Genomic DNA, 56,856 nt, shown 5'->3' with positions numbered 1-56,856 from the left:
AGCCGTCAAATTTACCACCCAAAGTCTCTTTTGATGCTTCATCAAGGCTAAATTTAAACTCCAAGCCATAGCTTCTACCGATCCAGTTTTCTTGCATTGTGATGACTTGATTTGGCCATTTACCCTCAAGAAGTTTTAGATCCTCAAGTAGCTCACTAGCGTATTTTGTGATGTTGAAGTAGTATCCTGGAAGCTCTTTTTGCACAACATCATTACCACATCTCCAGCATTTTCCGTCTTCAACCTGCTCGTTTGCAAGCACAGTTTGATCATACTCACACCAGTTTACGATGGCATTTTTTCTATAAACAAGCCCTTTTTCAAACATCTTTATAAAAAAGCTTTGCTCCCACTTTGTGTAAAGCGGGTCAGATGTAGCTAAAATTCTCTTTTTAGAGAATGAAAAGCCAAGGCTTGCAAGCTCTTTTTTCATATAGTCAATGTTTTCGTAAGTCCAAATTTTAGGGTGAATTTTATGTTTTATGGCTGCATTTTCAGCTGGCATACCAAAGCTATCAAAGCCGATAGGATGAAGCACGTTAAAGCCGCTTTTTCTATATGATCTAGCCAGTGCATCGCCGATAGAGTAGTTTCTCACATGCCCCATGTGTATGCGTCCGCTTGGATATGGAAACATACTTAGGATATATTTTTTTGGCAAGCTTAGATCATCTTTTGGCTCAAATTCTTCATTTTTATCCCAAATTTCTTGCCACTTTTTTTCTATCTTTAAAGGCTCATATTTTCTCTTTTCAGCCATTTTTTCTCCTAAAATTCTTCTTGTGATTTGCTTGATTCTATTAGTACCAAGGCAAGTGAAAATATATTTGCAATGACTGCGCCAATAGCTAAAGAATAGCTAAGCGTTGCATTTTCTGAGACTTGCAAAATAACAAAAGCTGGTATAAGGTGCAAATCAGCAACCAGCGAGCTAGCAAAAAGCTCAGCTGATAGTAAATTTTTAACGCCGATCTTAAGTAGCGTAGAAACCAAATTTATACTAGCTGCCACAAAAAGGGCGATCTCGTTTTTATCATATAAAAACTCCGCCGTAGTCGTAAGACTCATCAGCGCAAAAAATATGTAGATAACTTTTCCCCAGTTCATTATCCCTCCTTACACAACGCCTTTTTCAAACATAGCACGCTCTTTATCACGCTCTTTTTTGATCCTTTGCTTCTCAGCCTCTCTAGCTCTAAAATGCTCAATGCTAAATTTAAACCAGATAAGAAATGGTGATGAGATGTAGATCGAGCTGATCGTTCCTATAACGATACCAACGATAAGGATAAATGAAAATCCATGTATCATATCTCCGCCAAATAAAAATAGCACAACAACAGTCATCATCGTAGTGGCTGAAGTTAGGATAGTTCTTGAAAGTGTAGCTGAGACTGACTCATTGATAACGCCCTCGATATCAGTTCTCTTGCTCTCTTTTATGCCTTCTCTTATTCTGTCAAAAATGATGATCGTATCGTTTAGTGAGTAGCCAAGCACCGTTAATACAGCCGCTAGTGTGTCCAAATTTACATCGATATCAAATAGCGAAATAGCACCAACAGTTATAACGATATCGTGAATTTCAGTTGCGATCGCAGCAAGCGCAAATCTCCACTCAAATCTAAATGTAATATAAAGAAGCACGCCAATTAGTGAAATTCCAAGAGCCATTAGACCTTTTTCTCTAAGCTCATCACCAACCTTTGGACCAACGATATCAACACGTCTTACTTCAAAATTTCCAGTATCTTTTAAAATTTGCTTTATCTCAGTGCCGATGTCACCAGTTAAATTTGAGCTTGATCCTGAAAATCTAATAACAGCCTCATCTTCACTTCCAAACTCAGTAACAGAGGCGTTTTTAAGCACTTCATTTGTGCCAAAAGCGTCGCGAATTTTATCGAGTGGCGCTTTGGTGTCGTATTTTAACTGGATAAGCGTGCCACCAGAAAAATCGATGCCGTAGTTTAAACCCTTTGTTGCAAGCAAAAAGATCGAGCCAACAAATAAAAATATAGAAAGCGCGAGTGACACAAATCTAAACCGCATAAAATCATAAACTTTTGCCTTAGTAAAAATTTGCATCTCTAGCTCCTTTTATAACCAAACCAAAGTCTGGTATTTCCGCTTTTTTCTATCTTGTCCATGACTGCATCAAACATGCCGTGAGTGCCTAAAATGGCCGTTAGCATCGAAGCCATGATACCTATCGCCATTGTCACAGCAAAGCCCTTAACTGGACCAGTGCCATAAGCATAAAGCACAGCAACTGTGATGATAGTAGTTAAATTTGAGTCGATAATAGCGCTCATAGCGTGCTCGTAGCCCTTTTGAACGGCTGTTCTTATCGCCACGCCTTCACGCAAGAGCTCGCGGATACGTTCATTTATGATGACGTTTGCATCAACAGCCATACCGATAGTTAGCACGATACCAGCCATACCTGGCAGAGTAAGAGTCGCTCCAAAAAGTGCCATGACAGCAACCAATATAACGACGTCTGCAACTAGTGCGATATTTGCAAAAATTCCAGAAATTCCATAATAAACTAGCATAAATAGCACGACTAAAATAGATCCAGCAGCAAGAGCAACCATGCTTTGATTGATACTCTCTTGGCCTAAAGATGGGCCAACGCTTCTTTTTTCTAGCATCTTCACAGGTGCTAAAAGTGCGCCACTTCTAAGTGCGATCGCTACGTCGTGAGCTTCATCAAGAGTAAAACCACCGCTGATCTGGCCGCTGCCGCCACCTATTCTTTCGTTTATAACTGGAGCTGAATAGACCTTGCCGTCAAGCACGATAGCAAGCCTTTTGCCGACATTTGCACCAGTAAAATCGCCAAAAATTCTAGCACCTTCTGAATTTAGTGTGAAATTTATGATCGGTAGGTTGTTTTGCTGAGAAAATGCAACCTTTGCGTCAGTTAGCATCGAGCCATCAAGCACTGGGATATTTTTAACGACGTATTTTACGCGGTCATTTTTAGCATCTTTAAAGATCACATCACCATAGCTTTCGGCCTCGGCCTCGCTCATGGTATTAGCCTGATCTTGTCTTTTATCATCAACTGCCATAAGCTGCAAGTGAGCAGCCTTTGCGATAAGATCTCTCGCTCTTTGCTCATCTTCTTCGGTCTTTATACCAGGAAGTTCGACTAGGATGTTATCCTTGCCTTGTCTAGCGACTGTTGGCTCAGCCAGACCAAACTGATCAAGCCTGTTTCTAATGGTCTCAACAGCTTGAGAGATCGCATACTCGATCGTATCAAGCCTCTCTTGCTCTGTTAGAGTGATGTGATAGTTTAGACCATCTTTTTTGATATCAAGCCCTTTTATCTCAGCAAGCGCCTTATCAACTTTTGGAGCCTCGTCACTATCAAGTAGCGCAAAATCAACACTATCTTCTTTTATCTTAAATTTATCAATGAGCACATCTTCTTTTTTAGCATAATAATTTATGCTTCCAGCGATTGACTTGATCTTAGAGTGGATAGCTTCGTTAGTTTCAACACCAAGAAGCATATGAAGACCGCCTTGAAGGTCAAGTCCTAGCGAAATTTTAGCTCCGCTTTGAGTCTGAAAAAAAGATGGCACCGAAAAGCCAAAACCAAAAACCAAGGCCAATATTAATATAATCAGCCTATATGTAACTCTTGCGTTACGCATTATTTATCTTCGATCTTTTTAGCTACAAACTCGCGTGCTATACGAACGATTACATCATCGTTAAGTTTAACTTTGATAAAATCATTTTCGGCTTTAATCACTTCGCATATAAGTCCGCCATTAGTTACTATCTTATCGCCTTTGTCAAGAGCTGCAAGCATTGCTGCGTGGGCTTTTTGTTGTTTTTGTTGAGGTCTGATAACCAAAAAGTAAAATATGGCGAAAAGCACAACAAGAGGTAGTAATGATGTTAAAAAATCAGCGTTTTGCATGGATTTCCTTATTTGTAAGATTTTTAAACGGACATTTTAGCACTAAAATTATAATAAAAGCCTTTGTCGGTGCTTTTTTGCTTTCTAATTTCATTTTTTTAGCTATAGCTGAAAATCAAATTTTAAATTTCATCTCACCTTTTCTCACGCTAGCTGGAATTTACGTCATCATAAATTTAAGCAGAGCTGGCTTTTTCGCGGCTGGATTTTTCTCTGGGATTTTGTGGTTTTACTGGATCGGCTTTAGCTTTATCTACTATGAGCTTGTCTGGCTTATCCCATTTATCATCCTCTTTGTAGCCCTTGTTTATGGACTTTTGTTTTGGATAGCCTCTTTCCCAAGCTTTGTGGAACTAAGAGCTGTTTTATTATTTTTAATAAGCTACGTGCATCCATTTGGCTTTAACTGGTTTAACCTTGAAGCCACGCTTGTTTTAGGCGCTTTTGAGCCAAATACTAGAGGGCTTATATTTATATTTTTAGCAGCCATTTCTTTGAGTTTAAAAGGTAAAATTTTAAAATTTATCCTAGCTTTTATCTGCCTCATCGCTGCTTTGCAGTTTAAAAGCAACGAGGCAAAGACTCTGCCATTTGAGGTGGAGCTAGTAAATACTAATGTCGCTCAAAGAGTGCGCTGGGATAAAAACTTGCGCATGAAATTTACAAATGAAAATTTAGACATGATAAATAGCGCCATAGCCGAGCAAAAACGTCTCATCGTGCTGCCAGAGAGCGCGTTTCCGTTATTTATGACAAATGAGCCACTACTTGTTGATGAGCTAAAAGAGCTTTCAAAACAGATAACTATCGTAGCTGGCGCGCTTGCTTATGAAAATAAGCAAATTTATAACTCTGCATTTTTATTTCAAGATGGCACTCTTAGACGAATGGATAAGAAATTTTTAGTGCCATTTGGAGAAGAAATTCCTCTGCCAAAATTTATGCAAGATGCAGTAAATAAGCTATTTTTTGGCGGAGCTAGCGACTTTAAAAAGGCTGAAAATTTTAGCGACTATGAGATAGACGGGGTTAAAATCAGAAATGCTATCTGCTATGAAGCGACAAGAGAGGAGCTTTATAAGGGCGAATTTGACGTGGTCGTAGCTATCACAAACAATGGCTGGTTTGTGCCAAGTAGCGAACCTGTGCTTCAAAAGTTGCTTATAAAACACCTTGCTACAAAGTATAATAAAGCGGTCTATCACAGCGTAAATGGTTCAAAAAGCGAAATCATTTTGCCTAAAAAAGCATTTTGGGATGAGTTTTAAAAGAAATTTAAAGTGGCTTTTTAGATAAAGCCACTTTTTTGATTATTTTTTTAGTAAAGCCTTAAAAGTATCAACCGCATCAAGCTTTTCCCAAGGGTATTTTGCATTTCCCACTTGACCTTTTGCAGCTACTTTTGCATATAAAAATGTCTCTTTACTTGGCTTATCAAGACCAAATTTATTTGTTATCCAGCGAGGTGTTAGAGAAAAATGCTCGCTTACAAAATTTGAAAGCATATCATCATTTACGCCGTTTGCGTGAGTTCCCATAGTATCAACACTAACTGAAGTTGGCTTTGCAACGCCTATTGCATAGCTTATCTGGACGATGCATTTTTTAGCAAGGCCAGCTGCGACTATGTTTTTAGCTATCCAGCGCGCTGCGTAAAGTCCGCTGCGATCAACCTTTGTGTAGTCCTTGCTTGACTGAGCGCCGCCACCTATTGGGCTATATCCGCCAAAGCTATCGACGATTAGTTTTCTGCCTGTTAGACCACTATCGTGAAGTGAGCTGTGATTTACGTATCTGCCTGTTGGATTTATATAAATGATCGTTTTTTCTTTATTATATAGCTCTTTTGGAAGGCCAGTTTCGTCTATTAAATTTTGTATTAATGCGCGAAGCTCTTCTATCTTCATGCTCTCCACGCAAGGTGCAGAGACGACGATAGTGTGGATACTTTGAGGTTTGCAGTTTTCAAAGTTATCTTTACTGCCATAATCAATCGTAACTTGTGTTTTTATATCAACACCAAGTTTATCAGGGTTTGCTTTGGCAAATTTATATACTTTTTCACAAAGCATTCTTGCATAAGTTATAGCTGCTGGCATAAATTCTTTCGCTTCGCAGCTTGCAAAGCCAAACATGATGCCTTGATCCCCTGCTCCGATCTCGCCATCACTTTGATCAACGCCTTGATTTATATCTGGGCTTTGTTGATTTAAGCAAACTTTGACCTCGATATCATCTGGGTGCAAGCACTGCTCTTTTGTAAATTTACTCTTTCCGTCATATCCGATGTGCGCAAGAGCGTCTTTTACGATCTTTTCGTAGTCTTTATAAGAGAGTTTTACTTTTGAGTTTATCTCTCCGCCTATTACTATATTTTTTCCAGCTACAAAAACTTCGCTTGCGACGCGTCCATTTGGATCTTGCGTTAAAATAGTATCAACAATGCTATCAGCGATAATATCAGCACATTTGTCTGGATGGCCTGGACTTACAACTTCAGAAGTAAATAGATACATTTTCGTCCTTTTCCTTGGTTAAATTTTCGTGCAATTGTAACAAATCTATATAAAAAGCGAATTAATCTTTTTAAATTTCTTTATATTTAAAAATCATTTAGCTAGAATCAACAAAAAACTAATTTATTAAGGTGTCAAATGAATATGTTTAAAAATATTGCAAGAAGATACGCCGATGGAAATTTGATCGTTCAAATTTTAGTTGGCATCATCCTAGGTGCCCTAGTTGGCTTTTACACACATTATCAAGCAGCCCCTTACAACCAAATCTCAGCTAAAATTCAAACCATTCAAAAAGAGAGTGGCCTAAGCGTAGATGAAGTCATAAAAACTCGCCTTAGCCAAAATGAAGTAAAGCAACTTGATGAGACCAAAGAAAAGGCTAGTTCGGCTGATTCTATCGCTGCTTCAGCCTCAGTTTTAGGAGATTTGTTTAAAGGCGCTCTAAAAGCGATCGCACCTATTCTTGTTTTTGTCCTAGTTGCAACCTCTATCATTTTAAAAGATTTTGGCCACACAAAAGGCATGCAAAAGATCATCACACTCTACCTTGTTGGCACCTTTTTAGCAGCTGTTGTGGCGGTTATTGCTAGCTTTTTATTTCCTATCGAGATACCGCTAAAAGGTCTGGAAAGTGCAGATATGTCAGCACCTCAAGGCATCACAAACGTGCTAAAAGATCTTATCTATAAAATGGTAGAAAATCCAATAACCGCCCTAGCTAATGGCAACTATATAGGTATCATAACATGGGCGATTGGTGGTGGCATCGCTATGAGATACGCTACACCTGAGACCAAAAAAGTATTTAAAGATATAAGCGACGGCGTAACTCACATCGTTAAATTTATCATTAGGCTTGCTCCGTTTGGTATCTTTGGTATGGTTGCTATTAGCATTCATGACACTGGATTTGAGGCACTTGCAGGATATCTAAAACTGATCTTAGTTCTTGTTGGAGCGATGCTTGTGGTGGCATTTATCGTCTATCCAGCGATGGTTTTTGCACTAACAAAGAAAAATCCTTATCCACTTGTTATGATCTGCCTAAAAGAGAGCGCGATCTCGGCGTTTTTTACAAGAAGCTCAGCTGCAAACATCCCTGTAAATATGGCGCTTTGCAAAAAGCTTGGACTAAAAGAGGAGCTCTACTCGATCTCTATCCCACTAGGAGCCACCATAAACATGGGTGGTGCGGCAGTTACCATTAGCATCCTAGCACTTACTGCGGTAAATTCTATCCCATCTATCACAGTTACATTTGGCGATGCGCTTCTTCTTTGCTTCATCTCAGCTCTTGGTGCGTGCGGCGCATCTGGAGTGGCTGGCGGCTCGCTTCTTCTAGTGCCATTAGCGTGCGGACTTTTTGGCATCGGCAACGATATCGCTATGCAGTTTGTAACAGTTGGCTTTACGATAGGCGTCATCCAAGACTCAGTTGAAACCGCGCTAAATAGCTCATCAGACGTGCTTTTTACAGCCGTAGCCTCAGAGACTTCAGAATAATCCTCAGTAAAATTTCAGCTAAATTTTGGCTGAAATTTTACTTTTATCCATTTTTTTGTAAAATGTCCCAAAAATTTAAAGGATAAATATGCAAATTTGGGATCTAAAAGCACTTTTTGCAAACGAAAAAGAGTGCGAACAAAACGCACTAAATTTACAAAAAGAGTGCGAGAAATTTAAAGATAAATACCTTGAAATTTATGAAAAATTAAAAGCAGAGGAGTTTTTAAAGGCATTTGGCGAATATGAAAGCTTGATAGCTAAAATTTCAAAAGTAATGACTTACGCTTTTTTAAATTTTGCCAAAGATACAAGCAAGGGTGCATTCTACGCAAAGATCGATGAGATAGCGACAAAAGCAAATGAAAATTTGATATTTTTTGAGATCAAATTTAATGAATTTAGCCCTAAAAAACAAGAAGAGATCATAAAAAGCTCTAAAAAATATGGCTACTATCTAAGCAACCTCGCCAAAGCAAAACCACATCAACTAAGCGTTGCTGAAGAGAGAGTACTACTTCGCACGGCAAGCACCGGAGCTGAGGGCTTTTCAAGGCTTTTTGATGAGAGTATGAGCAAGATGAGGTTTAAATTTAAAGGCGAGCTTTTAAATGAAGAAGAGATTTTAGCTAAGCTTCATGAGAGCGACCAAAGCGTGCGAAAACTAGCGGCTAAAAGCCTTTCAAACGAGCTTAGCAAGCACCAGCACCTCCTTGGCTACATATATAATATGATAAAAACTGATCTAAAAACGAGCTGCGAGCTGCGAAATTTCAAGCTTCCTGAAGAGCCAAGACACCTTGAAAATCAAATCACTAAAAAAAGCGTTGATTCGCTAATCGCTGTAACTGAGAAAAATTTCGATTTAGTTTCTAAATTTTACGAGCGAAAAAGAGAAATTTTAGGCCTTAAAAAGCTTTATGACTACGATAGATACGCGCCTCTTACCAGCGAGGGGGAGTATAAATTTGATGAGTGCAAAAAGATAGTTTTAAAGGCGTTTGGGACATTTTCACCTAAATTTGGAGATATAGCTAAAAGCGCCTTTAGTGACGGCTGGATCGACGTTTATCCAGCACCAAACAAGCGAGGTGGCGCGTTTTCTCACTCAGGATCAAGCGACACGCACCCTTATGTTTTGCTAAATCACACAAACCAGCGAAGAGATCTTTTTACGCTTGCTCACGAGCTTGGCCACGCTGTTCATCAAAAGCTCTCTTATAATGTAAGCTACCTAAACTCAGACACCCCGCTGACCACGGCTGAGACGGCTTCAGTCTTTTGCGAGATGCTAGTTTTTGACCACGTAAAAGATGGCCTTAGCAAAAAAGAGAAAATTTCACTACTTGCTGGTAAGATCGAGGATATATTTGCCACGCTTTATCGCCAGATAAATTTCACCATCTTTGAAAGAGCTGTGCACGCACATGAGGGCGAGATCAGCCTAGATGAGCTAAATAAAATTTGGCTAAAAGAGAGCAAAAAGATGTTTGGCAAAAGCGTCACGCTAAATGACTACTACAAAATTTGGTGGAGCTACATCCCACACTTCATCCACACGCCATTTTACTGCTACGCCTACTCTTACGCACAGCTTCTTGTACTTGCACTTTTTGGGCTTTATAAAAGCGGCAAATGCAAAAATTTCGTTGAAATTTACACCGAGTTTTTAAGCCTTGGTGGGAGTCTTAGCCCAAGGGAGCTTGTGGGTAAATTTGGCTTTGATATAGATGATAAAAATTTCTGGCAGATCGGCATAAACGAGGTTAAAAAACTAGTAGATGAGTTTTTAGAAATTTCAAAGGATTAAGATGTTAGACGAAATTTTAGACGATGAGAAATTTGCGCTTTTGATGAAGATGCACGTCTATGAGTGCATTGATTTTTTACTTGAAAAGGGGCTAAATTTCTCAGTTATGGCAAATTTACCGCTAGTTAGCTTTGAGCCTAGCTTGCCAGATGAGATAAGCAGTGGCTTTAGCATGCCAGTCATTATGTTCTCACTTGGTGGCTACACGCTTGAGAGTGCTAGGCTAACACAAGATGAGCTTAGCTTTGAGGCTGGCTTTGGTAGTGAAAATTTTGCCTCAGTGGTATCATTTCCACTTGGCGCAGTGGTTCAAATTTTGGTTGAAAATAGCCCGATCCTTGTAAATTTCTCCATTTATAAGCCAAAAGAGAAGCAAGTCGATCACGCTAAAAAATCAGCCTCAGTCTTTTTGCAAAACCCAAAAAATAAAGATATATTTAAGAAAAAATAGTAATTTTAAGCATTTTTGGCTAAAATCAAAAGAAAATTTAAAAAGCGAAAAATGGAAAATTTACTATCAAATTTAAACGAAGCCCAGCGCGAAGCAGCCACCCACATAGATGGCCCGATGCTCATACTTGCAGGTGCTGGCAGTGGCAAGACAAAGACGATCACAACTAGGCTTGCCTATCTCATCGGTGAGGTCGGCATAGACGCGGCAAACACGCTAACTCTTACTTTTACGAACAAGGCCGCCAACGAGATGCGCAGCAGAGCCATGGCGATGCTAAGCCAAAGCGGCAAAAACTACTCACCGCTTCTTTGCACATTTCACAAATTTGGACTTTTGTTTTTAAAGCTCTACATAGAAAAGCTTGGCAGAAAAAATAACTTCGTAATAATCGACACAGACGATAAAAAACGCATCATCAAAAGCTTTGAAAGTCCAGTCGCCACGGCTATTTTGTCAAGTGAAATTTCAAACTATAAAAACTCACTTTTGAGCGTTGATGAGGTCTATAAAAATGCAAATTTCTCTTCATTTGACAAGAGCAAGGACAACTTTTACAAACAAGCAGCGCAAATTTACGAAAAGTACGAGGACTATTTAAAGGCGAACAACCTTGTTGATTTTGACGACCTGCTAGGGCTTACATATAAAATTTTAGATGAAAACGAAGATCTTGCTAAAGAAATTTCAAACCGCTACAAATACATAATGGTCGATGAGTATCAAGACACAAACGATCTTCAGTATAAGCTCCTAAAAAAACTCTGTCTATGCCACGAAAACATCTGTGTGGTTGGCGATGATGATCAAAGCATCTACGGCTGGCGCGGTGCTAAAATAGATAATATCTTAAATTTTAAAGATCAGTTTAAAGATGTAAAGATCATCAGACTTGAGAAAAACTACCGCTCGAGCGAGGCGATACTAAAGGCTGCAAACGAGCTAATAGATCATAACCGCAACCGCCTTGGCAAGAAGCTTGTAGGCACAAAGGGCGAAGGCGAAGCTGTAAATTTGATAGAGAGCTTTGATGAGAGCGTCGAGGCTGGCAAGATCGCAAAGAATATAAAAGAGCTTTTAAGCAAAGGCGTGCAAGCAAAAGATATCGCGATCTTATACCGCATAAACGCACTCTCTCGCTCGCTTGAAGATGGGCTAAACAAAGAGCAGATCGCCTATAAAATGGTAGGCGGCGTTAAATTTTACGAAAGAGCCGAGATCAAAGATATCATAAGTTATCTAAGACTGATAAATAATCCAAATGATGACTTTTCAATAAGACGCATTATCAACCGCCCAAAACGCGGCCTTGGTAAAGTGAGCCTTGATAAGCTTGAAAAGATGGCCTTTGAGGGCAAAATTTCCATTTTCGAGGCGATCTCAAACATCTCTGATAACGATGAAGCCTTTAGTAAAAAGGTAAAATCAGCCCTTCTTGAGTTTGCAAACAACCTAAAAGAGCTTCAAGAAAGCAGCTCAGTTTTTGACCTCATAGATAAATTTGAAGCTAAATTTGGCGTGAAAAAATACTACGAGAGCTTGCCAGATGGCGCTGAAAGAGCGGCGAACATTGACGAATTTTACGCTGTTTTAAAAGATCAGATCAAGCAAAATCCAAGCTTTGATCTAGAAGAGTTTTTAAACGAGATCACGCTAACAAGCGAGCAAGACGGCATCAGCGACGAGGCTATTAGCATCATGAGCGTGCATGCGAGCAAGGGACTTGAGTTTGAGCACCTTTTTGTGATCGGCCTTGAAGAGGGATTTTTCCCTCTCATTGGCGATGGTAGCGACATCGAAGAGGAGCGCAGGCTCGCTTACGTGGCGATAACAAGGGCCAAAAAGACACTTAGCCTTAGCTTTGCAAATTCGCGCTTTTACAAAGGTCAGCGCACTAGGCTAAATAAGAGTAGATTTTTAAGCGAGAGCGGTATCACGCATGGCTCGCTAGTTATCGAACAGAGCAATGAATTTAAAAAAGGCGACCTTGTTAAACATAAAATTTTTGGTATCGGCAGGGTGAGTGCGGTTAGCAAGATCAAAAAAGAGTTTAAACTGACTATAAATTTTGGTGGCAATGTAAGAGAGATCATGTCAAGCTTCGTGGAAAAGGCCGTATGAACGCCATTTTCGTGGCAAACAAGCCTGCTGGCATGAGCTCAAACCACTTTTTAGGACGACTAAAAAGAAAATATGGCGTTAAAAAGGCTGGATTTTCAGGTACGCTTGATCCATTTGCGAGTGGCTGTCTGATAGTCGCTTTTGGCTCATATACGAAATTTTTTAGATTTTTAGACAAAAGCCCAAAGGTCTATGAGGCGACGATCTGGCTTGGGGCTAGCAGTCCTAGCATGGATAATGAAAATATCACTGAAATTTCAAATGTAAAAGAGCTAAATTTAGAAAAACTTGAAGCTATAAGAGGCGAGCTAACTGGTAAGATAAGCTATATCCCGCCAAAATTTAGCGCCAAACATATAAATGGCACAAGAGCTTACAAGCTAGCAAGAAGTGGCGAAGAATTTGAGCTAAAGCCAGAGACAATGGAAATTTATGAGAGTGAAATTTTGAATTATTCACACCCTTTTTTGACACTTCGTTTAAGCGTAAGTGAGGGGAGTTATATCCGCTCTTATGCAGAAATTTTTGGGCAAAAAGTTGGTTATAATGTAACTTTAAGCTCATTAAAGAGGGTAAGCGAGGGTAAATTTCGCTATGAAAATGAAAAATTTTTAAATATTTGCAATTTTTTAAATATTGAGCAAAACACGTATTTTGGGGATATTAATAACATACTTGACGGCAAGAAATTAAAAATTAACGATTTTGAAACACAAACACAAGGAATTTATTTGCTAAATTATGATAAATTTATGAGCGTAATCCAAATCATGGATGATACTATAAATTACACTTTAAACAAGGTAGAAAAATGTTAATCTTAGCAAGAAAAGAAAACGAAGAAATTTTACTAGGTAACGACATAAAAGTCGTCGTAGTAAGTATCTCAAAAAGCACCGTTAAGCTTGGTATCGAGGCCCCGCGCAACACAATGATACTAAGAAGCGAGCTGGCAAACGATATCAAAAACGAAAATATCCACGCCACCAAAAAAGCAAGCGAAGCCGATATCCACGAGCTTGCAAAAAAAATCGAGAAATGAAAAGCTTTGCAAAGATCAACGTATTTTTGAAGGTAGTTGGCACCAGAGGCAACTACCACGAAATTTTGTCACGTTTTGTTCTTTGCGAGCAGCTTTTTGATGAAATTTATTTTGAGAGGTCAAATTCCTTTTCTATCGAATGCGACAACAAAGAGATAAAAGAGAACATCATCCAAAAAGCGATAGACGAGCTAAAAAAAGCTGGCTTTTCAAACGAGCTAGATGAGTTTTTTAGCTCTCACAAAATCATCATCAACAAACAAATCCCAATAGGTGCTGGTCTAGGAGGAGGCAGTTCAAACGCCGCCACCTTTTTACTTATGGTAAATGACGAGCTAAATTTAAATATAAAACGCGAAAATTTGATGCAAATAGCCTCTAAAATCGGCGCAGACGTAGCCTTTTTTGTAAGTGGTTACAAGGCAGCAAATGTAAGCGGCATAGGCGAGATCATAGAAGAATTTGACGATGAAGTGCCAAATTTAAATATCTTCACGCCAAATGTTTTTTGCTCCACACCGATGGTTTATCAAGAATTTAGAAGCAATTTCTTACAATACATAGACGTTAATGCTGCAAAAAAGATGCAAAATTTAAAGAGCAAAGAGCTACTTGAAATTTATAAAAACGAGGAGCTAAACGATCTTTTTGCCCCATGCTTTAAGCTCTATCCACAGATGAATGAGTTTAAGGATAAATTTCTAAGCGGCAGCGGCAGTAGCGTATTTAGCGTAAAATAAAAGGTAAAATTTTGATAAAAGATCTAGCAAAAAACAAAAAAGCTTTGCATGACTTTAGCATACTTGAGACCTTTGAAGCTGGCATTGTTTTAAAAGGTAGCGAGGTCAAGGCTCTAAGGGCTGGCAGAGCAAATTTAAAAGATAGCTTTGTGCGCGTCATAAAGGGTGAGCTTTTCTTACTAAACGCTCATATCAGCTATCTTGAAACCACACACAGCGCATTTCGTCCAAATGAGCGAGCAGCCAGAAAACTTTTGATGCATAGAAAGCAGATCGATAAAATTTTCGGTCAAGTCTCACAAGATGGGCTTGCCTTGGTTGTTTTGGCACTTTATCTAAGCGATAAAAACATCGTAAAAGCAAGGCTGGCCCTTGCAAAAGGTAAAAATTTACACGACAAGCGCGAGACTTTAAAAAGACGCGAGGCAGACAAAGAGGCAAGAGCTGCCATAAAAAGATATGTTTAAGGGATAAGATGAAGAATTTACTTGTTTTAATAATCGCTTTATTTGCTTTTTTTGGGTGTGGCGAAGATGAGAGCAGCAGTGCAAATTTTAAAGAATTTAGCCCAAATGAAGAGGTCAAACTTGTAGATGTAAGCGGCAAGGAGCTTACTTTAGTTAGAAAAGATCATGGCTTTGCTATCAAAAATGATGAAAATAAAGTTGTAATGATCGACATTTTTGGCACATTTTGCCCACCTTGTCAAAAAGAGGCAGCCGAGCTTACAAAATATCAGCTTGAAAACAAAGATAAATTTACGCTAATCGGACTAACTCACTTTGAAAATGTCACAAATGAGTATGTTTTGCATGAATTTATGCAAAAATTTAACGCCTACTACTTCATAACAAACGATCAAAAGATAAATGACAGACTTGCCGAGCAAATCGTAAGAGATATCGAATACAAACACGAGATCGCACTACCTTTTAAAGTGGTGATCAAAAACGGCGAATATCAAATTTTAACAGACGTAGATAGCGGACAATACGGAGTAAAATACTATCTTGGTGGCATAAAAGTCACAAAAATGAAAGAAGATTTGGCAAAAATCTATGAAACAAAATAAATTTGCCTTACATTTGGAACATCATTTGCTTATAAATGTGTGAAATTTTAGAAGGACTTTAAATGTTTGTTTTAGATAGATCAAAATCTAGCCCACTCGTCGAATCAGCCCTTGCAGGCAGAGAACTACGCCAAAAGCTCATCTCTGGCAATCTTGCAAATGTTGATACGCCATTTTACAAGGCTAGAGATGTAAGATTTGAAGATGTTTTAAGAGAAAAAGCAAATGAAATTTATAACGTTTCAGAGAGCAAAAAACTAAATTTAGCTAAAACAAACGAAGCGCATATGGCTGCGGTTGATTTTCCAAAAAGCGACACAGCTCAAATTTTCTTGCGCGATGGTCACATGGCTAGAAACGATGCAAACACAGTTGATCTTGATGTTGAGACAACAGAAATGGGCAAAAATACAGTTATGATAAACGCCCTTGATAGCGCTTACAAGGCTCAGGGCAATATCTTTAAAAGCGTAATAGACGCAAGTGCTAAGAACTAGGAGAGATGATGTCATACTTAAATGATTTTGATATTAGCGGATATGGACTAAGCGCACAACGCTTCAGGATGAACGTCATCAGCTCAAACATAGCAAACGCTCAAACCACAAGAACAGCTGAGGGCGGCCCTTACAGAAGACAAGAGGTGATCTTTAAAGAGATGAACTTTGATAAAATTTTAAACGATCAGCTTAAAAACTCACAAAGTCTGCTCGAGTATGAAAATCCACTCGATGATCCAAGCTCACCTAAAAACGCTCACCCTGCCCTAACTAGCGTGATCGTAGATAAAGTGGTGCGCTATGATAAGGACTTTCAACTAAAATACGACCCAAGCCACCCAGACGCAAATGCAAATGGCTACGTCGCATTTCCAAATATAAACCCAGTCATCGAGATGGCTGACTTGCTCGAGGCAACAAGAGCCTATCAAGCAAATGTAGCGTCATTTCAAAACGCAAAAACAATAGCACAAAGTGCGATATCACTCATTTCAGGACAAGCATAATGATAAATAGCATAAATTTAGATAAGTTAAACAAAAGCGAAAATTCAAACAAAATAGCAAAAGCAGGCGAAGAAGGCGGCTTTGAAAACGCGCTAAACGACTCTTTAAAAGAGCTAAATAAGGTTCAAATAAACGCCGATAAAGCAATAGCTGATCTCGCAACTGGCGAGGTAAAAGACTTGCATCAAGCAGCTATCGCTATAGGCAAAGCAGAGACTAGCATGAAGCTTATGCTAGAGATTCGCAACAAAGCGCTAAGCGCATACAAAGAAATTTCAAGAACGCAAATTTAAGCCATTGAATGAATTCCAGAAAATCAAAAATAACCATACTTTTTTTATTAATTACTTTTGGAATTTCAATCTTTGTGCTTGTTATATTTTATAGAGCAAGCATCGAGCGAAAGCTTCCTAAGCTTCAAACAAGCGACGTAAATACCGCAATCCGCGGCAACATCGTCACAAAAGACGGCTTTAGCATCTCATCAAGCCAAAAACTCTACAAAGTGATGCTTGACACCAGAAACATCGATCCAAACAAAAAAGAGATGTTCATCAAGCTCTACTCGCTTTATAGCGGCGACGATCCAAACAAAGTAAGAAAGATCATAAACGGCACAAAAGGCCTTGTCACGCTCTCTTACAGCATTGACGCAAAGGGCGCTACCTACCTTCAAGAGCTCTCTAGAAAGCTAAACCGCAAGGGCATTTTGATCTCCTACCTTGATCCAAAAACTGGGCTTGCCTCATTTCAAGGCATGCGCGTGATGGAGAGCGGTCAAAACCGCAAATTTATGTCAAAAGATGCCCTAACACCAGCTATTGGCTACGTGAGCAAAACAGAGAGTGACGCACTTACCAAAAGCAAAGGTGTAAAAGGGCTTGAGAGATACTACGAGGACTACCTAGCTCCGATACAAAATGCCAAAATTCTTGGCCCGCGTGATATTGGCAACAATATAATCTTAACTAGCGATTCAAATTTAGCAACGAGGGTTGATGGCTACAACGCAGTGCTTTCTGTACCGCTTAAATTTCAAACTAAGTTAGAGCAAATTTTAGATGAAAAACGTGAATTTCTAGACGCAAAAGAGCTAATCATCTGCATAATGAATAGCAAAAATGGCGAAATTCTAGCCCTAGCTTCTAGCTCAAGATATGATCCCGCAAACATAAGAAAGCAAGATTACAGCGCGCTAAATTCGAGCGCAAGCGAGTATGCATACGAGGTTGGATCGGTTTTTAAGCCATTTATCTTCTCTATACTGCTTCAAGAAAAAAAGGTAAATCCTTTTGAGCTAGTAAATACCTACAACGGTCGCTATCAGCTAGGCAAAAGGATCATCAAAGATACCCACCCAGAGCCTTTTATGAGCGCTGAAGACATCATCGTGCACAGCTCAAACATCGGCATGATCCAGCTAGTAGATAGGCTAAATGGTCCGCAAATTTATCAAGGGCTTTTAAATTTTGGCTTTTCAAGAAAGACTGGCATCGACCTGCCATACGAGCAAGTGGGTATGATGCCAACGGTTACTAAACTAAACTCATCAACCTATAAGGCGACAGTTAGTTACGGATACGGCCTTCAAGCGACATTTATGCAGCTTTTAAAAGCCTATAACACCTTTAATAACAAAGGCATCGAGGTGACGCCACACATGGTGGCATATCTGGAGCGAAACGGCAAGCGCTACGATCTGCCAAAAGCAGAGCCAGCACAGGTCATCTCGCAAGAGACCGCAAAGATAATGAAGAGAATTTTGATAAAAACAGTTGAAAAAGGTACTGGTCTAAAGGCATTTACACCAGGTCTTGAGATAGGCGGTAAAACTGGTACCGCGCACATCGCTTCTGGCAAAGGCGGATATAGCAACACCTATAACGGCTCGTTTTTTGGCTTCGTAAATGACACAAGAGGCAACAGCTACACCATAGGCGTTTTAGCAAGAGACCCTAAAAAGCCTTACTACTACTTTGGTGCGCAAAGTGCGTTGCCGACATTTAAAAAGGCCGTTGATCTAATGGTTGAAGATGGCTATTTATTCCCAGATCCTAATGTCATAGCTGAGTTTGAAGCTAAAAAAGATAAGCTCAAAAACGACAAAGCAAAACAAAAACCGGCTTTAGATTAAATTTAACTTCTAAGATATAAATATTAAATTTCAAATTTAGAGTTTAAAGTAGAAATTTGGATCTAGGCAAGCGGCCTAAATCCAGAATTTATGCAAGTCCAAGTTCATTTAAGACAGAGCTTAAATTTACAGAATTATTTGTATTTTTGCCAAGGCTATTTTGCTTCTCAAGCAGTGTTTGGCTCGTAAGTGCCATGTTTAGCTCTTTGCGGTAGTCACTTAAAATTTTATCCATGATTTTAAGTAGCTCATTTTTTTGATCCTGCGTTTTGGTCGGATCATTTATGCTTAAAAGCTCATTTAGCTCCTCTTTTTTCTGAGCTATTTTCTCTTCTATCTTGTTTGAATTTAGCTCATTCATAAAGCCAGCAGCGCCAATCTCTGTAAGCCTTTTCTTAAACTGCTCAAGCTTGTCTGAAACCTTTGCCTCGCTTGTGATCTTATCAAGCGTTAGACTTAAAATTTCATCAAAACTATTTTTTTTATCTTTAGCTTTGCTTGAGCCTGACTGCAACAAATAATCGATAATATCGTTATTTTGAACCTTCATACATCTCCTTTTAAATTTGAGATGCTTTTTATAAGCAAGATTTATTCCTAAAGGCTAAATTCTCTAGCACTTTTTGATTTTTCTAGGATAAAACTAGCAAATTCATCACTAAAATTTGGACACTCTACCACTTTATAAAAGCTAAAATTTAGCTCTTTTGCAAGCTTGGCGTACTCGATAACTAGCTCAAAAATGGTCTCAGAGTTATCTATACAAAAAGATAGCGGATAGATAAGCGCTTTTTTATTTTCGCACTTTGCCAAAGCCTCATTTAGAGATGGTTCTAGCCATTTAACTGGGCCAAGACGCGACTGATAAGCAAGGCTCACATCTTTAAAATTTAGCCCCTGCTCTTTTAGCATTTTGCCTAAAATTTGCACATGTTCGTTTATGTGTTTTTCGTAGATATCGCCCTTTTCTATGATCTTGCGAGGCAAAGAGTGAGCTGAAAAGATGAGGCTAACATCGCTTATATCGGTATCTTTTATCGCTTCACGGATGTGAGAGATAATGATCTTATTGTAAGCGTCATCATCATAAAATGGCTCACAAAGTGAAATTTTAGCTTTAAAATTAAGTCTCTCTTTTGCCTTTTTAAAATCAGCTAAGCTTGAAGTTATCGTAGTTTGTGAGTGGTGAGGATAGAGTGGTAAAAGCACTATCTCATCAAATTTTTCATACTTTTTAAGCACATCTTTTGCAAATGGCGAAGTGTAGTTCATTGCAAAATCAACCGCGTCAAATTCATTTTGCAAGCTTGAAATTTTCTCACAAAGCTTAGCTGTAAGCTCGCAAAGTGGAGACTTGCCACCTATTTGCTCGTAGTTGTGCTTCGCGGTTTTTAGCCTGCCTTTTGTGATCATGAAAGCTACAAATTTTCTTAAAAATTTATTTTTTATACCCAAAATATATGGGTCATTAAACATATTTGTTAAGAAAATTTCGACATCGTCAAGGCTATTTGCACCGCCCATATTTAAAAGCAAAAGAGCTTTTTTCATCAAAATAGTTCTCTTATCTTTATCGCGTCATCGATGTTTGAAAGTTCGCTGCTCTCGCCACTTTGACAAAGATCGTAAAAGGCCTCGTATTGCGCTTTTAGCTCGCTATTATTTGTATCTATCTTTAAATTCATCTGTCCATTTTCGCTCACTTGATGAAGCTTGTGATCGATGAGATCGCCAAAATAGACACCATTTTTCGCATTTACCTCTATCTTAAAGCGCTCTAGTGAGCCACAAAATGAGTCAGTGATATGCACTAGAATTTGATTTTTACTTTTAAAGCTTATCGCCGCGTTATCGGCACTTTTGGCATTTGTCTTGTTTGTTTGAGTGTAGTAAAAGTCGCTGACTTCAGAATTTATGATATTTTTTGCTAGGTCGATGTCAGAAACTGAGAGCTCATTTATGATATTTCCGTCGCAAAGTGGCTTAAAATGAGCGATAGAAATGCTATAAATTTCCTCTTCTTTTAAAAGTGCTTTTTTAAGTGACAAGATAGTTGGATTAAAACGCTCAGAAATTCCCGTACAAACCCTAGTTTTGTTAGTTTTGGCGGCATATTTTATCTCTTTTAGATCTGCGATACTTTTAAAAACTGGGCGTGAGATAAGGATATTTTGACAATATTTTGCACACTGGCAAAATGCCTCCACCATCTCCTCTCTTGGCGAGCAAAGCACGACTGCTTGAGGCTGGGCAACCTCTATAAATTCTTTAAAATCAGTATAAAAATCAGCTCTGCAAAACTCATCAACATTGTCTTTGTCAAAAATGCCACAAATTTCAAACTCGTTTGAGCGTCTAAGCTCTAAATAATGTTTTTTACCTGTGCTGCAATAGCCGATAATGCCGATTTTTAGCTTCACATTCACCCTTTAAAACTTTAGAAATTTTTAATTATTTTATTTACAAATCGCTTTTAAATAGATAAAACAAGAGATAGTTTTCAAAATATCACTATTTTTTCTCTTTTTAGAATTTCGCAAACGAATTTTGGCTAAAATCAAGCAAAATTTTAAAACTAACGAGGATAAAAATGCAAAATTTAGATATAAGAAAGGCATATCTTGATTTTTTTAAATCAAAAGGTCACGAAGTAGTAGCTTCTGCACCACTCGTGCCAAACGATGCAACACTACTTTTTACAAATGCTGGCATGGTGCCATTTAAGAGCATTTTCACAGGCGAAGTGCCACGCCCAACACCACCTATCCGCACTAGCTGTCAGACCTGCATAAGAGCTGGAGGCAAGCACAACGACCTTGATAACGTCGGCTACACAGCGCGCCACCACACATTTTTTGAGATGCTTGGCAACTTTAGCTTTGGCGAATACTTCAAAAAAGAGGCGATCGCTTACGCTTGGGAATTTGTCACAGAAGTGCTAAAACTACCAAAAGATAAGCTTTATGTAACCGTTCATGAAAGCGACGATGAGGCGTTTGAAATTTGGAGCACTCACATCGCAAAAGAGAGGATTTACCGCTTCGGCGACCACGATAACTTCTGGCAAATGGGCGATACTGGACCATGCGGCCCTTGCAGTGAAATTTTTTACGATCAAGGCGCTGAACACTTTAACACACCTGAAGATTACATGGGCGGCGATGGAGATAGATTTTTAGAGATATGGAACCTTGTTTTCATGCAGTATGAAAGAAGCGCGGATGGCAAACTAAGCCCACTGCCAAAGCCAAGCATAGATACTGGCATGGGACTTGAGCGCGTTACAGCTATCTTGCAAGGTAAATTTAGTAACTACGACAGCACACTTTTTATGCCACTAATTAGCGAAGTGGCAAAGCTTTGCGGCAAGCCATACGTCTATGAAAGTGGTGCTAGCTACCGCGTCATAAGCGACCATATCCGCTCGGTCACATTTTTGCTAGCTCAAGGCACGACATTTGATAAAGAGGGCCGTGGCTACGTGCTTCGCCGTATCTTACGCCGTGCGATCCGACATGGATACTTGCTAGGCATAAAAGAGCCATTTATGTATAAGCTTGTCGATAAAGTTTGCGAGCTTATGGGCGGACACTACACCTATCTAAACGATAAAAAAGCAGCTGTAAAAGAGCAGATAAAACTTGAAGAAGAGAGATTTTTAGCAACAATCGCAAGCGGGCTTGAACTATTTGAGAGTGAGCTTAAAAATACAAAAGAAATTTTTAGCGGAGAGGCTGCGTTTAAGCTCTATGACACATTTGGCTTCCCACTTGATCTAACGGCTGATATGCTTAGAGAAAAGGGCTTAAAGGTCGATGAGGCAAGGTTTGATGAGCTTATGAGCGAGCAAAAAGCACGTGCAAAAGCTGCTTGGAAAGGCAGTGGTGACAAGAGTGCGAAGGGCGATTTTAAAGAGCTACTTGAGAAATTTGGCGAGAATAAATTTATAGGCTACGAAGAGCTTAAGAGTAAAAGTAAAATTTTAGCCTTGCTTGATGAAGAATTTAAAAATATAGATAGCCTAGATGCTGGCAAAGAGGGCTGGGTGATGTTTGATGTCACTCCATTTTACGCTCAAAGTGGCGGTCAGTGCGGCGATAGCGGCAAGATAGTAGGCAAAGCAAATGTGCTTGATACGCAAAAATTCCACGGGCTAAATTTATCTTTAGTAAAAACTAGCGTGGCGCTAAAAGTTGGCAACGAAGTAGAGCTTGAAGTGGGCAGCGACAGAGCGGAGACTGCGCGTCATCACAGCGCTACACACTTGCTTCACGCAGCCCTTAGAAGCGTGCTTGGCACACACATCGCTCAAGCTGGCTCAAACGTCGAGGCAGATAGGCTAAGGTTTGACTTCTCTCATCCAAAGGCGCTTACTAGCGAAGAAATTTCAAAGGTCGAGAACCTTGTAAATGAGTGGATATTAACTGGCGCAAATGCAAAAACGCAGGTTATGGAGCTTGAAGAGGCTAAAAAAAGCGGGGCGATCGCGCTATTTAACGAAAAATATGCCGACAAAGTAAGGGTTGTGAGCTTTGGCGATGTCAGCAAAGAGCTTTGCGGTGGCACACACGTGAAAAATATAGATGAGATCGGATCGTTTTTCATCACAAAAGAGAGTGGCGTAAGTGCTGGCGTTAGGCGTATAGAGGCTGTTTGCTCAAGAGCTGCGCTAAATTTAGCAAGGTCATTTAGAGCTGAGCTTGAAGAGCTAAAAGATGAGCTAAAAAGCACAGAACCACTAAATGCCGTTAAAAAGCTAAAAGGCGAGATAAAAGGCTTAAAAGATAAGCTAAAAAATGCTAAAAGCTCTGGGGAGCTAGCCTTTATCAACGTAAATGATACCAAGCTTTGTGTGGCACACATCGATGGTGGCGACATAAAAACTTTGATAGATGAGTTTAAAAACGAGCACGAAAAGGCTGCTATTTTACTGATCCAAACAGATGAAGAGGGTAAAATTTCTCTTGCAGCTGGCGTGAAAAATGCTCCACTAAAAGCTGGCGCTTGGGTTAAATTTGCAGCGCAAATTCTAGGCGGCAATGGCGGCGGCAAAGACGACTTTGCAACAGCTGGCGGCAAAAATGCTCTAGCCATCGAAGACGCCATAAAAAGCTCACTTGAGTATGCAAGGCAAGCTTTAGAAAAATGATTCATCAAGAGATCGCTTTTTTTAAATTTGATCAACTAATCATCTTCTTGCATATTAGTTTCGTAGCTCTTTTTATAGGGCTACAAGCTGGCTTAGTGCTTGCTGGAAGCTATTTTATAAAAAATAAATTTGAAGATAAAGAGCGCTATCACATCTTGCTTCACATCATAAGACGCTTTGGACTAGCTATCTTTGCGCTAGTTCTTGGCATCGCACTAACTAGCCTGATAATGATCTTTTACTTTGATGATGGCAAAATGCAAAATCCGATGGCAAGTGCGATAGTAGCGACCAAATGGGCGATAGAGCTATTTTTACTCTTAAATTTAAGCTACATCTTTTATAGATACAAAAAGGCTTTAAAAACTCTAAGATCGCACGAGATGATCGAGCTAAACGAGAGCCTAATCGTAATCATCTACTACTTCACGCCTCTAAATTTACTAGCCTCGCTTGCGGCTGTCTATCTTGGCGTGAGCTATAGGGGCTTTTGATGATCACTCTTGCTTCTAGCTCGCCAACAAGGGCAAATTTACTAAAAAATGCTGGGATAGAATTTAAACAAATTTCTTGCAGCTTTGATGAGAGCATGATAGTAAAAGAGCTAAAACCTGAAATTTACGTCCAAAACGTCGTAAAAGCTAAAAAAGAGCAGTTTTTAATGGCAAATGGCAAGCTTACAAATTTACTCTTTGCAGATAGCTGCGTGGCTTGTGGGGATAAAATTTTAGGCAAGGCAAAGGACGAAAACGAGGCACTTGCTATGCTAAATTTACAAAGTGGCAATGAGTGTAGCGTCTATACGGCGATGATATTTTTAGGCGAATTTGAGCTTATAAATGTGAGCAAGACCACATATAAATTTGCTAAATTTAGCGAGCAAGATCTAAAAAACTACCTAGAAAGTGGCGAGTGGCGAGGCAAAGCTGGAGCCATGACGATAGAAAATTTTAATAAAAAATACATAATCTCTCAGCACGGCGAGACAAGCACGGCAATGGGGCTAAATTTAAAAATATTAAAGGCATTTTTATGAAATACATCTTGGCATTTATCTTTGTAGTTGCCATCGCACTTGGTGGAGCGTTTTTATACTTTTATTCGCAGGTGAGATTTGACGCTTATACCATCATCGACTACAAGCCAAAGCTTGCGACACAAATTTTTGATAGAAACAACGAGCTCATCGCAAATATATTTGAAGAAAATAGAATTTACGTAAAGTATAACGACATCCCGCCACGTGTCATCGAAGCGCTCGTGGCTATCGAGGATACGAGCTACTTTGAGCATGGTGGTATCAATGTAGAAGCCATGGCAAGAGCTGCGATAAAGGACATCAAGGCGAGAAAACTAGTCGAGGGCGCATCCACGCTAACTCAGCAGCTCATAAAAAACCTAGCCCTAAGCCGCGAGAAGAAATTTACAAGAAAGATAAAAGAGGTTGTGCTTGCTATGAAGCTTGAAAGCGAGCTTAGCAAAGAGGACATCATCGAAAGATATCTAAATCACGTATATTTTGGGCATGGCTACTACGGCATCAAAACGGCTGCGGAGGGATACTTTAGAAAAGAGCTAAATGAGCTAAGCATAAAAGAGATAGCGATGCTAGTTGGCATGCCAAAAGCGCCAAGCACTTATGATCCTACAAAGCACCTTGATCTCTCGCTTAGCCGCGCAAACAGGGTTCTTGAGAGGATGTATAGCATCGGCTGGATAAACGAGGACGAATACCGCAAGGGCGTGCTTGAAGAGCCAGCAGTCTTTGACGATACGCTCACACGCAATAAAGCCCCTTACGTGGTCGATGAGATCATAAAAGAGGCTTCAAAGAAATTTGACGATATAAAAACTGGCGGCTACAAAATACAAAGCACCGTCGATCTAAACGTGCAAAAGATCTCTCAGGACGCTCTAGTCTATGGCTACAATGAAATTTTAAAAAGAGATAAAAAAGCAAATCCAGAGATGCTAAATGGCGCTATCGTCGTCACTCATCCACAAAGCGGTCAAATTTTAGCTCTAATTGGTGGCATAGACTACGCAAAAAGTAGCTACAACCGCGCCACCCAGAGCAAGCGCCAGCCAGGATCAAGCTTTAAGCCATTTATCTATCAAATAGCCCTTGATAGCGGCTACTCAGTCGTCTCTCAAGTAGCTGACATCGCTAGGACGTTTGACATGGGCAATGGCAAAGAATGGACGCCAAAGAACTATAGCGGCGGTTTTCAAGGCTACATCACGATAAAATCAGCCTTAACCCAGTCTCGCAACCTCGCAACCATAAATTTACTAAACGATCTTGGTCTTAGCTCGGTTCGCAAACAGCTTACGGATATGGGTTTTAACGACATCCCTGAAAATTTATCAATCGCACTTGGTAGCTTTGGAATTTCGCCACTTGACTTTGCGAAATTTTACTCGATGTTTCCAAACGATGGCGAAGTGGTCGAGCCTACGCTCATCAAGCATATAGAAAATAGCTTTGGCGCGTCGATGGACTATGAGCCTCAAAAGAAGCAGGTGCTAAAACCTGAGCAGGCATTTTTGATGACTACCTTGCTTCAAAACGTCGTAAATAACGGCACCGGACGCAACGCAAAGGTAAATGGCATCCAGATCGCTGGCAAAACTGGCACGACAAATAACAACATCGATGCTTGGTTTTGCGGCTATTCGCCTGATATCGAGGCCATCATCTGGTACGGAAACGACGATAACAGCCCTATGAAAAAGGTCGAGGGCGGCGGCAGGACAGCTGCACCGGTCTTTAAGAAATTTATGGAGGGCTACATCAAGCTCTACCCTACCCTAAGACGTGCATTTGAGCAGCCTGATGGCGTCTATAAAGGATACTACAACGGCGCTGACGAGTATTACACAAACGACTCGCCGTTACCGCAAAATACGCCAACAAATGACATCATTCAAGATCAAGAAAACGATGGATTATTATTTTAGGAGATAAGATGAAAAAATTAAAAATTTTACTTTGTCTAGCGCTTGCAAGCCTTGCATACGGCGCTGATCTAAACACTGCCAGCAAGAGCGAGCTAATGAGTCTTGGGCTAAACAAGAGCCAGGCACTAAATGTAATAAAATATAGAAAAGCTCATAAATTTACAAGTGTCGAGGAGCTTGAGAAGGTTCAAGGCATCGGCTTTAACGACATGCAAAAGGTCAAAGAAAAGCTTAGTGTAAAAGATAACCAAAAGGTGAAAAAGGCTGAGCCTCAAAAGAATTCAAAAAGCAAAAAGCTAAAAAGCAAGAAAAAGAAAAAATAGTTTTTCTCTTCTAAATTTCTAGCCATTTACATTTTAGCTCTATCATTACGCCCCTGAAAGAAGGTGGCTAGAAATGCTAAACATCGACAAAATAAGACATATAAGCTTTTTGTAATTTTTAATTTTATTTGTAGCTTATATGTTTTTCATAAACTACATATTTTTATTTAAGGGCGTATTTTTAGGATTTTTATCGGGCGACACTTTGTCTTTTTCTATACTGCTTTTTAATCTACTTAGCATATTTTTCTTTTGATATTTGCTGGAGTTTTTTGCATTTTGCTTGTGCCATTTTTGCTAAAACCTCTTGCTATCTTTCTCATCATGATTAGCAGCATCTCTGCTTACTTTATGCAAACTTATGGCGTCATTATAGATAAAGGCATGTTATTAAACGTCTTGCACACTGACACAAGATAGGCATTTAGCTATTTTAATGCCAGCCTAATTCTTTGGCTTATTTTTGCAACCATCCTGCCTTGCATATATGTAGCGCTTGTAAAGATTAGCTATGAAGGTTTTAAAAATGCACTTAGATCAAGGGTAAAAATAGCTCTTAGCGCTTTGGCAAGTGCAGCTATAATCTTTGCTCTCATGTCTAAAATTTTATACCATTTTTTAGAGAGCATAACGCCTCAAGTGTTTTGCTCCCATACTATCCTATCTACTCTGGCATAAGATTAGCAAAGTCTTTGGCGCAAAAACCGCTTCCTTTTACCTACGTGGCAGATGATGCAACACTTACTAATGATAAAAAGAAAATTTTAGTTTTGATAGTTGGTGAGACGCAAAGGAGTAAAAACTACTCACTAAATGGCTACGCTAAAAACGATACAAACAAATTCACCAAGCAAAAAGATGTAGTAAGTTTTACAAATTTCTACTCATGCGGGACTGCCACAGAGACTAGCGTGCCTTGTCTATTTTCAGACTTAAAACGAGAGAATTTTAGCAACCGCGAGGCTAAGACTCGTGAAAATTTAGTTGATATCATCAATAAACTTGGCATAAAAACATACTTTTTTGGCAACAATAGTGGCGGCTGCGAAAAAAGAGAAGCGGTGGTTTGCGACAATCTTGATCAAAACCATACTTCAGAGCACAGAGCAGCTGGCTTTGATGAAGTGATATTTGATGAGGCAAAAAAGGTCATAAAAGATGCAAACTCCACTACCTTTATCGTGCTACATTTGCAAGGCTCACATGGCCCCATCTACTACAAAGGCTATCCAAGCAAATTTAAAGAATTCACCCCAACATGCGACACTGCCGAGCTAAACAAATGCACGCCAGATGAGATAGCAAACACCTATGACAACACCATTTTATATGAGGACTATCTGCAAAGCGAGCTGATAAACGCCCTTGAAGCAAAAAAAGATAAATTTGAAGTTGCCATGTTCTTTTTCTTAGATCACGGAGAGAGCCTAGGCGAAAATGGTATATATTTACACGGTCTGCCTTACTCCATCGCTCCAGATGAGCAAAAACATATCCCAGCCATCATCTTTTCAAGCGATAGTGAGCTTTTAAAAAGACTAAAAGCTAGAAAAGACGAAACTCTTTCGCATGATTTTGTCTTTAGCTCAGTTCTTGGATATTTTGAGGTAAAAACTAAGGCTTACGAGCCAGAATTTGATATCTTTAGGGAGTAAATTTAAAAGCCAGCCTAGGCAAAGCCCGAAGCTGGCGCAAATTTAAAAGCTGATCTCTTTTATATCGGCTACTTTTAGTATCTCGCTATAAATTTGACCGATTATTGCGACGCGGTTATTTCGCACTTTCTCGTTTTCAACGTTTATCATAACTTTGTCAAAAAACTCATCTATCTGCGGTTTTAGAGCAAATAGCGCTTTTAGTCTTGGCTCATACGCTAGACTCTTATCAACCGCTTTAAATGCGTCATTTAAGGCCTTTTCGGCATCTATCTCAAAGAGGCTTTCATCGACCTTGCTAAATTTATCATCTTTTATGATGTTTGCAAGGCGCTTAAATGTCGAGAAATTCTCTCTAAAATTTGGCTCGCTTGAAATTTTAGCAAGTGCCTCTATCATCTTAGTTAGCTCCAAGATGTCCTTTTCGCCGCTTTTTATGCAAGCTTTTACGATAGAAGCGTTTGCGTCAAAGAAGGTATAGAGCCTATCAAGGATGAAATTTATAAGCACTTCAACGTCAAATTTCTTATACTCTTTTGCGATATCTTCTAAAATTTCTTTTACATTAAATTTCAAACTATGCGCCAAAACGATCTTTATCACGCCATTTGCTGCGCGCCTTATAGCGTATGGGTCTTTCGTGCCGCTTGGGATTTTGCCGATGCTAAAGAGCCCCATTAGCGTATCAAGCTTATTTGAAAGCGCCACCACCGAGCTAAAGACCTTGCTTGGGCACTGCGCCTCCTCGCCGTCTGGCAGATACTGCTCTTTTATGGCTAGAACGACATTTTCATCCTCATTTTTAGCCTTTGCGTAGTAAGCACCCATGATGCCTTGAAGCTCGGTAAATTCATAAACCATCTGCGTTGTAAGATCGGCCTTGCTTAGCATCACAGCTCGCTCCAGCTTAGCCCCGTACTCGCCAGCTTCTTTTTTAAGTAGCTCATCATAGTTGCTAGCTAGTTTTTTAGCCACCTTTAGCTCTCTAAGCTCTTTTTCATAGATGCTTCCAAGCTCTTTTAGGTAGGTTATATTTTTTAGTTTTTCTGGGCTAAATTCAGCCTTAAGGTCGCTTTGCCAAAAGAACATCGCGTCACTTAGCCTTGCTCTTAGCACCTTTTCGTTGCCTTTGATGATGAGTGAGTAGTCATCTGTAATAGCGTTGCTTACGACAACGAAGCCATTTGCGAGCTTGCCATCTTTAAAGACTGGGAAGTAGCGCTGATTTTCTTTCATAGAAGTGATGATGACCTCACTTGGCACCTCTAAAAACTCCTTTTCAAACGAGCCAAGAAGAGCTGTTGGATACTCTGTGATCGCTACGACTTCAGCTAGCAACTCTTTATCTATCTCGATCTTTAGCCCACTTTTTTGACTGATCTTTTCAAACTCATCAAGGATTATTTTCTCTCTCTCGCCTGCTTCAAGCACGACGCCACGGCTCTTTGAGCCATCAAAATACTCTTTTATATTTGAAATTTTTATCTTGTCGTAACTGATGCTTCTGTGAGGATAGGTAGAGTTACTGCTCTCTACGCCAAATTTATTAAATTTAATGACCTCATCACCAAGCAAGCACAAAAACGATCTTATCGGACGGATAAACTCAAACTCGCCGTTGCCCCAGCGCATAGACTTACCAAAGCTAAGGCTCTTTAAAAACTCCTCGACCATGTCGCCCATTATCTTAGCAACCGGCTCGCCCTTCACCTCTTTTTCGTAGTAAAGCACCTCTTTGCCGTCTATCTCTTTAAATTTAAGCTCACTCTCACTTATGCCACATTTATTTGCAAAGCTAAGCGCTGCCTTTGTAAAAGCTCCGTCCTTTAGTGCTACTTGCTTTGGCGCGCCAACGAAACTAGCCACGCTATCTGGCTGAGCCTGCGGGAATTTCTCATGGAAAAAGACCAAACGGCGCGGCGTGTAGTAAAATTTAAACTCGCTTTTGATGTTGTATTTTTCAAGCACAGCCTGCCATTTAGCATTGATGTTTGGTAGCTCTCTTAAAAATGGTATCGCTGGAAGCTCCTCGACTCCGATCTCTAGTAACAACTCTTTCATATCTCACTCTTTTTATTAAAATTTTCTCTTTTTTCTCTTATCATCTCTCTTACTCTCTCCTTCTCTTGCGCCTGCAAAATGACGCCTCTTATCATAAAAATGGCAAATAAAACAAATGCCGTGATCATAAAAATATCTAAAATTTGCACCATCTACTCCACAACAATCTCTTTTTCGTTTTTATAAATTTTCACCCTCGCCCGCTCAAAGCTATACTCGCCATCTTTTAGCCTCTTTTTACTATAAACTCTGATTTTGCCATGTGGTGTATGCAAGTAGCCACCCTCTAGCTTACCTGAAATTTTAGCGATCACGTCGCCACTTCTTGCAATGCTTAGCTTTGAGCTATCAAGTAAATTTTCGCTTACATCTTTTGTGCCATGCTCATTTATGATCTCATAAGAGCTTACTTCAAGCGCCTCTTTGTAAAATTTCACTCGTCTGATCAAAATGTCAAACTCATCGCCCACACCGACGCTATTTTTAGGATCAAAAACGTAAATTCCACGGCGATTTTTTGAGATGATAAAGCCATGTTTATCTTTTAAGACGACAACAGCTCTTTCAACTAGCACTGGCACATCCTCAGGATGCATAAAAAGCGTCTCTATGTCAGCTTTTTTATAGTTTTGATCCTCTGCTTTTTTAGCTTCTTTTTTCAAATTTTCATTTGAGAGCTGACCACTTTTAGCAGGACTTGGTTTGGTTGAGATTTTAAATTTAAGCGCAAAGTGGTCTGAGTAAAGATTACTCTTTGCAAAGCCATGCTCATCGACCACAAAGCTTGGTTTAAAGACTTCAAAACTGCCATCAATGTAGCTTAGATCGCCATTTGCCATAAAGCTAGGCGAGAGCAAAACGTGATCAATGGCTCGCTTTTTGCCATGGACTGCATGAGAGTATCTATCTTTTGGGGCTAAAAAGCTATAAAGATCGTAATATCCACGAGTTGCGATGATATCGTTTAAGATGGATTTTTGCCCATAAGGTGAGTTAAAATCGCCTAAAACTATGGCATTTTGCTCGTTACCTAGAGCTGCTCTTAACGTTCTTTCCGCCTTTTTTTGCATATTTATGCCGTTTTTATAAGCTGGGAAGTGATTAACAAAAACGCTAAATTTCTTGCCCTCCACCTCAAAAACGACCTTTAAGACATTTCTAGTTTTTACATTTGGCACTTCAAAAATTTCACTGCCACTTGGCTTTATCTTTGATATAAGAGCTAGCCCAACTGGAGAGTTTTTTGCCTTGCTAAAGGCTATAAATTTATACTCACTGCCATCAACCAAAGCCTTTAAAACCTGCTCGTTTTCGACCTCTTCAAGTGCGATGATGTCGGTATTTATAGCGTCTATGACCTGCCTTGTTCTTTTTAGTTTTGAGCTAGCCGCCTCGCAGTCCCACTTTGAAGTGCTAGATTTAAAGTCAGGATATTCGCTGCCATCATCCTTGCAGTCAAATAAATTTTGCACATTATAAGTTGCGATGCTTATCTCGCTAGCAAACGCCATAAAAACGGCAAAAACTAATGCAAAAAGCGCTCTCAAACCTCGCTCCTAAAGTCAAATTTAGAGATGTTTTGTCTGATCGCCTCATACGCGATGATGCCAGCACTCATGGCTAAATTTAAGCTCCTGCCCTCTTTCCCCATCGGGATCGTTATGGCGTTTTTGAAATTTATATCCATAAATTCTCTTGGCAGTCCCGTGCTCTCTCCGCCAAAAAATATAAAATCACCTGGCTCAAATTTAGCGTCGTAGTAAAGCCTGTTTGTCTTGGTCGTAGCAAAGAAAAATCGCTCTTTGTGGCTTAAATTTGCCTCCAAAAATTCATCTAGGCTCTCCCAAATTTTTGGATCTAAAATTTTCCAATAATCAAGCCCAGCACGTCTAACAGCCTTTTCGCTCAAGTCAAACACAGTTGGCTTAACGATGTGCAGCTTTAAATTTGCATTGACGCACATTCTGCCGATAGCTCCGGTGTTTTGCGGTATCTGAGGATGGACTAGGACTATGTTAAACATAAGTTTTTCTTGCCTTAAAAAGTGTTATAAATTGGCTCATTTTAGCCAAAATGGGCTTTTAAGAGTTTTAAAGATTAAGATTTTCTAAATTTGCGCTTGGCTAGATAGTTTGAAATTTCAAGCTCCTGGGCGCGTTTTATCTCAACGGCGATCATCTCGTTTTTAAAGCCAGCCGCCAAGATCTCGCGCACATCTATCTTTGGCTCAAATTTACTCTCATAGACCCCAAGCTCTTTTGCACGCTCTATGCGCTCTTTATTGTAAGCTCCCAGCCATGATTTTAGTGGCATATTTAGAGCGATTTGTAGTAGCTCTCTATCACTTGGCATAGCTTTAAAAAATGGCTCTTTTAAGATAGAAAAGTAGCTCTTTGGCAAGCGCATTTTCTCTAAAATTTCTTTTGCGTCAAGCTCAAATTTACCAAAAAGCATATATAAAAATAGCCGCTCATCATCCACGAAATTTCTAGCGTTCTTTAGCTCAGCCAAAAACTCATCATTTTCACAAATTTGCACGCCAAAAATTTCTTTAAAAAGTGAAAGCTTAAAAAGATAAAACGCCCCTTTTTCAAGATGCTCTGAGCGAAAAAATTTAATAAGCTCGGTATTTATCCTATCTTTGCTTAGATGCGCTAGATCAAGCGTTTTCATAAGCTCTAGCGTCTCATCAGCTATGCTAAAACCAAGCCTAGCGCTAAACTGCACGCCTCTAAGCACCCTTAGTGGATCTTCTTTAAATTTCTCACTATCTATGTGCCTTAGGGTTTTGCACTCAAGGTCCTTTTTGCCGCCATGAAAGTCTAAAATTTCGCCGTTAAAGATATTCATCATCATGGCATTTACCGTAAAATCACGCCTAAGACTTGCAAGGCTTGGATCATTTATGTAGCTTACGGCAAAGTCTTTGTGCGAATTTCCGGTCTTGCTCTCGCTTCGTGGCAGACCAAGGTCGTAGTTTTTGTATTTGTAGATGAAGTAGCTTTTGCCAACACCACTAGCTTTTATGCCAGCCATCAGCTCGTCAAATTTGAGAGGCTCGATATCATAAACTTCGATGTCATAGTCATAAATTTCTCGCCCCAAAAGCGCATCTCTCACGCAGCCACCTACTAGATAGACGCGCTTGCTAAATGGGGCAAATAGCGATCTAAAGAAGTCTAGCTCGCTATTTTTGTAAATGCTTGTACCAGTTTTTGCCTCAAATTTATTATTTTGAGAGATTTTGGAGTCTATTTTCGATGTTTGCAAGGGTAAATTCTAAAAATTTAGTCGTTAGCTCGAGCCTTTGGCTAAGGTCTTGCTCGCTAGTTTGCTTAAGCCCCTCAAAAAGCACCTCTATGCGTTCAGCAAGGTTTGCTAAGAAAATTTCCTCCTCGCTTATCTCTCTGCTCTTTGGTGAAATTTGCGTTACCTTTGGCTCTGGTTCGATTTGAGTGCTTGCTTCAAACTCTGGTTCATCAGCCGCCTCTTGCTCACTAGCCTCCATCGCTAAAAGTTCTTTTTTTAAATTCTCCCTTTCAAGCTCTTCTTGCTTTTTGTTTTGCAGTGCCTCTATCTTCTCAAGCTCGGCGCTAACCTCACTAATGGCCATCCTAGCGATATCATCAAGCTTCATAATCTTATCAACCACCTTTTAAATTCATTTATCTCTTCGTCACTTTTCATCCTGATAAAAAACTCTTTCATCTGCTCGTTTTTTATCACGCGCTCCTTGCGAAGTCCGCTCAGGCGGTTTATCGCGCTAAGGGCGTCCTTGTTTGACGGGTCTTGCTTTAAGATGTTCTTGTAAATTTCAAGCGCATCATCTTTTAGCCCTTGCGCCTCGTAGATCAGTGCTTCAGTGATCGTGTTTTTCATTTTTTGATAAATCCTGCTATCACGTCGCCTATCTCGCTTGTTGAGCAAATTTCAACTGCGTTAAAAGCGGCGATATCTTTTGTCCTATATCCCTTTGCAAGAGCTGTTTTTACGGCATTTTCTATCGCATTTGCAGCTTCGCTCTCGCCAAAAGCGTATCTTAGCATCATCGCTGCACTTAAAATGGTTGCGATCGGATTTGCTATGCCCTGCCCTGCGATGTCTGGCGCTGAGCCATGGATAGGCTCATAAATTCCCACTTTGCCGCCCATGCTAGCACTTGGTAAAAGTCCTATCGAGCCACAAACCATGCTCGCTTCGTCACTTAAAATGTCGCCAAATAAATTTTCAGTAAGTATGACGTCAAAATTTGCTGGCACTCTTACTAGCTGCATCGCTGTGTTATCGACATACATAAAGCTAAGCTCTACTTCAGGATAGCCCTTTGCCACCTCGCTAGTCACCTCACGCCAAAGCTGACTTGTCTCAAGCACATTTGCCTTATCGACCATGCAGACCTTTTTCTTGCGAAGCATAGCCGTCTCAAAGGCGATCTTTGCGATGCGCTCGATCTCAAATTTAGTATAAACCATCGTATTAAACGCTCTATCTTCGCCTTTTTCACGTGGCTGACCAAAATAAAGCCCACCAGTTAGCTCGCGAACCACGACAAAATCAACGCCCTTTAAAACCTCTGGCTTTAGCGTGCTAGCATCCACTAGCTCGTCAAAGATGATGGCTGGGCGTAAATTTGCGTATGCTTCTAGCTCTTTTCTGATCTTTAAAAGTCCGCTCTCTGGCCTTAGGTGTCTTGGCAGGCTGTCCCATTTCTCGCCGCCGATCGCTCCAAAAAGCACAGCATCGCTACTAAGCGCAGATTTTAGCGTCTCATCTGGCAGTGGCTCGCCAAAAACATCGTAGGCTGCGCCGCCCATAAGCTTGTAGTCGTACTCAAATTTGATACCAAACTCAGCGCTCACTACGTCTAAAACCTTTATCGCCTCGTCGATGATCTCAGGGCCGATGCCATCGCCTTTTATAACGCAAATTTTATAGTTTTTCATCGCCGCTCCTTAGTTCATCTTCGCTTTTGCATACTCGATAAGGCCACCAGCATTTAAAAGCTCCTGCATAAATGGCGGGATAGCGTTAAATTTATACTCTTTTTTCGTGCTTTCATCTACGATGACGCCGTTATCTACGTCGATCTTTAGCGTGTCGCCTTCGTTTATCTCCTCAGTCTCTTTTATCTCAAGTATCAAAAGCCCTGTGTTAAAGCTGTTTCTATAAAAAATCCTCGCAAAGCTCTTAGCCACAACAGCTGCTATGCCAGCCTCTTTTAGCGCTAGCGGGGCGTGCTCTCTTGAGCTACCGCAGCCAAAATTTTCGCCAGCTACGATGATGTCGCCTTTTGCTATTTTTGAGCTAAATTTAGGATCAGCGTCTTCCATGATGTGTTTTGCTAGTTCTTTTTCGTCTGAAGTGTTTAAATATCTTGCGGCGATGATGATGTCAGTGTCGATGTTGTCGCCAAATTTCCAAACTTTGCCTTGTTTCATTTTTAACCTTTAGTTTTGTAAATTTGGGCTGATTTTAACCAAAAGAAGCTAAATAAATAATCAAAAAGCCAAATTTAGCGCTCTAAAAGCCCTAAATTTAGCCTAGATAAAGCATTTTACTTGCCATAAATGATTTAAATTTAACCAAATAAGGTGGCATTTTATGAGCGGCGATGCGAGCGTCAAATTACGTAAATTTTGCCTTAATTAGGCGTTTTTATTCGTAGTATTCGTAGCTGATTTCTAGTTTTTTGTATAGACCGATCTCTTTTATGTCGCCGTTTTCGTAGTATTTGTCCGCGGGCTTAAATTTGAATGAAGTTTTATGCGTCAAATTTCCCCGTTCGTCCCTGATTATATCCTTAAACTGCAAGATTTGCCAGATTTTTGCCTCAGAGCCAAAGTAATTTACCGACGTATACTCCATCTCGTCGCCGTTTGCTGCGTAGTAATAGACCCATTTTGAGTTCGGAGTTTGCGTGATTTTTTCGTATTCGCCGTTTGGCTTGCGCTCGAAGCTTATCTCTATGCCGTGCCGCGGCTCCATATTATCTTCTATCCGCATTAAAACGCCCTTTTCGTCGTAGACGTAGCTATCGTCTATCACTAGTTCCCTGCCCGAATACACAGCCCGAGCGATCATTTTGCCGTCCTTGCCGTAAGTGGTTTTCTCCGTGCGCGGGTAAAATTTATCCTCGATATACTGCTCTTTGGCCGTCTCGACTAGATTTTCGCCGTCAAATTCGTATTCGTAGAGATAAACGGCACTATTTTGATATTTTTTGCGTATTAGTCCGTCTTTGCCGTATTCAAACAAAACCGAGCTATTTGGCACGCCGTTTATATGCTCGGTTTCTTGCAGTATATAGCCATTTTTGTTAAACTCCGTTCGTTTTACGCGTGTGTTTTCTAGCGTGCCAGAGCCATCCATAGAGTATTCATACTCCGTAGCCGTCATGCTCTTAACCTCGCCTTTTAGCTCTTTTTTGCTCCAGTCGCTTTGCGGTAAAATGGCCGAATTTAGAAAGCAAACCACCGATGCCGCCACTAAAATAGCCTTTAAAATTTTCATTTTTATCCTTTTTAAACCATACGTATCATACTCAAAAAGCGGCATAGTCAGTAAAATTCTGGCTTTTACGAGCTTGAAAATGCACTTAAACTGGCTTAAATTTTAAGCAAGTCTGAGGCGAATTTACATTTTTTGGGGTTTAATAAATTTAAGCCTTAGCCTTTTGCAAAATTTCTCTCATCTCATCTTCACTAAGTGGCTCAACAAGCACGTTTGCAGCGTCAATGAAGTGGTATTTTTCTTTTGGCAAATTTGCCATAAAAGCTCCATATTCACACTCATCAAGCACGTGAGCGTCACTATCATCCACGCCCACAACTAGCGTAAGTACCCAGCGTGAGACCTTGCGATCCCCAAGCGCCTCTTGCGCCTGCCACGACGGAGATGGAGCATAAGGCAAGATGGTCGGTAAATTTTCACTAAGTGTATATGTGCCAAAAATTTCATTGCCGTCTTTGTCTTGATAGATGTGCTCTCTTGCGCTGTATGCGTCAAGATACTGCACCTGCCTCATCATCTCATCAAATTTAGCCGCAGGGCTGGTGGCGCTTGCAAAAATTTCATCTACCATAACCGCGTCAAACGCCACGTCTCGCTCCACGCCAGAGATATAAAGCGTTTGATTTTTCTCTTTTATATCTTTTAACGCTTCAAGCCCCCACATGATGTCAGTCTCGTAGTCAAATTTTAAAATTTGCTCACTATCATAATTTTTTTCGTTGTCGCACTCTATTTTTGAGCCAGTTTGAGCTGAGAGCTTTGAGAGTAGCTCAAGTGCGATCTGCCAGTCGCCAACGCCACTTGGAGTATAAACGCGCACGATATACTCGCCATCTTCGTAGTTTAGCTCAAAGCCACGAACGCTCTTTTGCCACACACCTGCTATCATCACGTCAGCACCCAGCTCATTTGCGCTTGGCTCCTCTTGCTCGCTGTTAAAAAAGAAAAGCCCCTCAACAAGAGCTGAAATTTCACGCTCGCTTAGCGCCTTTGCGTATCCGCCAAGTAGCTTCTTTTTATTTTTTACACTAAATGTCAAACTCATAAATTCTCCTTTTTTGCTCTAAAATGTCATCACCTGATCGCACTCTCTCACCCACTCGGACAAGATATCCATGCTGCCTTTCACCTCAGCCTCAAAATAAGGCTCTCCCACATGCAAACCGCACCTTGTTTGGCAGCTACCACAAACCTTAAGCATCGCGCCGCTAGCGTAAAGCTCCTTTAGCATCGCTACTAGATCAACGTCGTAGTTTTCTGGCTTTTTAGTACTATTTCGCGCAAGATCGACTGCGTCGTTCATAAGAAATATCCTAACCTCTTCGCCCTTTTCTTTTAGCGCTCTAGCTAGCCTTAGTGCGTTGTAAGCATTGTCCGTGCCGTTATATGGCTGATTTGTAAATATAAATAGAAATTTTTTCATCTCTTATCCTTTTGCTAAAAATGTAGTGCAAACTGGGCAAATTTTAGCCAAGCTAGGTAAAAAGGGGATAAATTTATCTAAAAAGCAAGAGTACGCCGATCGTGCAGACGATGATGGCAGTGCAAATTTCAAGTAGTCTTAGGTGCGTTTGTAAAAATTTCTTTAGCATAGCTCCGCCAAGTGCGTAGATATTTAGCGCGCAAAACTCGATGAAAACGAGCGTTACGGTGATCACGCACATGCGAGCGAGGCTAAAAGGATCGTCTTTGTCCAAAAATGTAGGCAGCAAGGCTGAGAAAAATATCCACGCCTTTGGGTTTGAGACGCTAACGATGAGGCCATTTATAAACATCTGCTTTTTGCTTGGCAAATTTGAGACCTTTGTGATGCTAAGCTCGCCCTTGCCAAAAAAGAGCATCACACCAAGATAGAGCATATAAAGGCCTGCGATGATGTTTAGCGCCTTAAATGCGTACTCAAAATGATGTAACACCGCTCCCACGCCAAGCATACAGCTAAACGAGACAAAAGCGATCGCTAAAAGCTGCCCAGCCATCACGAAAAACGAGTGCTTGTAGCCAAAGCTCATACCAACGCTCATCGCATAAGTCATGTTTATACCTGGCATCAGCGAGATGGGTGCAAGGGTGATAAAAAATAGCAAGAAATTCATGAGATGCCTTGAAATTTTAATGAAATGCTAAATCAAAATCTATAAATTTATGATAAAAGAGCGCTTCATTAGCAAATTTAGCCTGCTTTTGGACGTGATAAAATTTGACTTTTGGCGCTAGGCATATAAATTTAATGCAAAAGCAAAGGCGATTTTGTGTCTGTTTCGCAGCCTAGAGCTTAAAAAGTGGTAAATTTACTTAGCCTGCTTTTGCTTACGACTAAATTTATCTTTTGCCACGTAGGCACTCCATAAATTTAATTGCCTTCAAAGCTAGCTAAATTTAAACCATAAAATAGCCCACTAAAAATTTATAAATTTAGGCTATTACTATCAGCACGCCAAGCCCTTTGTCGGCGGCATTTTGATAAAAATTTAAAAACCCAGCAAAGCGCTGTTTTAAACTCGCCTTTATATTTTCAAATTCGCTCTCGCACCCAAAAATATCAGGATATGTCTTTGAGCTAGCAAATTCTTTTAAATTTATCTTTGCTAAAAGTGCGCTAATATCAACATTTTTCAACGTCTCAGCCACCTCTTTTACATCCGAAGCGTTAGCATAAGAGATCATCTCGCTTAGCTCTTCGTTTAGCGCACTACGCCCAAAAATAGCCCAACTAAAAGGCTCTTTTGAGCTAAAAATATCGCCAGCCTTAAGCCTCTGCTTGAAATTTTTGCCAGTTAGCATTTTACAAATCGCGTCCCACATCTTATCCATGTCGTATTCGTCCAAAAACTCGCCGCCACCGCCATTTTTGATCATCTCTATATCATCTTGCGAGTAGGCATAGTAGTGCGCGCTGATACCCATTTTAGAGCCTTAAATTTAATGTGAATTTGAAAAAGTGAGGGCGGAGCTATAAATTTAATAGTTCCGCACAAAATTAAATTTTAATGAGTTAAGAAAAACTCTTGAATTTTAGCCTTATCGCTTGTTTTTGTAAGAGCAAGCATCAAAAGTACTCTAGCTTTTTGAGCGTTTAGGTTGTCGCTTGTTAAAAAGCCGTATTTTGCGTCATCAACTTCGCCATTCATAGTTGTCTCGCCACTTCCCACACGTGAGTCACGAACTACCACTACGCCAGCTTTTGAAGCCTCACCAAGAGCCTCTAACACGCTAAAGTAAGGGTTGCCGTTGCCTAGACCAGCGCTAACGATGCCTTTTGCGCCGTTTTTGACAGCTACATTTACAAAGTCAGGATTGTCATTTGCGTGAGAGTAGATGATATCAACTCTTGGAAGCTCTTTTACGCCAGTTAGGTCAAAAGCTGAGCTTGCTGTGTGTTTTCTGAGTGGGTTCATATAGTATTTTACGTTGCCATAAAAGACTGTGCCGATCTTGCCGCTATTTGGTGATTTAAATGTATCAACGCCTGTTGTGTTAGTTTTTGTAACCTCTCTGCCAGCGTGAATTTCGTCATTCATAGTAACCACAACACCCTTGCCTACGCTATCTTTGCTGATAGCTACATTTACAGCGTTAAATAAATTTAGTGGGCCGTCCGCACTTAGTGAGCCGCTATTTCTCATCGCACCTACAAGCACAACTGGCTTGTCGCTTTTAACGACTAAATTTAAGAAGTAAGCTGTCTCCTCCATAGTGTCTGTGCCGTGAGTAACGACGATACCATCAGCTTTGCCACTGTTTAGAAGTTCATTTATTCTATTTGCAAGTTTTAGCCAAACTTCGTTGTTCATATCTTGTGAGCCGATATTTGAAATTTGCTCGCCTTTTATGGTAGCGATCTTGTTGATATCTGGCACGGCTGCGATTAGTTTATCGACCGTAACAGTTCCAGAAGTATAGCTTGAATCAAGCGAACCTGAGCCGCTTCCAGCTATCGTTCCACCAGTAGCTAGGATGTAGATGGTTGGCTTTGCAACCGCTAAAGTAGCACCTAAAATCATGAGTAACACCGCCTTAAAGATTAAACGCATTTTAACTCCTTTGCATTAAAATTTGCTAGAGCATTATAACGTCATATATTTAAAAAATTTATTAATTTTTAAAATTTATATTTATTTAAAAAATTCTTATCAAAAACATATAAATTCCAGTCGAAACGACTATGCTAATAAGGGCATTTTTGAATTTCAAATGCACCAAAATAGCCGTAAAAACCGCCACTATCTCGCTTAAGCCATATGGAAACTCGCTAAATTTCGTATCTTTTAGCCCATAGCAGACCAAAACGACCATTATCATCATACCCATATGCTTTTCTATGGCGTCTAAATAAGGGTTTGGCTTATAGTTTCTTAATGCATAAAATGGCGTCGCTCTCGTTATAAAAGTAGCCAAGGCGCTTAAAAGCACCGCCACAAAGAGCACCATCTCGCTTGAACTTACACTTATCAAATTTTATCCTTAAACAAAAGCAAAAATATAAAACAAAGCGCCATCGAGCCAACAAGCACAAATTTAACTGGAAACAGGCTTACTCCAAGCACGCCAAAAAAGACCGCCGCAAAGAGCACGCGGTAGTTTTTATCATTTTTAAACATCTCGATGACGACCACTATAAAAAGCGAGGTCAAACTAAACTCAAGCCCCTTTGTATCGGCCTTTATAAGATCGCCAAGTATCGCTCCAAGCAGCGTGCCAGCCGCCCAGTAAGACCAAGCAAGTAAATTTAGCCAGCTAAAGACAAAACTTCGCTCACTAGCCTCTTTTAGCCCTAAATTTTTAAATATCGCAAAGGTCTCATCTGTTAGCAAAGCGATGTTTAAAAGCCTAAATTTGATCCCGCTATACTCTTTTAAAAGTGAAATTCCATAAAAAGTGTGGCGCAAATTTACAAGATAGCTCACGATAAAGACCTCAACGTAGCTCGTGCCCACACTAAAGAGCGAGAGCATCATAAACTGCGCTGCGCCGCCGTATGCTAGCGTGCTAAGTGCCACAGCGATAAATGCGCTCACTCCCATGCTTTTTGCCAGCACGCCAAAGGCGACACCAAGCGGAAAATAGCCCATAAAGATAGGAATAGATAGTTTAAAAACGTAGCTAAATGTCAAATTTTACCTTCATAAAAAGCCAAAATATTAGCAAAAATTTAAAAATTTAAATTTAAAGAGGCGTTTTTGCTTTTATAAATTTAACTGCTTGCTCGCATTTTAAAACTAAATTTTATAAAATAACAACAAAATTTATAAAGAAAATTTCTATGAAAAAGATAGTTTTACTAATATTTTTAACACTAAATTTAATAGCCTTAACAACAAATCCAAAGATCAAAATCCCTCAAGCAAATAGCTGCAATATCGAGGATAACTGCATTGATTTTAGCCGCAGATACAGCGATGATGAGTATAAAAGGCTATTTGGAATTTACAAAAGTGAGTGCGAGGTTAAAAATTTAGACGCATGCATCTATCTGGCTGAGTTTTATAAAAGCGGACTTGGCGTAAAAAAAGACGCGGGAAAATCACTAGAAATTCTTAACAAAGCTTGCGATGAGAGCAATAAATTTGCCTGTCACAACCTTGGTGTTGAGTATCAAGAGATGAAAGAATACAAAATGGCTTTAGAAGCTTTTAAAAAGGGTTGCGATCTCACGCTTGTTCAAAGCTGTTTTAACATCGCAGTTTTATATAATAACGGCAGCGGCGTAAAAAGAGACTACAAAAAGGCTGCAAAAATTTACAAAGAAGTTTGCGAGCAAAATTTCTATGAAGGATGCTACAACCTAGCGGTTTTATACCACAACACCCCAGGCGTAAAGCGCGACTACAAAGAAGCGGTAAAACTTTACAAAAAGGCTTGCGATAGCGACTTTAGCATCTCTTGCTACAACCTAGCGACCTTATATCAAGAGCAAAAAGAGTATGAAAAGGCCAGTAAGCTCTATTTTAAAGCTTGCAAGCTTGACTTTGCCGATGCTTGTAATAACCTAGCCAGCCTTTACGACGACGCACTTGGCGTAGAAAAAGATGATGAAGTGGCGTTTAGATACTACAACAAAGCGTGCAGGCTAGATAGCGCAAGTGGGTGCAAACATCTTGCATACTTTTACTATCATGGCATAGGGACAAAAAAGGATAAAAAGCTGGCAGAAAAAGAGCTTAAAAAAGCTTGCAAGCTAGGTCTTAAAGAGGCTTGCGAGATAGTTAGAGATTTTCACTAAAGAGAGTTTATGAAAAAGCTAATTTTGTTTTTATCCTTCATTATGCTTTTAAATGCAGAAAATTTAGACGAGATGTGCCAAAGCGAGGGCGATATAAGAGCAAATTTAACGAGCTGTTACAAGGCTGCTACAAAAATTTATAACTCTTCAAGCGATGATAAAGATTTTAAAAAACTACAAAAGATATTTTTACTAGCTTGCGAAAATGATATGAAAGAGGGTTGCTACAGCGCTGCACTCATCTATATAAATGGCTACAACGACGTGAGTAGCGAGCTTAATCAAACTATCATATTAAATAGATACGCAAGATTTTTAAACTACGCGCTTTTAGATAACGGCAAAAAAGAGGATAAAATGACTGCCAAAAGTTACTTTCAAAGATCATGCGAGCTAGGCTTTAAAAAGGGCTGTGATATGAGAAATTTATTATGTAAGCTTGGGTATTAAATTTGATATTTACTATAAATTTAAAGCTTTTTATTTAAACTTATTTAAATTTTTAAAAAGGCAGGCAATGAAAAAGGTTGTTTTATTTTTAGCCTCTGCGGTGCTTTTGTGGGGCGCAAATTTAGAGACAAAAACGCTTGAGTCTAGGTGCGAAAACGAAGATGCTAAAAGCTGCTTTGAGCTTGGTAATAAATTTGAGGAGAGCAAAAACTACCAAAAAGCGGGCGAGTTTTACAAAAAAGCTTGCGAGCTAAAACACGCAGACGCTTGCAGTAGTGTGGGCGTGCTTTATGACATGGACTACATAAAAGATGTAAATAACAAAAATGCAGCCAAATTTTACCAAAAGGGCTGCGAGCTAAATGACGGCTTTGGCTGCGCAAGGCTTGGCTTTGTCTATACGTTAGATAAAAACTATCAAAAGTCAAAAGAGCTATTTTTAAGAGCTTGCGAGCTAAAAGATGGCGACGGATACTACGGCCTTGGACTTTTATACTATGACGGAAATGGCGTAGAGCAAGATGCCAAAAAGGCAAAAGAGCTCTTTGAAAAGAGCTGCGATCTGGGCCACTCTGCTGGCTGCAATAGCCTTGGTATGATGCTTCATAGCGGAAAATACGTAGAAAAAGATCAAAAAAGAGCTAGCAAACTCTTCACAAAAGCTTGCGAAATGGACTTTGGGGATGGTTGCCACAACCTTGGGGTTATTTATTTTGAAGCAAAAGGCGATAAAAATTTAGCCAAAAAGTACTTTGGCAAGTCCTGCGAGCTGGGCAACGACGAAGACTGCCAAATTTACAATGGCCTATAAATTTAATGCACCTGCCCTTTTGGACCCTTGCCCTTTGGGGTCCTATCTGAAAAGTAAAAAACATCAAGCGTAAAAGCAACGAGTATAAGTCCAACAATAGCCAAAGTCGCGTCCATATCACCTACCTTTTAAGTCCATTTACTATCTCTAACATCGAGTCACTCGTAGTTATCGCCTTTGAGTTCGCCTCGTATGCGCGCTGGCCGGTAATGAGGTCGGTCATCTCTTCAACTAGTTGCACGTTACTCATCTCGACAAAGCCCTGTCTAATGGTGCCAAGTCCGTCAAGGCCTGCTACACCTACTACCACGTCGCCGCTAGCGCTTGTTTGAAGGTAGTTGTTATCACCCATCGAGTGAAGACCGGCTGGATTGATAAAATTTGCTAGCTCGATCTGACCTATCTGAGCCATGTCTGTTTCGCCAGCCTGCAAAACTGAGACGGTGCCGTCTGTGCCTATTGAAATTTGCGTCGCATTTGCAGGGACAGTGATCTGCGGGATGAGCTGGTAGCCGTCGCTATTTACGATCGTGCCGTTTGCGTCAAGCTTAAATGCGCCATTTCTAGTATAAGCCGTCGTGCCATCAGGGAGTTGAATTTGAAAAAAGCCGTTGCCAGCTATGACCATATCTAGATTGTTGCTAGTCTCTTTAAAATAGCCCTGAGAGAAAATTTTATTTATCGCTGTTGGGCGCACGCCAAGGCCTACTTCGATGCCTGTCGGGCTTGTGGTAGTTTGGCTAGTAGCCGTGCCTGCATACTCCATGACTTGATACATAAGGTCAGCAAATTCAGCTCTATTTTTCTTATATCCATAGGTATTTACGTTTGCGATGTTGTGTGAGGTTACGTCTATCTGCGTCTGCTCGGCTATCATGCCAGTGGCCGCAGTGTAAAGTGATCTCATCATAGTTTTATCCTTTTATTAAGCTTTTAGGGCTAGTTTTTGAACAGCATCTTGGTTAAGGTCAGTCATGTGGCTTGTCATAACCTTTTGATACATATCAACTAAGCGTTGGGTTTCTATAAGACCCACCATTTCTAAGACTGGATTTACATTTGACATCTGAGCGTAGCCTTGCATCACGCTATCAGCCTCATCAAGCTCGGTTATGTCGTCAAAATTTCTACTCTCAAAGAGATTATCGCCGACCTTTTTTAGATCCCTTATCTCTCTTGGCTGAGCGATGTAAAATTTAGAAAATTGATTGTTATTTGAGTATAAATTTCCATTTTTATCAACGGTTAGCACCTCGCCTTGTGGCACTTGGATGCCTCTTTGACCTGGATTTTGCGCTTCATAGCCACTTGGCAGCACCCTATACCCCTCTTTTGTGACGATGTAGCCGTCTGCATCAAGGCTAAAAGAGCCATTTTTGCTTAGTTTTACGCCATTTGGAGTATCGACTAAGAAAAAAGCATCGTCTCTTTTTATCGCAAAGTCAAGCGTATTTGAGCTGTATTTAAAGCCACCAGCGCTAAAGTCGGTGTATTCTTCGCTCACTTGTGGCACACGATCAAGCGTTCTATTTAGAAATTTAGCTCCGTCTTTTGTATGATTTTTAAGCGGAAGCTCATCTTGCGTCTCTTTAAAAATTCTCGCAAAGTCGCCGATGACTACGTCATTTCGCTTGTAGCCGATCGTATTTACATTTGCAAGGTTATTTGAGATGACATTTAGTCTGTTAAACTGCGTTACCATGCCAGCAGTGGCTTGATAATAACCATTTTGCATAAATTTTCCTAATCAAAATTTGATTTTTTAGAATTACTAAGCAATCATCGTTCCAACTTTCTTTTTATAGACATTTAAAAAATTTTGGGTATAATCCACTTTCTTTTAACCAATACTTAAATCACAATCACACGATTTGAAAGGAAATTTATGAGCGCCGCAAAAGACTCTTTTTCTCAGATAGAAGAGCTTTTTGTTGAAAATGCAAAAGGCTTTTTGACATACGAAAAATTAGTAAAATTATTAGACAAAGCTCCGACGGCTACTGTAGTAAAAAAGATAGAACAACTAGCAAAAACAAACAAAGTCCAACTCATCACATCTGCTGAGGCTGCAAAGCTTAGAAATTTAGCTGACGCTAAAAAACGTCAAGAAAATGCTCAAAAAAGTGACCAAGATATCGACGAGGACCTCGATCTTTCAAGCGAGAGCGACCTCTTAGAGTGGTCAAGATCAGATAGTCCAGTAAGGATGTATCTAAGAGAGATGGGCCAGATCGCTCTTCTTACGAAAGAAGAAGAGGTGGAGATCAGCAAGAGGATCGAGCTTGGCGAAGATATCATCATCGATGCTTTTTGTTCGGTGCCATTTTTGATCGATTTCATACTTGATTACAAAGAGCCGCTCATCAATAGAGAACGCCGCGTAAAAGAGCTTTTTAAAAGCTTTGAAGACGAGAGCGAAAATGAAAATGAAGAGAGCGAAGAGGATATAGACGAAGAGGATGAGGAGAACGAAGAGAACGAAACTCCTAAAAAATCAGCCAAAAACGATAAGCGTGCAGAAAAAGTTATAGAGAGCTTTAAAGCCCTTGAAAAGGCTAAAAAAGAGTGGCTAAAGACTGCAAACAAGCAAGATAAGGTAGAAAGCGACGACACAGCTTCAAAGATGACGCTTGCATTTAAAAAGAAAATTTTAAAAGAGAAGCTGATGGATCTTGGCCCAACAAGCAAACTCATCAGCGAGATCGTAAAATCAATGGAGACAGCACTAAAAAGCGATGATGAATTTGACAGAGAGCTAAAACGCTTGGAGTATCGCTTACCGATGTTTAGTGACGAGCTTAAGAAAAATCACAAAAGCATCTTAAAAGATATCATCAAACTTAGCAAAGAAGAGATCGCTGCTCGCGTGCCAGAGGCTACGATGGTCTCAACATACGTCGAGATCAAAAAGCTTTTTACGACAAAAGAGGCGAGCAAACAAGGCTTTGACCTTGAGCCAGCAAGGCTAAAAGAAATTTTAGAGCAGATCAAACGCGGAAAGAAAATTTCAGACGAAGCAAAAGCTAGAATGGCCAAGTCAAACCTCCGTCTAGTCGTAAGTATCGCAAAACGCTATACAAACAGGGGTTTGCCATTTCTTGATCTCATCCAAGAGGGCAACATCGGTCTTATGAAGGCGGTTGATAAGTTTGAATATAGAAAAGGCTATAAATTTTCAACATACGCCACATGGTGGATCCGTCAGGCTATCTCGCGCGCGATCGCCGATCAGGCAAGGACGATTAGGATACCTATCCACATGATAGAAACGATAAACCGCATCAACAAAATCAACCGCAAATACCTCCAAGAAGAGGGAAAAGAGCCTGACGTAAGCGTCATCGCAAAAGAGGTCGGACTAAGCGTCGATAAGGTAAAACAGGTGATAAAGATCACAAAAGAGCCTATCAGCCTTGAAGCTCCGATCGCAAACGAAGAAGACGGTAAATTTGGAGATTTTGTCGAGGACAAAACTTCTCTATCACCGATAGATCAAATTTTAAAAAGCGACCTTAGAGAGCAGATCGACGATGTGCTTTCACAGCTAAATGAGCGCGAAAAAGCGGTTATTTCGATGAGATTTGGTCTACTTGAAGATGAGAGCGACCGCACGCTTGAAGAGATCGGCAAGGCGCTAAATGTCACTCGTGAACGCGTCCGCCAGATAGAAAGCTCAGCTATCAAGAAACTAAAACACCCAAAAGTTGGTAGAAAACTCAAAAACTACATCGAGGGCTAACAAGCCCTGCCCTTTTGGGCATCTGCGCCTAAACTCTTTAAATTTATATCATAGTCTATAATTAAGTTATTTTCGCAACCGAAGCACCAAAAGATACAAGTAAAAATTCAATGTTTTTGTATATTTACCCTACTTTAGTGTATATACTCTTGTTTAGACAGCTTTTCTTTTGATAAAGTATTAGCATATATACCCTTTAAAGGACTTTCTCTTTGAAAAATTTATAGCATCCATACTCAAAAATTGTTTTAAACATTACATATGGCTCTCATCTTAAAACATAATTAACTCAACTTCTATTTTAAAAGTATATGTGCTATAAATTTTCAACTGAATTCTAAAAACCATAACCAAAAAAGAATAAAAAATTTTAATTTACAAATATGTTTTATAAGTTAAAAGTTAGAAATAAAAAGAGAGTTTTACCGGCACAAGACCGGTAAAAATTTATTCGCCTAGAAGTTTATCTAGTTTTGCAGCCAAGCTCGTAGTATCGTGAGCTTTAGCCAAAGAGGCAGCATGTAGCTTTAAATTTGCTTGTAAATTTTCTTCTAAGCTCTTTGCGATGTCGCTGCTGTCAAGATTTTCTACGCTATTAGCATTTGCTACGCTTCTAGCAGCTAGAGCATTCATACCCTTAAATACAGCATTTTGTGTCGAGCCGATCTCTGAGCGAAGTGAATTTATGTTTTTCAAAATATCGCCAGAATTTGAGCCATCCTCTTTAACATTTAAAAGAGCATTTGTGCTTAAATTTATATTTTTTGTGCCCTCACCTGTGAAAAAGCCAAGCTCGGCGTCAAAAACGTTTTTGCCGTTAAATTTAGCCTCTTTTACACTGTCGCTCATCGCATTTTTAAGCGCATTTATCTCGCCTTTTATGCCCTTTTGCTCGTTCGCTGAAAGAGCTGGGTTTGAAAGCTTGCTTGATAGCTCGCCGATCTTATCCGCGCTCTCGCTTAAATTTAAAAGCGTTGAGTCTGCGATCTGAAGCATACCTATCATATCGTTGGCATTTGCCATGCCCTCATTTAGGACATTTGTTTGCGAAAGTAAGCTCTCTGCGATTTGCAAATTTGCACCTGATGCTTTGATCTCGCTATTTGCAGAGATGGCGTTTAGCGCCTTTTTCTCGCTATTTTTAGCTTGATCTAAATAATAGTTTCCTGAAGCCTGGTTTGCAGTATAAGTTCCTAACTTCATATCAACTCCTTTTTTAGTAGTTTTGTGATGGATTTTACTATAAATTTCATAAAAAGTTGCAAAAATATTTCTTAAAGCAAAAAATATTTTTAAAAAGATTTTAGAAAATCTTAAATTTTCTAAAATCAAATTTCATTTTTAATCCTCTAACCTCACGGCTATTGATCTTTTATGAGCTGTTAGTCCTTCGGCTTCGGCTAGCTGCATGCATGGTTTGCCAAGATGCATGATGCCTTTTCTACTAACTGATATGATAGAGCTTCGCTTCATGAAATTTTCAACTCCAAGCGGCGAGTAAAATCTCGCACTTCCGCCAGTTGGCAAGGTGTGGTTTGGTCCAGCGATGTAGTCGCCCATCGCTTCAGGCGTGAAGTGTCCAAAAAATATCGCTCCAGCGTGTTTTACCTCGTCCATATAGCTCAAAGCGTCGTTTGTAGCGATCTCTAGGTGCTCCACTGCAAGCTCGTTCATTAGCTTAAAGCACTCTTGCAAGTCTTTTGCGACGATGATAGCTGCTTTATTTCTCATGCTAGCACTCGCGATTGGTTCGCGTTTTAGAGTTTTTAGCTCGTCCTCTATGTGTCTTTGCACTGCCCTTGCAAAGGCCTCCACTGGTGTTATCAAAAAGGCACTTGCGATCTCGTCGTGCTCTGCTTGTGAGAGTAGATCGATCGCTATGTGGCGAGGGTCCGCACTATCATCAGCGATCACGCCTATCTCGCTTGGACCAGCGATCATATCGATATTTACGTCGCCATAAACTAGCTTTTTAGCAGTCGCTACGTAGATGTTGCCAGGTCCTGTGATGACATCGACCTTTGGCACGGTTGCTGTGCCGTAAGCCATCGCTGCGATCGCACTTGCACCGCCTATTTTAAAGGCTGTTTTGATGCCACATAGATGCATCGCTGCAAGAAGTAGAGGATTTACCTTGCCATTTGGCGCTGGGGTGCAAACTACGATCTCTTTTACACCTGCTACGATTGCTGGGATAGCATTCATGAGAAGCGAGCTAGGATATGCCGCCTTGCCGCCTGGGATATAAAGGCCAGCGCGATCAACCGGAGTGTATTTAGCACCTAGCAAGATGTCGTGCTCGTCCTTATAGGTCCAGTCGCTTGGTTTTGTGCGCTCGTGATAGCTTTTTATCCTATCATGGGCTAAATTTAGAGCCACTCTTAGAGCGTTATCTAGCGAATTGTAGGCCGCCTCCATCTCTTTTACGTCGATTATTATGTCGTTTTTGCTTGTGACATTAAATTTATCAAATTTACTTATCTGGGTAAAAAGCGCGCTATCGCCATCTTTTCTTATCTCGTCTATGATGCCTGTAACCACTGGCATAACGGCACTCATATCATTGTCGCTTCGCCTAACAAGCTGTGAAAATTTACTCTCAAAGTCAGCGTCGCTGCTGTGTAAAAACTTCATTTATGATCCTTTATTTTTAGTTTTCTCTCATATCTTTGCTTTTGTGTAATGTTACCTAAAATTCCGCCCTGGTGGATATATAAAATTTCGCTCCCAAGCTTGTCTAAATTTGCAAAAAGCGTCATAAAGCCCACTGGGTCGTAAATAAGCTCAAATTCAACACCACTTTTGCAAACCTCAAGCCAAATTTCATAAAGCTCTTTATATAAATTTCCAAAATGATACTTCTTTGGCGGATTTAAAATTTGCACTTTGCTATCTTTATCTAGCTCGTAAATTTGCTTTTTTAGATAGTCGCTGTCTCCTACGCAAGGGGCTGTAAAAACTCTAAGATCGGTGTGCTTTGCTAGGTAGCATGCGCTTGTACCAGTGCCTGAGGGTAAAAAGATATCAGGCCTTATGCCACTTTTTTTGCTCCACTCATTTATCTCGCGTGCCTGCGTGATAAAGCCAAGCTCGGCCTCGCTTTGCGCTACACCCTCGTTTATAAATAGCGCGTTTTGGCTTTTTGCTAGCTCTTTAGCAAATTTCTCACGCTCCTCTTTTACAAAAATTTCCATACCATTTTCAAGTGCAAATTTGAAATTTCCAACTGGATCTTGCTCTAAATTTGAGCTTAAATGAGAGACTACGTAGTAGAATTTAAGCCCTTTTAGCTTGGCAAAAAGGCTTAGGCTATACATCGCATTTGACTGGCTTGAGCCGTGAGATACGATGGCTTTGACGCCGCTAAGATCAGCCTTGAGAAAATACTCTAGCTTTCTTGCTTTGTTGCCGTTAAACTCGCCTAGCAAATCATCTCTTAAAAGCCAAAATTCTCGCTCTCTTAAGCGAATTTTATCAATCACCCTTAAACTCCAAAAATTTCTCTATCTCGTTGATAGCCTCTTTGTTTGAGAGTGAAAATTTGATCTCTATACGCCTTGAAGCGTCCTTATCCTCGACTCCATCTTTAAAAACTAGCTCGTTGTAGCTTCTGCCACTTGCGACAAGCAGCTTTCTAAGGCGTGCATCGTCACTAAATGAGTTTATAAATTCCATCACCGCGTAGGCTCTTTTTTGTGAAAGCTCTAGGTTATAAATGTAACTTCCGTCGCTATCCGTAAAGCCCTCTATAACGATCTGATCGATGTTTGAAGCGATCTCTTTATCATTTAAAAGCACGTCAAAGTACTTACTAAGCGTGGCCTTTAGCTCCTCTTTGACCTCTTCTTTTAAGACCGCACTACCCTTATCAAAAAGCACTGAGGAGCTAAGCTTTAGCGCGCCTGAGTTTGGATCGATCTCGATGCTAGAGCCCAGCCTATCTTTTAGGGCGGAGATCACTTTTACTCTTATGCCGGTTAGGTTTTTGACCCTGTCACGAGTGACGTTTAGATCCCTTAAAAGCTCGTCATATCTAGCCTCTTTTTTGCTCACTTGCTCGAGCAAAAAGGCGATCTTGGCTAAATTTTTCTCGCTACTTGCATTTGCGTCACTAAGCGCTCTATCTTTTGATGAAATTTCATCATTTAGCACGATCATCTTTTGGTTTAGATCAAAAATGCTGGCATTTAGCTCTTTTATGCTCGCATTTGCGTCCTTGTTTTCCTCTATGAGCTGGGCTAGTTTTTCTTTTAGGGCGTCTATTTGGATGACAAAAATTTCATTTGATTTTTTTAAATTTATGTTTTCGTCGTTTATCTTTGAAAGCTCGCTTTTTAGGGCGTCATTTAGCTCTTCAAGGGTAAAATTTCTGCCCTGAGCGTCTTTTAAATTTGCCAGTGCTGTGATGATGGCTTGCTCTTTATTTTCAAGGGTGTTTTGAGTTAGGACGTATTTTACGACGACAGCGCCGATTAGCAGCATAAAAACAAAGAGCAGACCCGCCATCAAGTCTGCGTACGAAACCCAAAAGCTCGATTGATCTTCGTTATTTTTGTCTATTTTCATTGCACTAGATTTTCGATCTTTTCTATTACAGAATTTGCTTCTTTATCGATCTCGTCTATATTCTTCTTAAGCTCAGCAATGAGGCTCTCACGCTCTTTTTCGCGCTCCAAGCTCCTACCCTCTTGCTCGTAGGCTGCCTTAAATATCGTGGCACTCTCCACGAGCGAGGTTCTAAAAGCCTTTAATGCCTCGTTTTGCTCTTTCATCAAAGAGAGAGAAAATTCTTTTAAAATGGCGTCAAAACTCTTGATAGTCTGCTCAAATTTAAGCTGGCTCTCTTTTGTGGCGTTTAAATTTCTACTAAAAATTTCGCCAAGCTTTGCATGCTCGGTTAAAATTTTAACCTCCATATCTTTAAAGGCATTAGAAAACGCGCCAACTGCCTTTAATATATCGGAGTGGATTTTTACAAATTCATCTTGTTTTAGCCCAGATTCATTTAGCATTTTTAAACTTGCGCTAAGCTCGGCTTTGCTTTGATTGATGATATTTTTCTCAACCTCGCAAAGCTCTTTTAGGCTATTAAATTTCTCATTTGTCTGCTCGCTTAGCTCTTTTACAAATTTATCATCAAGCACCATTTTAAAGGCATCGTGACTATCTTTAAAGTAGCCTACACTTGCTTTCATGAAATTTGCATTTAGCTCATTTTCCTGCCAAAAAAACTCACGGCTTAGCTCTTTTTGCTCGCTGTAAAATTTCTCAAATTTACTAATGCCGATCTTTTCAAAAAACATCCACCAAAGTGCTAAAAATATGCCGTAAATCGATACATAAAACGCCGTAGCCACACCATTTAGCAGTATAGCGATCTCTTTTTCAAGTCCGTTTGCAGTGCTTGAGCTAAAGCTTGGCATAGAGATAGCGATACTGATAAATGTGCCTAAAATTCCAAGCATAGGAAAGACTGCTTGGCCGATGTTTGCTAGGTTGTCATTTCTAAAATTTCTTGTATAGCTCTCGAAAAAATCTTCAAATTTAGCGTTTGCCTTTTTGACGTCTGAAATTTCAAAGAGATGAGCGATGATAAATTCTTTTAGCCTTATCTTGTAGTCTTTGGCATTTGCTAAGAAATTTGAGTAAGCGACCAAAGCGCTGTGGCGTGAAAATATAAAAGCGACAAAGAGTATCACGCCCATCATTACGATGGTATGAAGCTTCATCTGAAAATTTATAACGCCAAGATACGCTAGTATCGCCAAGATGTAGATAGCTAAAGGGATAAAGATAACTTTAAAAAAGACAAAGAAAGAGTGAGCTTGGCGCTCTTTTGGCACGCTTAGCTCACTAAAATCATTTTGATTTTGCATAGGATTAGTTCCTATTTAGGCAGTTTAAGTCGCTAAAAGCAGTCTGAAGACGCTTAACCATGCTCTCCTCGCCACTTCTTAGCCATTTCCTTGGATCGTAGTATTTTTTATTTGGCTTATCATCGCCCTCTGGGTTGCCGATCTGACCTTGCAAGTATGCTCTATTTTTGGCCTCATACTCGCGCACGCCGTCCCAGAAAGCCCACTGAGTATCGGTGTCAATGTTCATCTTGATAACGCCGTAACTTACAGCATTTTTGATATCTTTTAGCTCGCTGCCACTTCCGCCGTGAAATACAAAATTTACTGGCTTGTCGCTTTTTGTGTTAAATTTCTTAGCGACATAGGCTTGTGAGTTTTTAAGAATTTCTGGTCTTAGCACGACATTGCCCGGTTTATAGACACCATGGACGTTACCAAAACTAGCTGCGATGCTAAATTTATCGCTTATCTTGCTTAGTCTTTCATAAGCAAGCGCGACGTCCTCTGGCTGAGTGTAAAGAAGTGCGTTATCAACGCTTGTGTTATCTACGCCATCTTCTTCACCACCAGTGACGCCAAGCTCGATCTCTAGGCTGATGCCAAGCTCACTAAGCTCTTTTAGATACTTCTCACACGTGCTTAAATTTTCGTTGATATTCTCTTCGCTAAGATCAAGCATGTGAGAGCTAAAAAGTGGCACGCCGTGAGTTTTTTTATACTCATGACTTGCTTTTACTAGCTCATCTATCCAAGGCAAAAGCTTTCTAGCAGCGTGGTCAGTGTGTAAAATGACTGGCACGCCGTAAGCCTTGGCAAGCAGATGAACATGCTTTGCTCCAGCGATCGCACCAAGAACGGCTGCATTTTCGCAGGCTTTACCAGCGTAAAAACCTGCACCGCCATTACTAAACTGAACGATAACAGGCGAGTTAGCAACCTTTGCCGCCTCCAAAACAGCATTTACTGAGTCGCTGCCTACGACATTTACAGCAGGTATTGCAAAACCTTGCTCTTTGGCATAAGCATAAAGTTTTGTTACATCATCTCCGCTTAAAACACCAGGTTTTACGATATCTAAAACGCCCATTTTATCCTCCAAATTTTATTTGTATTCTATCTTTGCTTTTTGGCGTAGAGCTTCACTTTTTTGTCTAACAGCAGCTTGGAATTTCTCCATTTTTACAGCTTGCTCGATCTCTGGTTTTGCTTGCTCAAAGCTTACAGTGCCAGCAGCTTTGCCATCTTCTTTTAAGATAACGTGGTAGCCAAACTGAGTTTTAACTGGCTTAGTTGAAACTGTGCCATTAGCCATTGAAAATGCTGCGTCTGCAAAAGGTTTTACCATTTGGCTTTGACCAAACCAGCCAAGCTCGCCACCGTGTGCTGCTGAGCCTTTGTCGATTGATTTTTGGCTTGCTATCTCTGCAAATTTCTTAGTTAGCGCCTCGCCTTTTAAATTTTTAAGTTGAGCGATGATGTCGTTTGCTGTTTTTTCATCTTCAACTAAGATATGTCTTGCTCTTGCTTGAGCTGGTTGGTTCATGCTAGCTTTGTTTTTGTTGTAAAAGTCTCTTAAATCACTATCGCTTACTTTTATGCCGTCAAATAATTTTCTCATATAAAGCTCAACTGCAATGCCTTCTTGTGCAGCTTTTACAGCCTTGATGTAATCAACATCTTTTTCAATGCCTGTCGCTTTTGCGTCTTTTAAAAGAAGTTTTCTGTTGATTAGATCGTCGATTATACGTTTTTTCTCATTTGGCTGAAGCTTGCTAGCGTCAAAACCTGGCATAGCCGCTGATAAAAGTGCTGAGATATCGCTATCGTTTATAGCATCGCCATCAACTGTTGCAACTACTGCTGCGTTTAGAGTGACAGCTGCAGCTAAACTTAAAACTGCTGGAAACAAAAATTTTTTCATATAAATCCTTTAAAAAATTGATTTTATGGGCAAAATTATATCAAATAATGCGGTAACTTTTCGTTTAACTTGTAATTTTAGGTAAAATAGCCATATGAGAACAAAAAAAGATATTTTAGAGATAAAAAAGAGGCTTTTAGAAGAGTTTAAAGACGCCAAAAGCGAGCTTAAATTTAGAAATTTATATGAGCTACTTGTTTGTGTCATGCTCTCAGCTCAGTGCACCGACAAAAGGGTAAATTTGATCACCCCTGCCCTATTTGAGGCATATAAAGATGTTTTTGAGCTAGCAAGTGCAAATTTAGCCAGTCTAAAGCTCATGATAAACTCATGTAGCTTTTTTAACAACAAGGCCGTAAATTTGATCAAGATGGCAAACAGCGTGGTTGAGCTTTATAACGGAGAAATTCCGCTTGATGAAGAGAAGCTAAAAGCCCTTGCTGGAGTTGGGCAAAAGACCGCTCACGTCGTGCTTTTAGAGGCTACAAATGCAAACGTAATGGCTGTTGATACGCATGTTTTTAGAGTATCACATAGACTTGGATTAAGCAGTGCAAAGACGCCAGAAGCGACTGAGGATGATCTAAGCCGTGCCTTTAAAACTGAGCTTGGCAAACTTCATCAAGGCATGGTTCTTTTTGGGCGCTACACCTGCAAGGCTAAAAAACCGCTTTGTTTTGAGTGCATTTTAAGCGATCTTTGCAAGAGCAAGGATAAAGTGATATAGATAAAATTTGCTAGAAATTTCTAGCAAATTTTACTTTTTATGAGTTATATTTTTTAACGATACCGCGAACTACTTTTTCGATAAAAAGCGCAGAAGCTACTTCGCAGTGCTCTCTTGTAGAGTGAGG

At 40.0% G+C, this 56,856-nt stretch carries 60 protein-coding genes and 1 pseudogene (1 of these 61 only partly in view); 26 read left to right on the top strand and 35 right to left on the bottom strand.

Annotated features, from left to right (window positions below; translation table 11 throughout):
* The 5 genes in view from leuS to yajC are tightly spaced (at most 9 nt apart) and all read right to left on the bottom strand, a layout consistent with a single transcriptional unit that may run on beyond the window.
* A protein-coding gene (leuS, locus tag CYO89_RS03375) for a leucine--tRNA ligase (protein ID WP_103597130.1) crosses the window boundary here: on the bottom strand, window positions 1-760 show its beginning. The gene continues 1,706 nt to the left of window position 1, outside the view; the window shows 760 of its 2,466 coding nt (coding positions 1-760); its start codon is at window positions 758-760; the stop codon falls past the left edge of the window.
* 8 nt (window positions 761-768) lie between these two features.
* Window positions 769-1,107, bottom strand: a complete 339-nt coding sequence (locus tag CYO89_RS03370; protein WP_002942000.1) for a DUF6394 family protein — start codon at window positions 1,105-1,107, stop codon at window positions 769-771.
* Between the two features lie 9 nt (window positions 1,108-1,116).
* Complete coding sequence (secF, locus tag CYO89_RS03365) at window positions 1,117-2,088, bottom strand: protein translocase subunit SecF (RefSeq protein ID WP_103597129.1); 972 nt, start codon at window positions 2,086-2,088, stop codon at window positions 1,117-1,119.
* Window positions 2,089-2,090: 2 nt separating this feature from the next.
* A complete protein-coding gene (gene secD / locus CYO89_RS03360; protein WP_087582390.1) occupies window positions 2,091-3,671 on the bottom strand; it encodes a protein translocase subunit SecD in 1,581 nt (526 codons plus the stop codon).
* Complete coding sequence (gene yajC, locus CYO89_RS03355; RefSeq protein ID WP_002941849.1) at window positions 3,671-3,943, bottom strand: preprotein translocase subunit YajC; 273 nt, start codon at window positions 3,941-3,943, stop codon at window positions 3,671-3,673. Before yajC ends, secD begins: the two co-directional genes overlap by 1 nt.
* Here yajC and CYO89_RS03350 point away from each other — a divergent pair.
* Entirely contained in the window at window positions 3,919-5,211 is a 1,293-nt protein-coding gene (locus tag CYO89_RS03350; protein WP_181001877.1) for an apolipoprotein N-acyltransferase, read from the top strand. The two genes, yajC and CYO89_RS03350, sit on opposite strands and share 25 nt — an antisense overlap.
* A gap of 42 nt (window positions 5,212-5,253) precedes the next feature.
* On the opposite strand, the gene metK is transcribed toward CYO89_RS03350, so the two are convergent.
* The gene (gene metK, locus CYO89_RS03345; RefSeq protein ID WP_103597127.1) at window positions 5,254-6,459 is read right to left on the bottom strand and encodes a methionine adenosyltransferase; all 1,206 of its coding nucleotides are present in this window, start codon (window positions 6,457-6,459) and stop codon (window positions 5,254-5,256) included.
* Between the two features lie 138 nt (window positions 6,460-6,597).
* Between metK and sstT the strand changes: the two genes are divergently transcribed.
* From sstT to CYO89_RS03280, 13 genes are all read left to right on the top strand, one after another.
* Window positions 6,598-7,965 carry a serine/threonine transporter SstT gene (gene sstT, locus CYO89_RS03340; protein ID WP_430516206.1) on the top strand — a complete coding sequence of 456 codons (1,368 nt, stop codon included), beginning with the start codon at window positions 6,598-6,600 and terminating at the stop codon, window positions 7,963-7,965.
* A gap of 88 nt (window positions 7,966-8,053) precedes the next feature.
* Entirely contained in the window at window positions 8,054-9,775 is a 1,722-nt protein-coding gene (locus tag CYO89_RS03335) for a M3 family oligoendopeptidase (protein ID WP_103597126.1), read from the top strand.
* Between the two features lies 1 nt (window position 9,776).
* A complete protein-coding gene (locus CYO89_RS03330; RefSeq protein WP_021085502.1) occupies window positions 9,777-10,226 on the top strand; it encodes a hypothetical protein in 450 nt (149 codons plus the stop codon).
* 51 nt (window positions 10,227-10,277) lie between these two features.
* Window positions 10,278-12,347 (top strand): ATP-dependent helicase, encoded by a 2,070-nt coding sequence (locus tag CYO89_RS03325; protein ID WP_103597125.1) that lies wholly within the window; start codon window positions 10,278-10,280, stop codon window positions 12,345-12,347.
* Window positions 12,344-13,165, top strand: a complete 822-nt coding sequence (truB, locus tag CYO89_RS03320) for a tRNA pseudouridine(55) synthase TruB (protein ID WP_087582395.1) — start codon at window positions 12,344-12,346, stop codon at window positions 13,163-13,165. The genes CYO89_RS03325 and truB overlap by 4 nt, the downstream gene beginning before the upstream one ends.
* Window positions 13,159-13,389 carry a carbon storage regulator CsrA gene (gene csrA, locus CYO89_RS03315; protein WP_002941828.1) on the top strand — a complete coding sequence of 77 codons (231 nt, stop codon included), beginning with the start codon at window positions 13,159-13,161 and terminating at the stop codon, window positions 13,387-13,389. The genes truB and csrA overlap by 7 nt, the downstream gene beginning before the upstream one ends.
* On the top strand, window positions 13,386-14,129 hold the full coding sequence (locus CYO89_RS03310) for a 4-(cytidine 5'-diphospho)-2-C-methyl-D-erythritol kinase (RefSeq protein WP_103597124.1): 744 nt from the start codon (window positions 13,386-13,388) through the stop codon (window positions 14,127-14,129). Before csrA ends, CYO89_RS03310 begins: the two co-directional genes overlap by 4 nt.
* A gap of 14 nt (window positions 14,130-14,143) precedes the next feature.
* A complete protein-coding gene (gene smpB / locus CYO89_RS03305; RefSeq protein ID WP_035170093.1) occupies window positions 14,144-14,596 on the top strand; it encodes an SsrA-binding protein SmpB in 453 nt (150 codons plus the stop codon).
* 8 nt (window positions 14,597-14,604) lie between these two features.
* Window positions 14,605-15,201 carry a TlpA disulfide reductase family protein gene (locus CYO89_RS03300; protein ID WP_103597123.1) on the top strand — a complete coding sequence of 199 codons (597 nt, stop codon included), beginning with the start codon at window positions 14,605-14,607 and terminating at the stop codon, window positions 15,199-15,201.
* Between the two features lie 62 nt (window positions 15,202-15,263).
* Window positions 15,264-15,698 carry a flagellar basal body rod protein FlgB gene (gene flgB / locus CYO89_RS03295; protein ID WP_009294075.1) on the top strand — a complete coding sequence of 145 codons (435 nt, stop codon included), beginning with the start codon at window positions 15,264-15,266 and terminating at the stop codon, window positions 15,696-15,698.
* A gap of 8 nt (window positions 15,699-15,706) precedes the next feature.
* Window positions 15,707-16,207 (top strand): flagellar basal body rod protein FlgC, encoded by a 501-nt coding sequence (gene flgC / locus CYO89_RS03290; RefSeq protein ID WP_103597122.1) that lies wholly within the window; start codon window positions 15,707-15,709, stop codon window positions 16,205-16,207.
* The gene (fliE, locus tag CYO89_RS03285) at window positions 16,207-16,500 is read left to right on the top strand and encodes a flagellar hook-basal body complex protein FliE (protein WP_009294077.1); all 294 of its coding nucleotides are present in this window, start codon (window positions 16,207-16,209) and stop codon (window positions 16,498-16,500) included. Before flgC ends, fliE begins: the two co-directional genes overlap by 1 nt.
* An 8-nt stretch (window positions 16,501-16,508) precedes the next feature.
* Window positions 16,509-18,341, top strand: coding sequence for a peptidoglycan D,D-transpeptidase FtsI family protein (locus CYO89_RS03280; protein ID WP_103597121.1), 1,833 nt, complete (start codon window positions 16,509-16,511; stop codon window positions 18,339-18,341).
* An 88-nt stretch (window positions 18,342-18,429) separates the two neighbouring features.
* Here the strand turns inward: CYO89_RS03280 and CYO89_RS03275 are convergent, their stop codons facing one another.
* Genes CYO89_RS03275 through CYO89_RS03265 form a run of 3 tightly spaced genes read right to left on the bottom strand, consistent with a single transcriptional unit; the run spans window position 18,430 to window position 20,761 of the window.
* Window positions 18,430-18,891 (bottom strand): response regulator, encoded by a 462-nt coding sequence (locus CYO89_RS03275; protein ID WP_103597120.1) that lies wholly within the window; start codon window positions 18,889-18,891, stop codon window positions 18,430-18,432.
* Between the two features lie 47 nt (window positions 18,892-18,938).
* Window positions 18,939-19,892, bottom strand: a complete 954-nt coding sequence (hemH, locus tag CYO89_RS03270; RefSeq protein WP_103597119.1) for a ferrochelatase — start codon at window positions 19,890-19,892, stop codon at window positions 18,939-18,941.
* Window positions 19,892-20,761 (bottom strand): Gfo/Idh/MocA family protein, encoded by an 870-nt coding sequence (locus tag CYO89_RS03265; RefSeq protein WP_012139985.1) that lies wholly within the window; start codon window positions 20,759-20,761, stop codon window positions 19,892-19,894. Before CYO89_RS03265 ends, hemH begins: the two co-directional genes overlap by 1 nt.
* A 170-nt stretch (window positions 20,762-20,931) precedes the next feature.
* On the opposite strand from CYO89_RS03265, the gene alaS reads away from it, so the two are divergent.
* From alaS to CYO89_RS10525, 7 genes and pseudogenes are all read left to right on the top strand, one after another.
* Window positions 20,932-23,490 carry an alanine--tRNA ligase gene (gene alaS, locus CYO89_RS03260; protein ID WP_103597118.1) on the top strand — a complete coding sequence of 853 codons (2,559 nt, stop codon included), beginning with the start codon at window positions 20,932-20,934 and terminating at the stop codon, window positions 23,488-23,490.
* Window positions 23,487-23,984, top strand: coding sequence for a 3-isopropylmalate dehydratase (locus CYO89_RS03255; RefSeq protein ID WP_103597117.1), 498 nt, complete (start codon window positions 23,487-23,489; stop codon window positions 23,982-23,984). Before alaS ends, CYO89_RS03255 begins: the two co-directional genes overlap by 4 nt.
* On the top strand, window positions 23,984-24,526 hold the full coding sequence (gene maf / locus CYO89_RS03250; protein ID WP_103597116.1) for a septum formation inhibitor Maf: 543 nt from the start codon (window positions 23,984-23,986) through the stop codon (window positions 24,524-24,526). The genes CYO89_RS03255 and maf overlap by 1 nt, the downstream gene beginning before the upstream one ends.
* On the top strand, window positions 24,523-26,451 hold the full coding sequence (locus CYO89_RS03245; RefSeq protein ID WP_103597115.1) for a transglycosylase domain-containing protein: 1,929 nt from the start codon (window positions 24,523-24,525) through the stop codon (window positions 26,449-26,451). Before maf ends, CYO89_RS03245 begins: the two co-directional genes overlap by 4 nt.
* Before the next feature lie 8 nt (window positions 26,452-26,459).
* The gene (locus CYO89_RS03240; RefSeq protein ID WP_103597114.1) at window positions 26,460-26,774 is read left to right on the top strand and encodes a helix-hairpin-helix domain-containing protein; all 315 of its coding nucleotides are present in this window, start codon (window positions 26,460-26,462) and stop codon (window positions 26,772-26,774) included.
* A gap of 285 nt (window positions 26,775-27,059) precedes the next feature.
* Window positions 27,060-27,452: pseudogene (locus CYO89_RS10530) on the top strand (phosphoethanolamine transferase domain-containing protein).
* A gap of 14 nt (window positions 27,453-27,466) precedes the next feature.
* Window positions 27,467-28,429 carry a phosphoethanolamine transferase gene (locus tag CYO89_RS10525; RefSeq protein WP_258032514.1) on the top strand — a complete coding sequence of 321 codons (963 nt, stop codon included), beginning with the start codon at window positions 27,467-27,469 and terminating at the stop codon, window positions 28,427-28,429.
* A gap of 42 nt (window positions 28,430-28,471) precedes the next feature.
* On the opposite strand, the gene glyS is transcribed toward CYO89_RS10525, so the two are convergent.
* From glyS to CYO89_RS03155, 17 genes are all read right to left on the bottom strand, one after another.
* Complete coding sequence (glyS, locus tag CYO89_RS03230) at window positions 28,472-30,490, bottom strand: glycine--tRNA ligase subunit beta (RefSeq protein ID WP_103597113.1); 2,019 nt, start codon at window positions 30,488-30,490, stop codon at window positions 28,472-28,474.
* Window positions 30,487-30,639: a hypothetical protein gene (locus tag CYO89_RS10320; RefSeq protein ID WP_181001876.1), complete on the bottom strand. Its 153-nt coding sequence runs from the start codon at window positions 30,637-30,639 to the stop codon at window positions 30,487-30,489. Before CYO89_RS10320 ends, glyS begins: the two co-directional genes overlap by 4 nt.
* Before the next feature lie 3 nt (window positions 30,640-30,642).
* Entirely contained in the window at window positions 30,643-32,037 is a 1,395-nt protein-coding gene (locus CYO89_RS03225; RefSeq protein WP_103597112.1) for an endonuclease/exonuclease/phosphatase family protein, read from the bottom strand.
* Entirely contained in the window at window positions 32,034-32,513 is a 480-nt protein-coding gene (locus tag CYO89_RS03220; RefSeq protein ID WP_012139996.1) for a tRNA (cytidine(34)-2'-O)-methyltransferase, read from the bottom strand. The genes CYO89_RS03225 and CYO89_RS03220 overlap by 4 nt, the downstream gene beginning before the upstream one ends.
* Window positions 32,514-32,587: 74 nt before the next feature.
* Entirely contained in the window at window positions 32,588-33,760 is a 1,173-nt protein-coding gene (locus tag CYO89_RS03215) for a CCA tRNA nucleotidyltransferase (protein WP_103597111.1), read from the bottom strand.
* Window positions 33,720-34,142 carry a CiaD-like domain-containing protein gene (locus CYO89_RS03210; protein ID WP_258032513.1) on the bottom strand — a complete coding sequence of 141 codons (423 nt, stop codon included), beginning with the start codon at window positions 34,140-34,142 and terminating at the stop codon, window positions 33,720-33,722. The genes CYO89_RS03215 and CYO89_RS03210 overlap by 41 nt, the downstream gene beginning before the upstream one ends.
* Window positions 34,124-34,369 carry a hypothetical protein gene (locus CYO89_RS03205; protein ID WP_002941772.1) on the bottom strand — a complete coding sequence of 82 codons (246 nt, stop codon included), beginning with the start codon at window positions 34,367-34,369 and terminating at the stop codon, window positions 34,124-34,126. Before CYO89_RS03205 ends, CYO89_RS03210 begins: the two co-directional genes overlap by 19 nt.
* On the bottom strand, window positions 34,366-35,433 hold the full coding sequence (leuB, locus tag CYO89_RS03200; RefSeq protein ID WP_103597109.1) for a 3-isopropylmalate dehydrogenase: 1,068 nt from the start codon (window positions 35,431-35,433) through the stop codon (window positions 34,366-34,368). The genes CYO89_RS03205 and leuB overlap by 4 nt, the downstream gene beginning before the upstream one ends.
* Before the next feature lie 9 nt (window positions 35,434-35,442).
* Complete coding sequence (locus tag CYO89_RS03195; RefSeq protein WP_087582410.1) at window positions 35,443-35,928, bottom strand: 3-isopropylmalate dehydratase small subunit; 486 nt, start codon at window positions 35,926-35,928, stop codon at window positions 35,443-35,445.
* A 217-nt stretch (window positions 35,929-36,145) separates the two neighbouring features.
* Window positions 36,146-37,000, bottom strand: a complete 855-nt coding sequence (locus CYO89_RS03190; RefSeq protein ID WP_103597108.1) for a hypothetical protein — start codon at window positions 36,998-37,000, stop codon at window positions 36,146-36,148.
* A gap of 148 nt (window positions 37,001-37,148) precedes the next feature.
* Window positions 37,149-38,045, bottom strand: coding sequence for a DUF4299 family protein (locus tag CYO89_RS03185; protein ID WP_103597107.1), 897 nt, complete (start codon window positions 38,043-38,045; stop codon window positions 37,149-37,151).
* Window positions 38,046-38,063: 18 nt separating this feature from the next.
* A complete protein-coding gene (locus CYO89_RS03180; RefSeq protein ID WP_103597106.1) occupies window positions 38,064-38,423 on the bottom strand; it encodes a DsrE/DsrF/TusD sulfur relay family protein in 360 nt (119 codons plus the stop codon).
* 73 nt (window positions 38,424-38,496) lie between these two features.
* Window positions 38,497-39,096 (bottom strand): LysE family translocator, encoded by a 600-nt coding sequence (locus CYO89_RS03175; RefSeq protein WP_103597105.1) that lies wholly within the window; start codon window positions 39,094-39,096, stop codon window positions 38,497-38,499.
* A gap of 319 nt (window positions 39,097-39,415) precedes the next feature.
* The gene (locus tag CYO89_RS03170; protein ID WP_103597104.1) at window positions 39,416-39,907 is read right to left on the bottom strand and encodes a DUF1877 family protein; all 492 of its coding nucleotides are present in this window, start codon (window positions 39,905-39,907) and stop codon (window positions 39,416-39,418) included.
* 80 nt (window positions 39,908-39,987) lie between these two features.
* The gene (locus CYO89_RS03165) at window positions 39,988-41,034 is read right to left on the bottom strand and encodes a type II asparaginase (RefSeq protein WP_103597103.1); all 1,047 of its coding nucleotides are present in this window, start codon (window positions 41,032-41,034) and stop codon (window positions 39,988-39,990) included.
* A gap of 85 nt (window positions 41,035-41,119) precedes the next feature.
* Window positions 41,120-41,455, bottom strand: a complete 336-nt coding sequence (locus CYO89_RS03160; protein WP_103597102.1) for a branched-chain amino acid transporter permease — start codon at window positions 41,453-41,455, stop codon at window positions 41,120-41,122.
* On the bottom strand, window positions 41,452-42,114 hold the full coding sequence (locus tag CYO89_RS03155) for an AzlC family ABC transporter permease (RefSeq protein WP_103597101.1): 663 nt from the start codon (window positions 42,112-42,114) through the stop codon (window positions 41,452-41,454). The genes CYO89_RS03160 and CYO89_RS03155 overlap by 4 nt, the downstream gene beginning before the upstream one ends.
* A gap of 149 nt (window positions 42,115-42,263) precedes the next feature.
* Between CYO89_RS03155 and CYO89_RS03150 the strand changes: the two genes are divergently transcribed.
* The 3 genes from CYO89_RS03150 (at window position 42,264) to CYO89_RS03140 (ending at window position 44,484) form a co-directional block, all read left to right on the top strand.
* Window positions 42,264-43,223 carry an SEL1-like repeat protein gene (locus tag CYO89_RS03150; RefSeq protein WP_103597100.1) on the top strand — a complete coding sequence of 320 codons (960 nt, stop codon included), beginning with the start codon at window positions 42,264-42,266 and terminating at the stop codon, window positions 43,221-43,223.
* 9 nt (window positions 43,224-43,232) lie between these two features.
* On the top strand, window positions 43,233-43,673 hold the full coding sequence (locus tag CYO89_RS03145) for a sel1 repeat family protein (protein WP_103597099.1): 441 nt from the start codon (window positions 43,233-43,235) through the stop codon (window positions 43,671-43,673).
* Between the two features lie 67 nt (window positions 43,674-43,740).
* Entirely contained in the window at window positions 43,741-44,484 is a 744-nt protein-coding gene (locus CYO89_RS03140; protein ID WP_141090716.1) for a tetratricopeptide repeat protein, read from the top strand.
* A gap of 121 nt (window positions 44,485-44,605) precedes the next feature.
* Here the strand turns inward: CYO89_RS03140 and flgG are convergent, their stop codons facing one another.
* On the bottom strand, window positions 44,606-45,394 hold the full coding sequence (gene flgG, locus CYO89_RS03130) for a flagellar basal-body rod protein FlgG (protein ID WP_002942100.1): 789 nt from the start codon (window positions 45,392-45,394) through the stop codon (window positions 44,606-44,608).
* Between the two features lie 15 nt (window positions 45,395-45,409).
* Window positions 45,410-46,219: a flagellar hook-basal body protein gene (locus tag CYO89_RS03125; RefSeq protein ID WP_002942044.1), complete on the bottom strand. Its 810-nt coding sequence runs from the start codon at window positions 46,217-46,219 to the stop codon at window positions 45,410-45,412.
* A 150-nt stretch (window positions 46,220-46,369) separates the two neighbouring features.
* On the opposite strand from CYO89_RS03125, the gene rpoD reads away from it, so the two are divergent.
* Window positions 46,370-48,223 (top strand): RNA polymerase sigma factor RpoD, encoded by a 1,854-nt coding sequence (gene rpoD / locus CYO89_RS03120; protein ID WP_103597097.1) that lies wholly within the window; start codon window positions 46,370-46,372, stop codon window positions 48,221-48,223.
* A gap of 447 nt (window positions 48,224-48,670) precedes the next feature.
* Here the strand turns inward: rpoD and CYO89_RS03115 are convergent, their stop codons facing one another.
* From CYO89_RS03115 to CYO89_RS03085, 7 genes are all read right to left on the bottom strand, one after another.
* Window positions 48,671-49,426, bottom strand: coding sequence for a flagellin (locus tag CYO89_RS03115; RefSeq protein ID WP_021089544.1), 756 nt, complete (start codon window positions 49,424-49,426; stop codon window positions 48,671-48,673).
* A gap of 138 nt (window positions 49,427-49,564) precedes the next feature.
* Window positions 49,565-50,857 carry a histidinol dehydrogenase gene (gene hisD / locus CYO89_RS03110; RefSeq protein WP_103597095.1) on the bottom strand — a complete coding sequence of 431 codons (1,293 nt, stop codon included), beginning with the start codon at window positions 50,855-50,857 and terminating at the stop codon, window positions 49,565-49,567.
* A complete protein-coding gene (locus CYO89_RS03105) occupies window positions 50,854-51,705 on the bottom strand; it encodes a pyridoxal-phosphate dependent enzyme (RefSeq protein ID WP_103597094.1) in 852 nt (283 codons plus the stop codon). Before CYO89_RS03105 ends, hisD begins: the two co-directional genes overlap by 4 nt.
* The gene (locus tag CYO89_RS03100) at window positions 51,698-52,789 is read right to left on the bottom strand and encodes an OmpA family protein (RefSeq protein WP_103597093.1); all 1,092 of its coding nucleotides are present in this window, start codon (window positions 52,787-52,789) and stop codon (window positions 51,698-51,700) included. Before CYO89_RS03100 ends, CYO89_RS03105 begins: the two co-directional genes overlap by 8 nt.
* Window positions 52,786-54,099, bottom strand: coding sequence for a MotA/TolQ/ExbB proton channel family protein (locus CYO89_RS03095; protein ID WP_103597092.1), 1,314 nt, complete (start codon window positions 54,097-54,099; stop codon window positions 52,786-52,788). Before CYO89_RS03095 ends, CYO89_RS03100 begins: the two co-directional genes overlap by 4 nt.
* A gap of 4 nt (window positions 54,100-54,103) precedes the next feature.
* A complete protein-coding gene (fbaA, locus tag CYO89_RS03090) occupies window positions 54,104-55,168 on the bottom strand; it encodes a class II fructose-bisphosphate aldolase (RefSeq protein WP_009294115.1) in 1,065 nt (354 codons plus the stop codon).
* Window positions 55,169-55,183: 15 nt separating this feature from the next.
* Window positions 55,184-56,002, bottom strand: a complete 819-nt coding sequence (locus tag CYO89_RS03085) for a peptidylprolyl isomerase (protein ID WP_103597091.1) — start codon at window positions 56,000-56,002, stop codon at window positions 55,184-55,186.
* A 94-nt stretch (window positions 56,003-56,096) separates the two neighbouring features.
* Here CYO89_RS03085 and nth point away from each other — a divergent pair, with 94 nt between their 5' ends.
* Window positions 56,097-56,729 carry an endonuclease III gene (nth, locus tag CYO89_RS03080; RefSeq protein ID WP_103597090.1) on the top strand — a complete coding sequence of 211 codons (633 nt, stop codon included), beginning with the start codon at window positions 56,097-56,099 and terminating at the stop codon, window positions 56,727-56,729.
* The last annotated feature ends 127 nt before the right edge of the window (window positions 56,730-56,856 follow it).

Origin of the sequence: Campylobacter concisus (genome assembly GCF_002913765.1) — a bacterium.
Lineage (GTDB): Bacteria > Campylobacterota > Campylobacteria > Campylobacterales > Campylobacteraceae > Campylobacter_A > Campylobacter_A concisus_BB.
This window is presented reverse-complemented; position numbering and strand designations above follow the sequence as displayed.

Coding starts and splice junctions, on each gene's coding strand:
- maf (WP_103597116.1), top strand. CDS start 23,984: ATGATCACTCTTGCTTCTAGCTCGCCAACAAGGGCAAATTTACTAAAA.
- CYO89_RS03300 (WP_103597123.1), top strand. CDS start 14,605: ATGAAGAATTTACTTGTTTTAATAATCGCTTTATTTGCTTTTTTTGGG.
- CYO89_RS03125 (WP_002942044.1), bottom strand. CDS start 46,219: ATGCAAAATGGTTATTATCAAGCCACTGCTGGCATGGTAACGCAGTTT.
- CYO89_RS03190 (WP_103597108.1), bottom strand. CDS start 37,000: ATGAAAATTTTAAAGGCTATTTTAGTGGCGGCATCGGTGGTTTGCTTT.
- leuB (WP_103597109.1), bottom strand. CDS start 35,433: ATGAAAAACTATAAAATTTGCGTTATAAAAGGCGATGGCATCGGCCCT.
- glyS (WP_103597113.1), bottom strand. CDS start 30,490: ATGAAAGAGTTGTTACTAGAGATCGGAGTCGAGGAGCTTCCAGCGATA.
- csrA (WP_002941828.1), top strand. CDS start 13,159: ATGTTAATCTTAGCAAGAAAAGAAAACGAAGAAATTTTACTAGGTAAC.
- CYO89_RS03175 (WP_103597105.1), bottom strand. CDS start 39,096: ATGAATTTCTTGCTATTTTTTATCACCCTTGCACCCATCTCGCTGATG.
- rpoD (WP_103597097.1), top strand. CDS start 46,370: ATGAGCGCCGCAAAAGACTCTTTTTCTCAGATAGAAGAGCTTTTTGTT.
- CYO89_RS03370 (WP_002942000.1), bottom strand. CDS start 1,107: ATGAACTGGGGAAAAGTTATCTACATATTTTTTGCGCTGATGAGTCTT.
- CYO89_RS03275 (WP_103597120.1), bottom strand. CDS start 18,891: ATGAAGGTTCAAAATAACGATATTATCGATTATTTGTTGCAGTCAGGC.
- CYO89_RS03115 (WP_021089544.1), bottom strand. CDS start 49,426: ATGAAGTTAGGAACTTATACTGCAAACCAGGCTTCAGGAAACTATTAT.
- CYO89_RS03185 (WP_103597107.1), bottom strand. CDS start 38,045: ATGAGTTTGACATTTAGTGTAAAAAATAAAAAGAAGCTACTTGGCGGA.
- CYO89_RS03170 (WP_103597104.1), bottom strand. CDS start 39,907: ATGGGTATCAGCGCGCACTACTATGCCTACTCGCAAGATGATATAGAG.
- hemH (WP_103597119.1), bottom strand. CDS start 19,892: ATGAAAAAAGCTCTTTTGCTTTTAAATATGGGCGGTGCAAATAGCCTT.
- yajC (WP_002941849.1), bottom strand. CDS start 3,943: ATGCAAAACGCTGATTTTTTAACATCATTACTACCTCTTGTTGTGCTT.
- CYO89_RS03095 (WP_103597092.1), bottom strand. CDS start 54,099: ATGCAAAATCAAAATGATTTTAGTGAGCTAAGCGTGCCAAAAGAGCGC.
- CYO89_RS03165 (WP_103597103.1), bottom strand. CDS start 41,034: ATGCGTTTAATCTTTAAGGCGGTGTTACTCATGATTTTAGGTGCTACT.
- CYO89_RS03325 (WP_103597125.1), top strand. CDS start 10,278: ATGGAAAATTTACTATCAAATTTAAACGAAGCCCAGCGCGAAGCAGCC.
- alaS (WP_103597118.1), top strand. CDS start 20,932: ATGCAAAATTTAGATATAAGAAAGGCATATCTTGATTTTTTTAAATCA.
- flgG (WP_002942100.1), bottom strand. CDS start 45,394: ATGATGAGATCACTTTACACTGCGGCCACTGGCATGATAGCCGAGCAG.
- CYO89_RS03255 (WP_103597117.1), top strand. CDS start 23,487: ATGATTCATCAAGAGATCGCTTTTTTTAAATTTGATCAACTAATCATC.
- metK (WP_103597127.1), bottom strand. CDS start 6,459: ATGTATCTATTTACTTCTGAAGTTGTAAGTCCAGGCCATCCAGACAAA.
- CYO89_RS03350 (WP_181001877.1), top strand. CDS start 3,919: ATGTTAAAAAATCAGCGTTTTGCATGGATTTCCTTATTTGTAAGATTT.
- CYO89_RS03100 (WP_103597093.1), bottom strand. CDS start 52,789: ATGAAAATAGACAAAAATAACGAAGATCAATCGAGCTTTTGGGTTTCG.
- flgB (WP_009294075.1), top strand. CDS start 15,264: ATGTTTGTTTTAGATAGATCAAAATCTAGCCCACTCGTCGAATCAGCC.
- CYO89_RS03310 (WP_103597124.1), top strand. CDS start 13,386: ATGAAAAGCTTTGCAAAGATCAACGTATTTTTGAAGGTAGTTGGCACC.
- CYO89_RS03085 (WP_103597091.1), bottom strand. CDS start 56,002: ATGAAAAAATTTTTGTTTCCAGCAGTTTTAAGTTTAGCTGCAGCTGTC.
- flgC (WP_103597122.1), top strand. CDS start 15,707: ATGTCATACTTAAATGATTTTGATATTAGCGGATATGGACTAAGCGCA.
- CYO89_RS03335 (WP_103597126.1), top strand. CDS start 8,054: ATGCAAATTTGGGATCTAAAAGCACTTTTTGCAAACGAAAAAGAGTGC.
- CYO89_RS03330 (WP_021085502.1), top strand. CDS start 9,777: ATGTTAGACGAAATTTTAGACGATGAGAAATTTGCGCTTTTGATGAAG.
- CYO89_RS03245 (WP_103597115.1), top strand. CDS start 24,523: ATGAAATACATCTTGGCATTTATCTTTGTAGTTGCCATCGCACTTGGT.
- nth (WP_103597090.1), top strand. CDS start 56,097: ATGAGAACAAAAAAAGATATTTTAGAGATAAAAAAGAGGCTTTTAGAA.
- hisD (WP_103597095.1), bottom strand. CDS start 50,857: ATGAAGTTTTTACACAGCAGCGACGCTGACTTTGAGAGTAAATTTTCA.
- secD (WP_087582390.1), bottom strand. CDS start 3,671: ATGCGTAACGCAAGAGTTACATATAGGCTGATTATATTAATATTGGCC.
- fbaA (WP_009294115.1), bottom strand. CDS start 55,168: ATGGGCGTTTTAGATATCGTAAAACCTGGTGTTTTAAGCGGAGATGAT.
- CYO89_RS03280 (WP_103597121.1), top strand. CDS start 16,509: ATGAATTCCAGAAAATCAAAAATAACCATACTTTTTTTATTAATTACT.
- CYO89_RS03205 (WP_002941772.1), bottom strand. CDS start 34,369: ATGAAAAACACGATCACTGAAGCACTGATCTACGAGGCGCAAGGGCTA.
- CYO89_RS03150 (WP_103597100.1), top strand. CDS start 42,264: ATGAAAAAGATAGTTTTACTAATATTTTTAACACTAAATTTAATAGCC.
- sstT (WP_430516206.1), top strand. CDS start 6,598: ATGAATATGTTTAAAAATATTGCAAGAAGATACGCCGATGGAAATTTG.
- fliE (WP_009294077.1), top strand. CDS start 16,207: ATGATAAATAGCATAAATTTAGATAAGTTAAACAAAAGCGAAAATTCA.
- CYO89_RS03145 (WP_103597099.1), top strand. CDS start 43,233: ATGAAAAAGCTAATTTTGTTTTTATCCTTCATTATGCTTTTAAATGCA.
- truB (WP_087582395.1), top strand. CDS start 12,344: ATGAACGCCATTTTCGTGGCAAACAAGCCTGCTGGCATGAGCTCAAAC.
- CYO89_RS03220 (WP_012139996.1), bottom strand. CDS start 32,513: ATGTTTAACATAGTCCTAGTCCATCCTCAGATACCGCAAAACACCGGA.
- CYO89_RS03240 (WP_103597114.1), top strand. CDS start 26,460: ATGAAAAAATTAAAAATTTTACTTTGTCTAGCGCTTGCAAGCCTTGCA.
- secF (WP_103597129.1), bottom strand. CDS start 2,088: ATGCAAATTTTTACTAAGGCAAAAGTTTATGATTTTATGCGGTTTAGA.
- CYO89_RS03195 (WP_087582410.1), bottom strand. CDS start 35,928: ATGAAACAAGGCAAAGTTTGGAAATTTGGCGACAACATCGACACTGAC.
- CYO89_RS03180 (WP_103597106.1), bottom strand. CDS start 38,423: ATGAAAAAATTTCTATTTATATTTACAAATCAGCCATATAACGGCACG.
- CYO89_RS03140 (WP_141090716.1), top strand. CDS start 43,741: ATGAAAAAGGTTGTTTTATTTTTAGCCTCTGCGGTGCTTTTGTGGGGC.